The organism is Thalassovita mediterranea (assembly GCF_001458435.1).
Classification (GTDB): domain Bacteria; phylum Pseudomonadota; class Alphaproteobacteria; order Rhodobacterales; family Rhodobacteraceae; genus Thalassobius; species Thalassobius mediterraneus.
Genome location: NZ_CYSF01000006.1, coordinates 1 through 56,764 on the forward strand (window position 1 = coordinate 1; position 56,764 = coordinate 56,764).

General features: G+C 59.3%; 53 protein-coding genes, 1 tRNA gene and 1 pseudogene (1 of these 55 cut by a window edge). 31 read left to right on the forward strand and 24 right to left on the reverse strand.

The genetic code is table 11. From position 1 onward, the window contains the following. Positions 1–151: 151 nt before the first annotated feature. Positions 152–1,759: a methyl-accepting chemotaxis protein gene (locus TM5383_RS03965; protein ID WP_197407360.1), complete on the reverse strand. Its 1,608-nt coding sequence runs from the start codon at positions 1,757–1,759 to the stop codon at positions 152–154. A gap of 167 nt (positions 1,760–1,926) precedes the next feature. Beyond that, positions 1,927–3,738 carry an ABC-F family ATP-binding cassette domain-containing protein gene (locus tag TM5383_RS03970; RefSeq protein WP_058317759.1) on the reverse strand — a complete coding sequence of 604 codons (1,812 nt, stop codon included), beginning with the start codon at positions 3,736–3,738 and terminating at the stop codon, positions 1,927–1,929. 149 nt (positions 3,739–3,887) lie between these two features. Here TM5383_RS03970 and TM5383_RS03975 point away from each other — a divergent pair, with 149 nt between their 5' ends. Then, on the forward strand, positions 3,888–4,655 hold the full coding sequence (locus TM5383_RS03975) for an isocitrate lyase/PEP mutase family protein (RefSeq protein WP_058317760.1): 768 nt from the start codon (positions 3,888–3,890) through the stop codon (positions 4,653–4,655). A gap of 89 nt (positions 4,656–4,744) precedes the next feature. On the opposite strand, the gene TM5383_RS03980 is transcribed toward TM5383_RS03975, so the two are convergent. Both TM5383_RS03980 and TM5383_RS03985 read right to left on the reverse strand, forming a co-directional pair. After that, positions 4,745–5,476 (reverse strand): GNAT family N-acetyltransferase, encoded by a 732-nt coding sequence (locus tag TM5383_RS03980; RefSeq protein ID WP_058317761.1) that lies wholly within the window; start codon positions 5,474–5,476, stop codon positions 4,745–4,747. 166 nt (positions 5,477–5,642) lie between these two features. After that, positions 5,643–6,119 (reverse strand): outer membrane protein assembly factor BamE, encoded by a 477-nt coding sequence (locus TM5383_RS03985; RefSeq protein WP_082645387.1) that lies wholly within the window; start codon positions 6,117–6,119, stop codon positions 5,643–5,645. Between the two features lie 87 nt (positions 6,120–6,206). On the opposite strand from TM5383_RS03985, the gene TM5383_RS03990 reads away from it, so the two are divergent. The 10 genes from TM5383_RS03990 to TM5383_RS04035 all read left to right on the forward strand — a co-directional run bounded on the left by TM5383_RS03990 (position 6,207) and on the right by TM5383_RS04035 (position 14,339). Then, positions 6,207–6,764: a YceD family protein gene (locus TM5383_RS03990; protein WP_058317762.1), complete on the forward strand. Its 558-nt coding sequence runs from the start codon at positions 6,207–6,209 to the stop codon at positions 6,762–6,764. Between the two features lie 185 nt (positions 6,765–6,949). After that, complete coding sequence (gene rpmF, locus TM5383_RS03995; RefSeq protein WP_058317763.1) at positions 6,950–7,156, forward strand: 50S ribosomal protein L32; 207 nt, start codon at positions 6,950–6,952, stop codon at positions 7,154–7,156. Positions 7,157–7,184: 28 nt separating this feature from the next. Next, positions 7,185–8,294, forward strand: a complete 1,110-nt coding sequence (gene plsX / locus TM5383_RS04000) for a phosphate acyltransferase PlsX (RefSeq protein WP_058317764.1) — start codon at positions 7,185–7,187, stop codon at positions 8,292–8,294. Continuing rightward, positions 8,291–9,265, forward strand: coding sequence for a beta-ketoacyl-ACP synthase III (locus tag TM5383_RS04005; RefSeq protein ID WP_058317765.1), 975 nt, complete (start codon positions 8,291–8,293; stop codon positions 9,263–9,265). The genes plsX and TM5383_RS04005 overlap by 4 nt, the downstream gene beginning before the upstream one ends. Before the next feature lie 120 nt (positions 9,266–9,385). Further along, entirely contained in the window at positions 9,386–9,694 is a 309-nt protein-coding gene (gene ihfA, locus TM5383_RS04010) for an integration host factor subunit alpha (RefSeq protein WP_058317766.1), read from the forward strand. A gap of 6 nt (positions 9,695–9,700) precedes the next feature. Beyond that, on the forward strand, positions 9,701–10,498 hold the full coding sequence (locus tag TM5383_RS16955; RefSeq protein WP_231725026.1) for a MerR family transcriptional regulator: 798 nt from the start codon (positions 9,701–9,703) through the stop codon (positions 10,496–10,498). A 189-nt stretch (positions 10,499–10,687) separates the two neighbouring features. Beyond that, a tRNA-Pro gene (locus TM5383_RS04020) sits at positions 10,688–10,764 on the forward strand. Between the two features lie 374 nt (positions 10,765–11,138). Continuing rightward, positions 11,139–11,942 (forward strand): crotonase/enoyl-CoA hydratase family protein, encoded by an 804-nt coding sequence (locus TM5383_RS04025; protein ID WP_058317767.1) that lies wholly within the window; start codon positions 11,139–11,141, stop codon positions 11,940–11,942. 164 nt (positions 11,943–12,106) lie between these two features. Continuing rightward, complete coding sequence (locus TM5383_RS04030; protein ID WP_058317768.1) at positions 12,107–13,183, forward strand: 2'-deoxycytidine 5'-triphosphate deaminase; 1,077 nt, start codon at positions 12,107–12,109, stop codon at positions 13,181–13,183. A gap of 7 nt (positions 13,184–13,190) precedes the next feature. Further along, positions 13,191–14,339 carry an MFS transporter gene (locus TM5383_RS04035; RefSeq protein ID WP_058317769.1) on the forward strand — a complete coding sequence of 383 codons (1,149 nt, stop codon included), beginning with the start codon at positions 13,191–13,193 and terminating at the stop codon, positions 14,337–14,339. Here the strand turns inward: TM5383_RS04035 and TM5383_RS16690 are convergent. From TM5383_RS16690 to TM5383_RS04070, 8 genes are all read right to left on the reverse strand, one after another. Next, entirely contained in the window at positions 14,329–14,487 is a 159-nt protein-coding gene (locus TM5383_RS16690; protein WP_156415721.1) for a hypothetical protein, read from the reverse strand. The two genes, TM5383_RS04035 and TM5383_RS16690, sit on opposite strands and share 11 nt — an antisense overlap. A 108-nt stretch (positions 14,488–14,595) precedes the next feature. After that, a complete protein-coding gene (gene scpB / locus TM5383_RS04040) occupies positions 14,596–15,279 on the reverse strand; it encodes an SMC-Scp complex subunit ScpB (RefSeq protein ID WP_058317770.1) in 684 nt (227 codons plus the stop codon). Next, a complete protein-coding gene (locus TM5383_RS04045; RefSeq protein ID WP_082645388.1) occupies positions 15,276–16,142 on the reverse strand; it encodes a segregation and condensation protein A in 867 nt (288 codons plus the stop codon). Before TM5383_RS04045 ends, scpB begins: the two co-directional genes overlap by 4 nt. A 2-nt stretch (positions 16,143–16,144) precedes the next feature. Then, on the reverse strand, positions 16,145–17,140 hold the full coding sequence (locus tag TM5383_RS04050) for a glycoside hydrolase family 3 N-terminal domain-containing protein (RefSeq protein WP_058317771.1): 996 nt from the start codon (positions 17,138–17,140) through the stop codon (positions 16,145–16,147). After that, positions 17,137–18,291, reverse strand: a complete 1,155-nt coding sequence (locus TM5383_RS04055) for an SPOR domain-containing protein (RefSeq protein ID WP_058317772.1) — start codon at positions 18,289–18,291, stop codon at positions 17,137–17,139. The genes TM5383_RS04050 and TM5383_RS04055 overlap by 4 nt, the downstream gene beginning before the upstream one ends. 70 nt (positions 18,292–18,361) lie before the next feature. Continuing rightward, entirely contained in the window at positions 18,362–20,107 is a 1,746-nt protein-coding gene (argS, locus tag TM5383_RS04060; RefSeq protein ID WP_058317773.1) for an arginine--tRNA ligase, read from the reverse strand. Between the two features lie 102 nt (positions 20,108–20,209). Further along, a complete protein-coding gene (locus TM5383_RS04065) occupies positions 20,210–22,021 on the reverse strand; it encodes a cation:proton antiporter (RefSeq protein WP_058317774.1) in 1,812 nt (603 codons plus the stop codon). Between the two features lie 21 nt (positions 22,022–22,042). Further along, positions 22,043–23,230, reverse strand: a complete 1,188-nt coding sequence (locus TM5383_RS04070) for a deoxyguanosinetriphosphate triphosphohydrolase (RefSeq protein WP_058317775.1) — start codon at positions 23,228–23,230, stop codon at positions 22,043–22,045. Positions 23,231–23,463: 233 nt separating this feature from the next. Between TM5383_RS04070 and TM5383_RS04075 the strand changes: the two genes are divergently transcribed. Then, complete coding sequence (locus tag TM5383_RS04075) at positions 23,464–23,799, forward strand: HesB/IscA family protein (RefSeq protein WP_058317776.1); 336 nt, start codon at positions 23,464–23,466, stop codon at positions 23,797–23,799. 68 nt (positions 23,800–23,867) lie between these two features. Then, on the forward strand, positions 23,868–24,686 hold the full coding sequence (gene xth / locus TM5383_RS04080) for an exodeoxyribonuclease III (RefSeq protein WP_058317777.1): 819 nt from the start codon (positions 23,868–23,870) through the stop codon (positions 24,684–24,686). A 41-nt stretch (positions 24,687–24,727) separates the two neighbouring features. Here the strand turns inward: xth and TM5383_RS04085 are convergent, their stop codons facing one another. Together TM5383_RS04085 and dksA are read right to left on the reverse strand one after the other, a co-directional pair. Next, the gene (locus tag TM5383_RS04085; protein WP_058317778.1) at positions 24,728–25,918 is read right to left on the reverse strand and encodes an FAD-dependent oxidoreductase; all 1,191 of its coding nucleotides are present in this window, start codon (positions 25,916–25,918) and stop codon (positions 24,728–24,730) included. Positions 25,919–26,058: 140 nt separating this feature from the next. Beyond that, positions 26,059–26,481: an RNA polymerase-binding protein DksA gene (dksA, locus tag TM5383_RS04090; protein ID WP_058318374.1), complete on the reverse strand. Its 423-nt coding sequence runs from the start codon at positions 26,479–26,481 to the stop codon at positions 26,059–26,061. A gap of 192 nt (positions 26,482–26,673) precedes the next feature. Here dksA and TM5383_RS04095 point away from each other — a divergent pair, with 192 nt between their 5' ends. The 6 genes from TM5383_RS04095 (at position 26,674) to TM5383_RS04120 (ending at position 32,824) form a co-directional block, all read left to right on the forward strand. Further along, positions 26,674–27,513, forward strand: a complete 840-nt coding sequence (locus TM5383_RS04095) for an AAA family ATPase (protein ID WP_058317779.1) — start codon at positions 26,674–26,676, stop codon at positions 27,511–27,513. Between the two features lie 303 nt (positions 27,514–27,816). Continuing rightward, positions 27,817–29,196, forward strand: a complete 1,380-nt coding sequence (locus TM5383_RS04100) for a DUF2927 domain-containing protein (protein WP_058317780.1) — start codon at positions 27,817–27,819, stop codon at positions 29,194–29,196. Further along, on the forward strand, positions 29,193–29,360 hold the full coding sequence (locus TM5383_RS16835) for a hypothetical protein (RefSeq protein ID WP_058317781.1): 168 nt from the start codon (positions 29,193–29,195) through the stop codon (positions 29,358–29,360). The genes TM5383_RS04100 and TM5383_RS16835 overlap by 4 nt, the downstream gene beginning before the upstream one ends. An 11-nt stretch (positions 29,361–29,371) precedes the next feature. Continuing rightward, the gene (locus TM5383_RS04110; RefSeq protein ID WP_058317782.1) at positions 29,372–30,556 is read left to right on the forward strand and encodes a vWA domain-containing protein; all 1,185 of its coding nucleotides are present in this window, start codon (positions 29,372–29,374) and stop codon (positions 30,554–30,556) included. 65 nt (positions 30,557–30,621) lie between these two features. Continuing rightward, positions 30,622–32,082 (forward strand): alkaline phosphatase D family protein, encoded by a 1,461-nt coding sequence (locus tag TM5383_RS04115; protein WP_058317783.1) that lies wholly within the window; start codon positions 30,622–30,624, stop codon positions 32,080–32,082. Positions 32,083–32,134: 52 nt separating this feature from the next. Further along, on the forward strand, positions 32,135–32,824 hold the full coding sequence (locus tag TM5383_RS04120; protein WP_058317784.1) for a M48 family metallopeptidase: 690 nt from the start codon (positions 32,135–32,137) through the stop codon (positions 32,822–32,824). Between the two features lie 48 nt (positions 32,825–32,872). Here the strand turns inward: TM5383_RS04120 and TM5383_RS04125 are convergent, their stop codons facing one another. The 3 genes from TM5383_RS04125 to TM5383_RS04135 form a co-directional block, all read right to left on the reverse strand. Beyond that, a complete protein-coding gene (locus TM5383_RS04125) occupies positions 32,873–33,412 on the reverse strand; it encodes an RSP_2648 family PIN domain-containing protein (protein ID WP_058317785.1) in 540 nt (179 codons plus the stop codon). 6 nt (positions 33,413–33,418) lie between these two features. Next, positions 33,419–34,615: an RSP_2647 family RNA methyltransferase gene (locus TM5383_RS04130; protein ID WP_058317786.1), complete on the reverse strand. Its 1,197-nt coding sequence runs from the start codon at positions 34,613–34,615 to the stop codon at positions 33,419–33,421. Between the two features lie 68 nt (positions 34,616–34,683). Beyond that, a complete protein-coding gene (locus tag TM5383_RS04135; protein WP_058317787.1) occupies positions 34,684–35,367 on the reverse strand; it encodes a DUF6778 family protein in 684 nt (227 codons plus the stop codon). A 271-nt stretch (positions 35,368–35,638) separates the two neighbouring features. Here TM5383_RS04135 and edd point away from each other — a divergent pair, with 271 nt between their 5' ends. Continuing rightward, positions 35,639–37,447: a phosphogluconate dehydratase gene (edd, locus tag TM5383_RS04140; RefSeq protein WP_058317788.1), complete on the forward strand. Its 1,809-nt coding sequence runs from the start codon at positions 35,639–35,641 to the stop codon at positions 37,445–37,447. Between the two features lie 23 nt (positions 37,448–37,470). Then, entirely contained in the window at positions 37,471–38,109 is a 639-nt protein-coding gene (eda, locus tag TM5383_RS04145; protein ID WP_058317789.1) for a bifunctional 4-hydroxy-2-oxoglutarate aldolase/2-dehydro-3-deoxy-phosphogluconate aldolase, read from the forward strand. Between the two features lie 59 nt (positions 38,110–38,168). Here the strand turns inward: eda and TM5383_RS04150 are convergent, their stop codons facing one another. Both TM5383_RS04150 and TM5383_RS04155 read right to left on the reverse strand, forming a co-directional pair. Next, positions 38,169–38,459, reverse strand: a complete 291-nt coding sequence (locus TM5383_RS04150) for a hypothetical protein (protein WP_058317790.1) — start codon at positions 38,457–38,459, stop codon at positions 38,169–38,171. Between the two features lie 11 nt (positions 38,460–38,470). Continuing rightward, positions 38,471–41,257, reverse strand: a complete 2,787-nt coding sequence (locus TM5383_RS04155) for a bifunctional [glutamine synthetase] adenylyltransferase/[glutamine synthetase]-adenylyl-L-tyrosine phosphorylase (protein WP_058317791.1) — start codon at positions 41,255–41,257, stop codon at positions 38,471–38,473. Positions 41,258–41,382: 125 nt separating this feature from the next. On the opposite strand from TM5383_RS04155, the gene TM5383_RS04160 reads away from it, so the two are divergent. From TM5383_RS04160 to TM5383_RS04185, 6 genes are all read left to right on the forward strand, one after another. After that, a complete protein-coding gene (locus TM5383_RS04160) occupies positions 41,383–41,958 on the forward strand; it encodes an NAD(P)H-dependent oxidoreductase (RefSeq protein ID WP_058317792.1) in 576 nt (191 codons plus the stop codon). Next, positions 41,955–42,422 carry a YbaK/EbsC family protein gene (locus TM5383_RS04165; protein ID WP_058317793.1) on the forward strand — a complete coding sequence of 156 codons (468 nt, stop codon included), beginning with the start codon at positions 41,955–41,957 and terminating at the stop codon, positions 42,420–42,422. Before TM5383_RS04160 ends, TM5383_RS04165 begins: the two co-directional genes overlap by 4 nt. Before the next feature lie 115 nt (positions 42,423–42,537). Beyond that, positions 42,538–42,981 carry a DUF2852 domain-containing protein gene (locus TM5383_RS04170; RefSeq protein WP_058317794.1) on the forward strand — a complete coding sequence of 148 codons (444 nt, stop codon included), beginning with the start codon at positions 42,538–42,540 and terminating at the stop codon, positions 42,979–42,981. A 116-nt stretch (positions 42,982–43,097) separates the two neighbouring features. Continuing rightward, on the forward strand, positions 43,098–43,559 hold the full coding sequence (locus TM5383_RS04175) for an RDD family protein (RefSeq protein WP_231725028.1): 462 nt from the start codon (positions 43,098–43,100) through the stop codon (positions 43,557–43,559). A 109-nt stretch (positions 43,560–43,668) separates the two neighbouring features. Then, positions 43,669–44,496 (forward strand): arginyltransferase, encoded by an 828-nt coding sequence (locus TM5383_RS04180; protein ID WP_058317796.1) that lies wholly within the window; start codon positions 43,669–43,671, stop codon positions 44,494–44,496. A 95-nt stretch (positions 44,497–44,591) separates the two neighbouring features. After that, positions 44,592–44,978, forward strand: coding sequence for a CZB domain-containing protein (locus tag TM5383_RS04185; RefSeq protein WP_058317797.1), 387 nt, complete (start codon positions 44,592–44,594; stop codon positions 44,976–44,978). 104 nt (positions 44,979–45,082) lie between these two features. Here the strand turns inward: TM5383_RS04185 and TM5383_RS04190 are convergent, their stop codons facing one another. The 3 genes and pseudogenes from TM5383_RS04190 to TM5383_RS04200 all read right to left on the reverse strand — a co-directional run bounded on the left by TM5383_RS04190 (position 45,083) and on the right by TM5383_RS04200 (position 49,582). Further along, complete coding sequence (locus TM5383_RS04190; RefSeq protein ID WP_058317798.1) at positions 45,083–47,437, reverse strand: TRAP transporter large permease; 2,355 nt, start codon at positions 47,435–47,437, stop codon at positions 45,083–45,085. 16 nt (positions 47,438–47,453) lie between these two features. After that, a complete protein-coding gene (locus TM5383_RS04195) occupies positions 47,454–48,389 on the reverse strand; it encodes a TRAP transporter small permease subunit (RefSeq protein WP_058318375.1) in 936 nt (311 codons plus the stop codon). A gap of 107 nt (positions 48,390–48,496) precedes the next feature. Continuing rightward, positions 48,497–49,582, reverse strand: a pseudogene (locus TM5383_RS04200) (TRAP transporter substrate-binding protein). Between the two features lie 304 nt (positions 49,583–49,886). Here TM5383_RS04200 and TM5383_RS04205 point away from each other — a divergent pair. The 4 genes from TM5383_RS04205 to ilvN all read left to right on the forward strand — a co-directional run bounded on the left by TM5383_RS04205 (position 49,887) and on the right by ilvN (position 54,859). After that, positions 49,887–51,350 (forward strand): cache domain-containing protein, encoded by a 1,464-nt coding sequence (locus TM5383_RS04205; RefSeq protein WP_058317799.1) that lies wholly within the window; start codon positions 49,887–49,889, stop codon positions 51,348–51,350. Further along, positions 51,347–52,018, forward strand: coding sequence for a response regulator transcription factor (locus TM5383_RS04210; RefSeq protein ID WP_058317800.1), 672 nt, complete (start codon positions 51,347–51,349; stop codon positions 52,016–52,018). Before TM5383_RS04205 ends, TM5383_RS04210 begins: the two co-directional genes overlap by 4 nt. Before the next feature lie 453 nt (positions 52,019–52,471). Further along, positions 52,472–54,226, forward strand: a complete 1,755-nt coding sequence (locus tag TM5383_RS04215; RefSeq protein ID WP_058317801.1) for an acetolactate synthase 3 large subunit — start codon at positions 52,472–52,474, stop codon at positions 54,224–54,226. A gap of 72 nt (positions 54,227–54,298) precedes the next feature. After that, on the forward strand, positions 54,299–54,859 hold the full coding sequence (ilvN, locus tag TM5383_RS04220; protein WP_058317802.1) for an acetolactate synthase small subunit: 561 nt from the start codon (positions 54,299–54,301) through the stop codon (positions 54,857–54,859). Positions 54,860–54,948: 89 nt separating this feature from the next. On the opposite strand, the gene TM5383_RS04225 is transcribed toward ilvN, so the two are convergent. Further along, positions 54,949–55,992, reverse strand: coding sequence for an aromatic ring-hydroxylating dioxygenase subunit alpha (locus tag TM5383_RS04225; protein WP_058317803.1), 1,044 nt, complete (start codon positions 55,990–55,992; stop codon positions 54,949–54,951). 164 nt (positions 55,993–56,156) lie between these two features. Beyond that, positions 56,157–56,764: the 3' portion of a DUF2189 domain-containing protein gene (locus TM5383_RS04230; protein ID WP_082645389.1), read on the reverse strand. It continues 244 nt past the right edge of the window; 608 of the gene's 852 nt are visible here — the last part of the coding sequence; the start codon falls outside the window, past its right edge — the gene reads right to left on this strand; the stop codon is at positions 56,157–56,159.

The following is a 56,764-nucleotide window of genomic DNA, read 5'->3' on the forward strand; positions in this document are numbered from 1 at the left end:
AAAAGTTCATCGTGGAAGGCGGCTCCCTGAAGGGCAAAACCATCCGCATCGACGGCGCTCTGCGCATGATGTGAACCCACACAGACAACACATAAAAAAAACGGGGGGAAAACCCCCCCGCCGTTTTGTTTTTGGACAACAAGCAAAGCGTTTAGGCTGCTTTGCGGGTTTGCGTACGTCCTTGTTGCAGCTGCGCGGCTTGGGCCCCATCCTTTGCAACAGACAGCGTTTCAACCTCCGCCGATGGCGCCTGTTCTACCACCTCTTCGGCAGGTGTCGATACGTCCGATAGCAAGTCAAAGAAGGCCACAACCGAACGCAGGCTTTCGGCCTGTGTGGCCAACTGCTGCGCCGTCGCAGAAATATCACCGGAGGATGCGTCAGTCTGCTGCGCCAGTTCATCAAGGCTGACAACCGCATCGCGCAGCTGATCCATTCGGCCAGCCACTTCGTTGTTGGCGGTGGAAATTTCGCCCACCAAAGTCGCGGTTTTGCGAATACTGGGGGACAATTCTGCCAGTCGTTCCTTGGCACCCGCTGCCGCAGACACCGTTTCATCAGACAGCGCGTGAATTTCGGCTGCCGCCTGACCACTGCGTTCGGCCAATTTGCGCACCTCTTGGGCCACAACGCCAAAACCTGCGCCCATTTCACCCGCACGCGCTGCCTCAACAGCGGCATTCAGCGCCAGCAGGTCGGACTGTTTGGCAATGTCCTGCACGATCTGGATCTGATCAATCATCACCGCCATGCGATCCAGCGCCTTGGCCACGGCCTCTTCGCTGGTTTGCAACTGACGCAGAGCGTCCTGCGCCCGTTCGTTTGTTTCCGACGAATGGCTGGCGGTGCGGGCAACGGTTTGACCGACCTCTTCGATTGCACCTGACAGGTCTTCGGTTGCGCGAACCTGACGGCTGGCATTGGCGCGCATCTGACGCGACACCTGCGCCATGCTACCGGCGCCGTCCGATACTTCGGATGCACCATCTGACACACGATCCACAACCCCGTGCAGCTGGCCCGACATCCGGTCCAGATTGCCCAGCAAATCACCGATTTCATGGCGCGCACGCTGATAGCTGCGGGGATCAAGACGCCCCTCGGCCACGGCAAGGCTCAACTCCGAGGCCTGGGTGAAACCACGCACCAACAGGCGAATAATCCACCACGCCGAAGCAATACCCGCCACAAGCGCCATCGCGGTCAGAACAGCCAATCGCCAGAACGTCATCTGGAAAATATCATCAGCCGCTACAATGGCAGTGTCCATTTCGCTGATCAGCAATGCCTCGGCCTGATCCAAGCGGTTGGACATTTTCAGCAACGTGGTGCCAACACCCGAAATCAATGCACTGTCCAGCCCATCCTGCAGAATGCGGTAGTCAGACAGCAGGCTTGCGACCTTGGCCACATCTGAGCCATCACCCGCAGCTGCCCCCAGATCCAGAACGGTTTCCAATTCGTCCCAGGCCAGATCCCGCTTGGCGGTGGTTTGTTCGATTTGCGATGACAGACGCGACATCGCTGAACGGTCTTCACGCGACAAAAGCGCCTTGGCGCGGCGTTGGCTGACCAGTTCGGTTTGCAGGCTATGCAGCCGTTCTAGTTGCAGCACGCTTTCAAACTGAACAGACTGAATCTGTTCACTGCGCTTTTTCACTGCGTAAAGCTCATAGAGGGCAATGCCGCCCCCCGTCACCATGAAGCAAATCAACATGGCAAAGATAATCATCATACGCAGGCGTATTGTTAGTCTCATTGGGGTCTCTTTTTGCAAGGGATCGGGACAGCGGTGATGCCGCCACGACCCCATTTCAGTGCAAAAAGAAACGACGCAGAGAAGGTCAGTTATACTGTCCAAAAGGACAGGTCAGCGCCCTCTTTTGGCCCAATCGGCCAAATTCCCAGCAACACACAATCCAGGGATTAACCGGCGGCCCTCTCTTCTAGCGCCATCCACTCTTCCTCTGCCGCGCCCAGCGCCTCTTGCCGTTCGACGAGGGCATCCGTGGCCTTCTGAAACTTGACCGGCTCTTTGGTGAACAGGTCAGGATCCATCAGGAACTCTTCCAGCTTGGCAATCTCGGCCTCCAGCCGCTCGATCACGGCGGGCAGCTCTTCCAAACGGTGCTTTTCGGTGAAGGAGAGGCCGGACGGTTTTTCCGCTTCTTTCGCGGGCTTGGCCTCTTTCTTCGGCTTGGCAGTGGCCTTCTCAACCTTAGCAGCAACCTCGCCCTTTTGGGTCTGGTAATCGGTCCAGCCGCCCGCATAGACGGTGGCGCGGCCATTCCCCTCCATCGCGATGGTGGTGGTGGCCACACGGTCAAGGAAATCACGGTCGTGGCTGACCAGCATCACCGTGCCGTCGAAATCATCCAGCAGTTCCTGCAACAGATCCAGCGTTTCGATATCCAGATCGTTGGTCGGTTCGTCGAGCACCAAGAGGTTGCTTTCCCGCGCCATAAGTTTGGCCAAGAGCAACCGTGCCTTTTCCCCGCCCGAGAGCGAGCGTACAGGCGCCCGCGCCTGACGTTCATCAAACAGGAATTCCTTCAGGTAGCCGACCACATGTTTGGGCTGCCCGCGCACCATGACCTGATCGGCCTTGCCCGACACGCGCATGTCCGGATCACCGGTCAGGCTGTCCCACAGGCTCATATCCGGGTCCAGCTGCGCGCGGCTCTGGTCGAAAATCGCAGGCACCAGATTTGTGCCCTGCACCACCGTGCCCTCATCCGGCTGTTCCTGCCCCATCAACATTTTCAGCAGCGTGGTTTTGCCGACACCGTTGGGACCGACGAAGGCCACGCGGTCGCCGCGCTGAATCTTGATATCAAACCCCTTTAGGATCGTCTTGCCGCCATAGGATTTGGAAATGCCCGTGGCCTCGATCACCTTGCGGCCAGATTTCGGGCCCGACGTCAGCTCCAACGCCGCGGCGCCCTGACGTTTGATCTGGGCCGAACGTTCATCCTTCAACGCATGCAGTGCGCGCAGCCGGCCTTGGTTACGCTTCCGACGGGCCGAAATACCTTCAACCGCCCAGCGCGCCTCTGCCTTGATCTTGCGGTCCATCTTGTGACGCGCGATGTCTTCGTCTTCCCATGTCTTGTCGCGCCACGCCTCGAAGGCGTCAAAGCCCTTCTCCTGACGGCGCACCTGACCGCGATCAATCCACAGGGTCGCACGGGTCAGCGCCCGCAAAAACGCACGGTCGTGGCTGATCAGCACATAGCCCGCGCGGGTGTTGGCCAGTTCCTGTTCCAGCCAAGCGATGGCTTCGATGTCTAGGTGGTTCGTCGGCTCGTCAAGCAGCATAAGCTCTGGCGCTTCGGCCATCAGTTTGGCCAATGCGGCGCGGCGACGTTCGCCGCCCGATGCGGTCTCAACAGGACGTGCGGGGTCAAACTTCAACCCTTCACCGGCCATCTCAACGCGGTACATTTCAGACGCATCCAGACCGGAGGCCGCAAAATCGCCCAGCGTGGCAAAGCCCGCCATGTCCGGTTCCTGTTCCATATAGCCCACGGAAACACCCGGCGGCACCACGCGCAGGCCGGTATCGGCCTCTACCAGTCCGGCCATCACCTTCATCAGGGTGGATTTACCCGACCCGTTGCGCCCCACCAGCGCCACACGGTCGCCCGGCTGCACCATCAGGGACAGGTCATGAAACACAGGATCACCGCCGAAGGTCAGCGAGATGTCGTTAAGCTGCAAAAGAGGAATACGTGCCATAAGACGCTGCTACGGCAGAGGGCGAGAGAGGTCAAGCAACACAGCCCTCCATAGGGTCGCCCCAGCCCCAACAGCCAGAACACTTGCCAAATGCACATCCCTTTTCCACAGTGAGAGCCAACAGCCCCCCAGATCGAAAGGACGCGCAGATGACACAGGTTGAGAAGGCCATCCGTTTCAAACAGCTGCACCAGAAAGGCGCGCCGCTGGTGCTGTATAACATCTGGGATGCTGGCGGCGCCAAAGCACTGGCCGAAGCAGGCGCAAGCGCGGTTGCCACCGGCAGCTGGTCCGTCGCCGCCGCCCATGGCTACCCCGATGGCGAAGCGATCCCGCTGGATCTGGCCCTATCGGTTGTGGAGCGCATCTGCGCCACGGTCAACCTGCCTGTCACCGTAGATTTTGAAGGCGGCTACGCGACCGAGCCCTCCGAGGTCGCAGAAAACACCCGCAAAGTGATCCGCGCCGGTGCGGTTGGCATCAATTTCGAGGACCGGATCGTCAACGGCAAAGGGCTACACAAAGTTGAGGCGCAGGTGGCGCGCATCAAGGCAATCAGGGCCACCGCCGAGGAGGAAGGCGTGCCGCTGTTCATCAACGCGCGCACCGACCTGTTCCTTAGTGCCAAACCGGACGACCACGCGGATTTGGTCAGTGACGCCCTCACCCGCGAAGCGGCCTATGCGGCGGCGGGCGCAGACGGGTTCTTTGTCCCGGGCCTGACAGATCACGACCTGATCCGACAGATCACTGAGGCTGCCAGCCTGCCGGTCAACGTGATGATGCGTGGGGCGCTAGAAACAGTTGCGGACGCCACCGCCACAGGTGCCGCCCGTGCCAGCTTTGGCCCCGCCCCTTACGCGCGCTACCTCAGCGATCTGCAAGCCGCATACATGGAAGCCACCAAACCGGCCTGAGGCAGCTAAGCATTACGGAATGAATGCGGTCAAATTCACATTTTGAACGCCCCATTTTGAACGCGGAGGGGCAGCGCCCCTAAAATCCCCTACCCCGCCACAGCGCGCAGCAGTTTCTTGCGCGCGGGCGGGATGGCGGCAATCTCGACCCCCGTAAACACATGCAACGTGTTCATCTGTCGGTCCACCACCGCGTGATCACTCACCCAGCCGCCCATCATCAGATAGGTGCGCAACAGGGGCGGCATATGACGCATCGCCAGTTTCGCATCCGGTTTACGGCGCAACCGCTCGGCAAAGCGGAACACCTGCGGCGCCTTCACCCGGGGCAACCAGCGTTTGGGTGCCAGATGGCGGTCGCGCAACATGGCGAAGGCGTCCAAATAGGCCGCCTCATCCGTGCCGGAGAACGACGCGCAGCCAAAGAGCATCTCAACCCCGTTGTCATCCACAAAGGCGGTCATCGCCCCCCATGCCACGCGCAGCACGTCAGGATCTTTCACATCGGGATGAATGCAAAAGCGGCCCATTTCTACCATCGGGCCGCTGAAATCCTTCAGCGCCGACAGCTCATAATATTGCGCGGAATAACTGTCTGAAATCGCCGCGCCGCTGGCCAAAGGCAACAGACGGAAGCAACAGACAAGCCGCCCTGTACGCGCCTCTTCGACCAGCACATGCTGGCAGGCATCGTCATAACGGTCTGCATCCAAACCAGGCGTGCCGTGAAAGCTAAGGTGGCGTAGGGCCTGCGCGGCCTCTACATCGGCTTTTGTCGTGGCAAGGCGCGTTAGATAGCGCCCTTTTCTCAATGACAACATTTCAGCGACCCCGCCTCTTACACTCGTCTGATCCTGCTATTCTAGCTAGGCATGCAAACAGTAGCACGCAACATGTGTCAGCGAGGTGACTGTTTGTGGCACTGCCAAAGCACACGCCCAGGGCGCGACAAGATGCTTAGTGATCGATGTGGGTCGCGAACCGCCCTTACAGAACATCCGCGGCGCTAACCTGACCGATATTCCCCAGAAGCTGACGGATAAAGCCCTTGTCCGCCAGACCCTGACTGGTCACACGCTGCGACAGCGCCACAACCCGACCATCCTCTAGGCCAAAGCGTTCTACGTTGCTGACAACACCACGGCGGTCGAAACTGATGGCGACAACTTCGCGTTCAACAACTTCTGGGGCACGGTAGGCAAAATGCCTTACACGGCTGCGCACGTAGTAATAGGCGCCGTCACGCACCACACCCGATGTGCTGGGCGGGCCAACGGTTTCTGAAATTGTGTCGCGTGTATCGACACCAACGATGATGCCGGACAGCTCTTCTTCGGGGGGGACAAACCCGTGGTTGCGATAGCTGGCGGAACAACCGGCCACGCTCAGCGCGGCGACAACGGCCACCACCCGACCAAACGTCTTTGCACGCCCGTTTCCAGAACCGATCACTTTGTCCGACATATCCACCCTCTTGCACTGGCTTCTCTCGCCTTTTATCTCGCTTACAGAAGGAATGACTTCGGTTCAAGCAAAGGAACCATCACAAAGATGAGCAATCTGCCCTCTCAGCCGCTGCGTGTGGCCGACCTATCCACCAACAAACCGACCCGGTTTGAACTGATCCCGGACCACCCCAGCCTGCAGGCGATAGCAGCCGAGCTGGGGTTGCAGGGGCTGCGCAAGCTGCGTTTTAAGGGCGAAGTGCGCGCCAGCGGCAAACGCGACTGGGTACTTGAGGCACAGCTGGGCGCCACCGTGACCCAGCCCTGTGTGGTCACACTGGACCCTGTCACCACCCGTCTGGAGGAAAAGACCGAACGGCGCTTTGTTGCCGAAATGCCGGACTATGACGACAACGCAGGTGGCGATGATGGCGTTGAGATGCACGAAGATGACAGCATCGAACCCTTGGGCAGCCATATCGACCCCGCCGCTGTAATGATCGAAGCACTGTCGCTGGCCCTGCCCCTTTACCCGCGCGCCGATGGCGCCGCGATGGGCGAGGCAAACTTTACCGAACCGGGTAAGGACGCGATGACGGATGAGGACACCAAACCCTTCGCCGGTCTGGCGGCCCTGCGCGATCAATTGAGCGGCAAGGACTGAGGCCACGCCGCAAATGGCGCCGAAATCTGAATTTTCGGCGCAAATCCCCCTTGCGCTGGCGTGAATTCGCAGTATTTTCCGCCGCTCAACGAATTTAGGGTTGGACATGTCGGCCAGATCAGCCTATGTGCCACCAACCTATCCGAAACCGGGCCTTCTGCGCCCCATGAAATTGAGGTTGTGACATGGCTGTCCAACAGAACAAAGTATCCAAGTCGCGCCGCAACAACCGCCGCGCACACGACGCACTGGTCGCTGCTAACCCGAACGAGTGCCCCAACTGCGGTGAGCTGAAGCGCCCCCACCACGTATGTGCTTCCTGCGGCCACTACGCAGATCGTGAAGTTGTCGCAATGGCCGACGACGTCGATCTGGACGAAGACGCAGCATAAGACCAAATAACGGGGACGTGTGTCCGCTATGACCGCTTCGCAGGAAAACTCCACCGCAGCGGCTGCGGATGCCACCGTTATTTCGGTAGACGCCATGGGTGGCGACCGAGGACCGGCGACAGTTGTCGCCGGTATTTCGTTGTCGGCCAAGAAAAACCCTGACATCCGCTTTATTCTGCATGGCCCCAAGGCCGAGCTGGAACGCCTTGTTGCCCGCAAGAAGGTGTTGGAGGGTCGCGTCGAAATCCGCGATGCCAAGGATGTGGTGTCGATGGAAGATAAGCCGTCGCAGGTCATGCGACACGGCAAACAGACCTCTATGTGGTCCGCCCTTGATTCGGTGCGTTCCAAAGAGGCTGATGTTTGCGTTTCTTGCGGGAACACTGGCGCGCTCATGGCGCTGTCGATGATCCGCCTGCGCAAACTACCCGGCGTGAACCGCCCCGCTATTGCAATTCTGTGGCCCTCGTCGAACCCGCAAGGGTTCAACGTGATGCTGGACGTTGGTGCTGATATCCGTGCCGACGAACGCGACCTGTTGCAATATGCAATGATGGGCGCGTCGTATGCACGAAACGGGCTGGATCTGAAAACGCCCCGCATCGGCCTGCTGAACGTCGGCACCGAAGAACACAAAGGTCGCGCAGAGCTTAAGCTGGCGCATGATCTGATTGCCACACAGGCACCGCTGGCAGGCTATGAGTTTGTCGGTTTTGTCGAGGGGGGGGACATCCCCGGCAATGCCTGTGATGTGATCGTCACTGATGGGTTCACCGGCAATATCGCGCTGAAAACCGGCGAAGGTACTGCTAGCCTGATCGGCAACCAGCTGCGTGCTGCGTTCCAGTATTCGCCGCTGTCGCGTCTGGCATCGGTTTTGGCCTACACCTCTCTGCAGCGTTTGAAAAAACGGATCGACCCGCGTCGTGTAAACGGCGGCGTCTTTCTTGGCCTGAACGGCACTGTAGTGAAATCGCACGGTTCAGCTGACGCGATGGGCGTTGCAGCTGCGGTCAAACTGGCCTTCCAACTTTCTCAATCTGGCTTCTCTCAGAAACTCGCGGCGCGGGTTGCATCTGCCACCGAGCAGGTCCAAAATGCCCTAGAGGAAAGTAGCCAGAGCGGTGAGAAAGAATGACAATCAGAGCGGTTGTAAAGGGTGTTGGGCATTACTTGCCGGAACGCATTGTCCCCAACAGCGAATTTGAAGCCACCCTGGATACCTCGGATGAATGGATCCGCAGCCGGTCGGGCATCGCACAGCGCCATTTTGCGGCCGAAGGTGAATTTACGTCGGACCTGGCAGTAAAAGCCGCACAATCAGCGCTGGATAACGCTGGCTTGCAGGCTGACGATATCGACGCGATCGTACTGGCGACCTCTACTCCGGACCTGACCTTTCCGTCTGTCGCCACGATGGTACAGCAGAAACTGGGCATGACACGTGGTTTCGGTTTTGACGTTCAGGCGGTGTGCGCAGGATTCGTCTATGCGCTGACCACAGCAAACGCACTGGTCGTTTCCGGCCAGGCAAAACGTGTGATGGTGATCGGCGCAGAAACATTCAGCCGTATCATGGACTGGGAAGATCGCTCGACCTGTGTTCTGTTCGGCGATGGCGCAGGTGCGCTGATCCTGGAAGCCGCAGAAGGCACAGGCGAAGGCAGCGATCGCGGCATTCTGGCAGCGGATCTGAATTCCGACGGTCGTTACAAAGATATGCTTTATGTGGATGGTGGCGTTTCAACCACTGGCACCTCGGGCAAGCTGCGTATGCAGGGCAACGCCCTGTTCCGTCAGGCCGTCGAGCGCCTGACAGCCACCGCACGCGCAGCAATGGCACAGGTAAACCTGAAAGATGAGGACATCGACTGGATTGTCCCGCATCAGGCCAATATCCGCATCATTCAGGGCACGGCCAAGAAAATGGGCCTGTCGATGGACAATGTGATTGTCACCCTTCAGGATCAGGGCAACACCTCGGCCGCATCCATTCCATTGGCCCTGTCCGTCGGCGTACAGGACGGTCGGATCAAAGAGGGCGACCTGTTGGTCACCGAAGCGATTGGCGGCGGTCTGGCATGGGGTTCGGTGGTGTTGCGCTGGTAAGGCGCAGCATTTCCCCCCAAATACGTGCATTGCACCGCCCAGCCCCTTGAAACTAAAGCCATTGATATTGACTCGGAATTTACGTTCCCCCATGCTGATGCAAACGAGGGAGGCCCCGAAATGAGTGAGAAGACCCTGACGCGCATGGACCTGAGCGAAGCGATCTTTCGTGAAGTTGGTCTGTCCCGTAACGACTCAGCCCAATTGGTTGAAAGCGTGCTGAACCACATGTCCGATGCTCTGGTCGATGGCCAGCAGGTCAAGATTTCGTCCTTTGGGACGTTTTCTGTCCGCGACAAGGCCGCCCGTGTTGGTCGTAACCCAAAGACCGGCGAAGAGGTTCCCATCAACCCACGCCGCGTGCTGACCTTCCGCCCCTCGCATCTGATGAAAGAGCGTGTGGCCGCAGGGAACGCCAAGAAAGGATAACCGGCAATGGCGAAGTCGCCAGACGCCTTTAGAACCATCAGCGAAGTGGCCGAATGGCTGGACCGTCCGGCCCACGTTCTGCGGTTCTGGGAAAGCAAGTTCACCCAAGTCAAACCCGTCAAACGCGCGGGCGGGCGCCGGTATTACCGGCGTCAGGATATGTTGTTGCTGGGTGGCATCAAGAAACTGCTGCACGATGATGGCATGACCATCAAAGGCGTGCAGAAACTACTGCGCGACAACGGTGTGAAACATGTCACCGCCATGTCGCAACCGCTGAACGGTGAAGATGCCAAAGAGGATGCGCCAGAAACAGTCGCACCCGCGCAAATGGTCCATGTCGACACTGCCGCGCAAGACGCCCCCACCGATCTGCCCGAGGACAACCTTGTCCCCTTCCCTGCCCCGGCAGAGGGCGTGCAAGATACAGCAGAGAGCAAACCCGCGAAGAAAAAGCCGCCTTTCGAACGTGAACCGGAACAGGCTCTCTTGTTCGAGGTGGCAGATTCAATCGCGCCGGAACTCGACGACATCTATCTGGCCGATCCCAACGCCCCAGTTCCTGAAGAACCAGAAGAAATCGAAGTGCCGCTATCCTTTGGGGATGCCGACACCGTTGAACATCCCAGCATCAGCGCCGCAGGTGCGCCGAACGCCGCGCTGGGGGATCTGGATCCGAAACCCGGTTTGCTGTCCACGCTTTTGCACCCCGCAGCGATTGTGGACGCCGCTGATGGCGATGCGCTACGTGCCATTCGCACCCGTTTGCTGGACCACGCTAGTGCGCTGAAAGCAATCGGTTAAACAAAACTCGACATCTCAACAGTAACGGCCTGACCTACACGTCGGGCCGTTTTCTTGTGTCGTTTCCAATCGCATTTGGTCGTGTTTTTCCCACCGATTTTCGCCTCAGAAAAAAGTATGGAAAAATCTGTAAGAAATCCAAAATGCCTCTTGCCCCTGCCACAGAATACAGTATGAAAGCCAAACCGTCGGGCTATAGCGCAGCCTGGTAGCGCGTCCGTCTGGGGGACGGAAGGTCGCAGGTTCGAGTCCTGCTAGCCCGACCATTTTCTCCCACACTGGTGACAGTGATGCACTTGCATCCCGTCCTACGTGTCATTCCGATGGCCTGAAAATGAACCACCCACCGCATCTGCGGTTGGGTTGTTTCGTTCGTTTACCATCCAGCGTTTATTGATGGACGCACCATCAGGTGGCTGTTCAGATTTGCATTTTTGCAAAATAACCACACGCGCACCACCGCAGCTGCAAGACCCGCCACCACACGCCGCTCCCACCTGCCCCCAGTTTTCCCAAAGCGACGTTGCGTCAATTACGCGAACGCCCTTTCAGCACCTCCTTTTGGCGGTCCCCCCGCTTGACAGACCCCTGCATCCCGTCGGATCAGCGAAGTGGGAGAGTTTTTTAGGAGGAGACCACGATGAAAAAGTCGATCGACGATTTCGCGCTGGAAAACATCACCGTAACCATGGACGACGACGGCATCACCACCGTGACCCTGAACCGTCCGACCAAGCGCAATGCGCTGAATGCAGAAACCATCGAAGAACTGATCGAGGTCTTTTCCAACCTGCCGCGCATGGGCGCACGCGCCATCGTGCTGCGCGCAGAGGGCGATCATTTCTGTGCCGGTCTGGATCTGGTGGAACACCACGTCGAAGATCGCCGCCCCGAAGAGTTTATGCACGTCTGCCTGCGCTGGCATGAAGCCTTCAACAAGATGGAATACGGTGGCGTGCCGATCATCGCTGCGCTGAAAGGGGCTGTTGTAGGTGGCGGTCTGGAACTGGCCAGCTCGGCCCATATCCGCGTTGCCGATCAGTCCACATATTTCGCCCTGCCCGAAGGCCAGCGTGGCCTGTTCACCGGCGGTGGCGCCACCATCCGCGTTGCCGATCTGGTTGGCAAATCGCGCATGATCGACATGATGCTGACCGGCCGCATCTACGCCAAGGATGAGGCGATTGATGTAGGTCTGGCGCAGTATCTGGTCGAGGACAGCGAAGCCAAGGCCTATGAAATCGCCCGCGCCGCGGCTGAAAACCCGCCGCTGTCGAACTTTGCCATCTGTTCGGCGATCAGCCACATGCAAAACATGTCGGCGCTGGACGCCGCCTATGCAGAGGCCGTGGTGGCCGGTGTGGTCAACACCCAACCCGCATCGCGCGCCCGTCTGGCAGCCTTTGCCGACAAAACCGCTGCACGGGTCAAACCCAAAAGCTAAGCAGCTTGTCAGTGATGAAAAGCACAGCGCACGTCCTCAACGGGGCGTGCGTTTTTTTATGGCGTGAGCAAGAGTATTTGGGAAACAGTGAAAGCGGGCGTGATCACGCTTTCGCGGGCGGGGCACCTTTGATATGAAAAGGAAAACCCGATCAGGAGGCAAAGATGACCGGTGTGCTGCCCTCGCAAGTGCTGGAACAGATGATTGAAACTGGCGCCCTCTCGGCAGAGCCGGCGATCATCCCTGAACAGATCCAGCCGGCCAGCCTTGATCTGCGCCTCGGCAACCGCGCGTGGCGGGTGCGGGCATCGTTTCTGGCGGGCAACGGCCGGTCCGTTATGGAGCGCCTGGAAGAGTTCGAGATGCACCAGATCGACCTGTCCGACGGTGCCGTTCTGGAAAAGGGCTGCGTTTACGTTGTGCCCCTGATGGAAAGCCTAGATCTACCAGATCATATTCAGGCGGTGGCAAACGCCAAATCTTCCACCGGTCGACTGGATCTGCTGACTCGAACCATCACCGACGGCGGCGAAGAATTTGACCGCATTCAGCCGGGCTACACTGGCCCGCTCTATGCTGAGATTTGCCCGCGCAGTTTTTCCGTTTTGGTGCGCCCCGGTATGCGTTTGAACCAAATCAGGTTCCGTGATGGGCAGGCGGTTCTGACTGACGCGGAGCTGACCGCGCTACATGCGGACAGCCCACTGGTGGATGGCGAGGCGGTGATTGATGATGGCCTCGGTTTCTCCGTCGATTTGCGCCCTAGCGAGGGTACGCTGGTCGGCTACCGTGCCAAGCCCCATACTGGCGTGATCGATCTGGACCGGATCGGCGCCTATGATCCGGCGGACTATTGGGAAGAAGTGCGCAGTCACAACGGCCAGATCATTCTGGACCCCGGTGCCTTCTATATCCTTGTCAGCCGCGAGGCGGTACATATCCCGCCGCAATACGCCGCTGAGATGGCCCCCTATCTGGCGATGGTGGGCGAGTTTCGCGTGCATTACGCAGGCTTCTTTGACCCCGGCTTCGGCCATGCCGAGGCGGGCGGCGCAGGATCGCGCGGTGTGCTGGAAGTGCGCTGTCATGAAGCGCCCTTTGTTCTGGAACACGCGCAGGTCGTGGGCCGTCTTGTTTATGAACAGATGGCAGAGGTGCCGACGCAGCTATATGGCGCAGGGATTGCGTCGAACTATCAGGGTCAGGGGCTGAAACTGTCCAAACACTTCCGCGCGGGATGATCAGTTGATGCGCCTGCAACCGGTACCACTGTTGACGCTGGCCGTCGGCATTATTGGCGCAAACTCCATGATCCTGCCCCCGATTGCAGCCGCAGTGGCCAGCGATCTGAGCGTGCGCCCCGCGCAGGTGATCATCGCGATGAGCGCCTATGGCGCCGCAACCGCCCTATCGGCCTTGTTTTTGGCCCCGCGTGCGGATGTCATCGGCGCGGATCGCAGTCTGCGCCGTGCTTGCGCCATGCTGACATTGGCGCTGATCCTGACAGCGCTGGCCCCCACAGTGACACTGTTGCAGGGTGCCCACTTACTGGCTGGTCTGGGCGCGGGCATGGGATTGCCTGCGATCTACGGCTTGGCGGCCGAGGTTGCGCCCGAGGGGCAGGAAAAGCGGGTTTTGGGCAAGGTACTGGCAGGCTGGACCCTGTCACTGGTCGGCGGCGTGCTGCTGGCAAGTGTGGTGGCGGATCTGGTGGGTTGGCGCTGGCTCTATGCGCTGCTGGCGGGCCTGACAGCGCTGCTGTGGCTGCTGCTGGGACGCACCGAAATCCACGCGGCGCGCGATGGCACACCGACATCCCCCTTCAGCGCGATGCGGGTGGCGGGTGTTGGCCGGGCGCTGTTTTCAAATGCGATGCTGATGCTGGGGTTCTTTGGGCTCTACGGCTTCCTTGGCATTCATGTGGCCGAAAATCTAGGGCGCAGCACCAGCAGCGCCGGTGTGCTGACGCTGTTTTATGGCAGCGGCTATGGAATCGCCTCACTACTGCTGCCGAAACTGCTGAAAGGCACACGGGCAAGCGCGCTGATCCTAGGGTTTGGCGGGCTGACAGTGGCGCAGGGCATGATCGGGGGATTTGCCGCCAGTTTTCCAATGCTGCTGATCGGCGCTGGCCTCTGGGGCGTGTTTCAGGGGGTGACCCACAACGCGGTTCTCGACCGTCTGAACACGTTGGAGCCATCGCAGCGTGGTGCAATTATGGGGCTGAACTCGGCCAGCACATATGGGTGCGTGATGCTGGGCGGGGCGCTTTATGCCTTGCCCTATGGCGCATATGGCCTGTTGGGCTGCGCGGCCCTGTCGGTGGCCTGCAACCTCTTGGGCGCGGCTGAGGCATTACTTCCCCAGCGCAGCGCAGAGAACCGGATCAGCGGTTAAGGCGGTCTGCCATGCGCGACGCTTTGCGCGCGTTGCGAACGTTTTTCGCCGATCCGCCCAATTTGTTCAGACCTGCGTTTACACCTTTGTTCACCAGTCGGCGCATGACCTGACGGATCACCATGTTGATCAGTTGGTTGGCATTCATTGCTCTCACTCCTGCTACGATGGCGGATTCGCCCTGCTCTCTTGGCCTAATATAAGGGTGAATATGGCGCTTTCACGGCCAAACGGCAGGAAAATGGATCACTTTAGATCAATCTTCGAACAGATCGTCCTGATCGTCACTATCAACCACGTCCTCTTCATCCTCTGCCGTGACACCCGGCATGGTGCCCGGACGCGGTCGATTGTCGAGGAGGCCCGCCGCGCGCAGTTCCTTCAACCCCGGCAAATCGCGGGCGTTTTCCAGACCGAAGTGATCGAGGAATTCCTGTGTCACCACAAAGGTTACAGGGCGCCCCGGCGTCATGCGACGCCGGCCAAAGCGGATCCATTCCAGTTCTAGCAGTTGATCGACCGTGCCACGGCTGACCGACACGCCGCGGATTTCCTCAATCTCGGCCCGTGTGACCGGCTGGTGATAGGCGACAATGGCCAGCGTTTCGATGGCCGCGCGGCTGAGCTTACGGGTTTCGACCGTTTCTTTTTGCATTAGGAACCCAAGGTCGGGTGCCGTGCGGATAGCCCAGGCATCACCGATCTTTTTCAATTCAACCCCACGCCCTTCGTAGCGGCGTTGCAAGCTAACCAGCGCCTGGGTGACTGTCGATCCATGCGGCAGGCGTGCGGCCAGATCCTTCACCGTTACCGGTTCGGCCGAGGCAAACAGGATCGCCTCCACCATACGCTCCTGTTCGGCGATGGGCGGCGCTTCGAACAGGCTCTCTTTTTGGGGGCGCTGGCGCAGCTCTGTCGCCTCTAGTTGCTCATCGCTCATTCAGCGTCTCCTTGCGGATCTGTGGTGTCGCCATTCGCCACCGTACGGGGGCCGCGACTGCGCAGTTGGATCGGTTCAAACGTGCCGCCTTGGCGCAGCTCTACCCTGCCCTCTTTGGCCAATTGCAACGTGGCAGCAAAGGTCGCGGCGGTGGCGGATCGTTTGCGCATTACATCACCATCCCAGCCGATGGGGAAATAGCTAACCAGATCGGTCCACGACCCAGAAAAACCGATCATCCCACGCATCCGTTCCAGCGCCTGTTCCATGGTAAAGACGGAATCGCGATCCATGACGAAGGGGCGGAACTCATCCTTGGTGCGGATGCGGGCATAGGCCTGCATCAGGTCCATCAGGCTGGCGGTATAGGTCACACGACGCACCCGCGTCATCGCCTCTGGCACGCCGCGCACAAAGAAATCGCGCCCTTTCTGGTCGCGTGCCATCAGTTTCGCCGCGTGATCGCGCATCGCCGCCAGCCGTTCCAATTGAAACGCCAGATGGGCGGCCAGTTCTTCACCGGACGGGCCTTCCTCTGTCGGATCAGGCGGTAACAACAGGCGCGATTTCAGGAACGCCAGCCAAGCCGCCATCACCAGATAGTCGGCGGCCAGTTCGATGCGCAGCGCCTTGGCGCGTTCGACGAATGCCAGATATTGTTCGGCCATTTGCAGGATCGAGATCTTGCGCAGGTCCACCTTCTGCGTCCGACCGAGGGTCAACAGTAGGTCAAGCGGTCCTTCGAACCCGTCCACATCCACGATCAACGCCTCAGCCGCCAGCCGTTCGGCGACGCTCTGCCCGCTGTCAGTGGCCCCGTCGTCGCGGGGCGGGTGATCTAGATCGAATTCCTGATCGGCCATTCTTACGCTCTGTTCAATAGCGCGTTATGTTTGGCCTTCAACTCTTCTATGTCAACGGTTTCAGGGGTGATCCGTGCCGCAATGGCCCGTTCAGCGCGCGCCTGTGCGGCGTCGGTCATCTGACCTGCGGCCTCTGCCACCTTGGCCTTATCCGTCAGCGGCGCGTTGCAATAAAGGACGGCATCCACGCCAGCGGCGATCGCACGCGCGGCCACCTCGGCCCGACTGCCGGGCAAGGCCTGCATCGAACTGTCATCGGTCATGATCAACCCGTCAAAACCGATATTGTCGCGGATATAGCCCATCGCTTTGGCCGACAGTGTCGCGGGCTGATCGTCCAGCGCATCCATACGCACATGCGCGGTCATGCCCATGGGCAGATCGTTCAGCGCCCGAAACGGGGCGAAGTCCTGCTGCAACTCCTCAAACGTGGCACGCACCCGTGGGGTTTCAAAATGGCTGTCGCTGACCGCGCGGCCATGTCCCGGCATGTGTTTCACAATCGGCACCACCCCGCCGGCCAGCAAACCGTCTGCGACCGCACGGGCAACAGCCGTGACCGTTTCGGCATCCATGCCGTAGCAACGGTTTTGCAAAAACGGATGCGTATCCGGCCCCGCTACATCGCCTGACGGCGCACAGTTGCTGTCGATCCCATAGCTGCGCAACTCATGCGCGATGATGCGATAGCGCAACTGCATCGCCGCCACGGCATTCTCACCCGCCAGCGTCACCTCATCCAGCGGCGGCAGGAACTGCGTGGCCATGGGCGGCACCAGACGCTGCACGCGCCCGCCCTCTTGGTCGATGGTGATCAGTGCCTCGCGCCCAACGGCGTCGCGCAGGTCACCACACAGGCGGCGCAGTTGATCGCCGTCCTCAATGTGGCGACCAAACAGGATGAAGGCAAAGGGGTCCGCATCGCGAAAAAACGCCTTTTCCTCGGCACTTAGGACGGGACAAACGGGATCAAGGACGGTGGCGCCGAAACGGCTCATTTATGACTGACCGAAATACATTCGGCCCCTTCCGCCTGCAGCGCGGCGCAGAAACGGCGGGCATCGCCCATGTCGGCAAAGCCATGCACCCGCAAACGGTAGAAGGTGCTGCCAGCGCTTTGGGCCTTTTGGATCACCCGCTGTTTGCCGTCCATGAAATCACCAAAACGGGCCGCCATGCGGTCCCATTCCTTGCGCGCGACGGCTTCACTTTCATAGGCACCCAGCTGCGCCAGACGGGTTCCGACAGGCAGATCATCCGCACGCACATCCAAAACCGCCGCAGCGACCGGAGCGGGGCTGAGGCTGGCCAATTCCGCCAGATTTGCAGGACGCCCCTTGGGCCGCAGCGAACGCCCCATGCCACCAACGATTTCCTTGATCACAGGAGCTGGCTCAGTTGCGGCGCTGTTCGATGCAGGCTGGTCCGCCGACGTCGAGAGAGATGCGTTTTGCAAAACCTCTTCGGTATCAAGCGTGCCAAGCGGCTGCGCTTCGGCCATCAGTTCATTGACCAATGCCTCAACCGACATATTGGTGGTATCACTGTCCGGCCCCTGATCCCCGGTTTGGTCGACGACCAGTGCAGGCATGTCGTCGACAGCATCCAGATCCAACGGCTTGGGCGCCAGGATCACCCGATCTGCCGCACGATCAGACGCACCGGAAGCGGCGACCTCATTCACCGACAGCCCCTGATTCTGTGCAAGTTGCCCCCCCGGGTCATCTGGCACAACACGCATCGGTCCTTCGGCGGCACGCACAACTGGCACGCCGCTGACATCGCGAACGATCAGCTTGTACCCCCAGACACCGACCCCAACCAACAGGCCGAGTGACACAACCGCCCCTGCGATGTTTACCATTGCTGTCATTGGCGGGCGTTGCGGCCCTAGCGCCACGGCCTCGTCGTCATACCCAGCCTGTTCATATCCTGCCTGCGCACCATAGGGCGCTGCACCGGAATGCCCGTAATAGCCGCCCGATTGCCCTGCTGCATATCCAGCAGAATGGCCAGAGGTTTGGGGAGTTGTGTAGTTTTGGGACGGATAGCCAGCACCGGTCGCAGTACTGCCGCCGGTGCCACTGGTCGTATTATACCCGTTCGCGCCGGGCGCACCAAAGCGGCCGTTGTCCTGTATATCAGCCATCTTCGCCTCTTTCCGCGCCGACGGGTTGCCCCGTCGGTGTCTACTCACGGTCCGGCGTTTAATGGCCGCTTTAGCGCAGCTCTTCCGCCGGTTTCACGCCTAGAATACCAAGACCGGCGGAAATAACAACGGCCACTGCACGCGCTAGGGCGATTTTCGCCTGCGATGTGGCTGCATCGCCCTCTTGCAGGAAACGCAGCGACATGTCGTCGTTGCCACGGTTCCAGAGCGAGTGGAAATCGCTTGCCAGTTCATACAGGTAGAAGGCGACGCGGTGCGGCTCGTTATTCCGGCCCGCGATCTCGACCAAACGCGGCCATTCGGCCAGCTTCTTGGCCACAGCCATCTCTGCCTCGTGGCCCAGCGCGGTGAGGTCCGCACCTGCCAGCGTGGCGTCATCGTGGGCAATGCCCGCATCATCAGCCTTGCGCAGTACAGAACAGACACGTGCGTGGGCGTATTGAACGTAGAAGACAGGGTTGTCTTTGGATTGCTCCAGCACCTTGTCAAAGTCGAAGTCCAGCGGCGCGTCGTTCTTGCGGGTCAGCATGTGGAAACGGGTCACATCCGCGCCCACCTGTTCCACCACATCGCGCAGGGTCACGAAAGTGCCAGCCCGTTTCGACATTTTGAACGGCTCACCGTTTTTGAACAGTTTAACCAGCTGGATCAGCTTGATATCCAGGGGCACCTTGTTTTCGCTCAGCGCGGCAACTGCGGCCTTCATCCGTTTGACATAGCCACCGTGATCGGCGCCGAAAACGTCGATCAGCATGTCAAAACCACGCTCCACCTTGGTGAAGTGGTAGGCGATATCGGGCGCAAAGTAGGTCCAAGCGCCATCGGATTTTTTCACCGGACGGTCGACGTCATCGCCATACTCAGTGGATTTAAACAGGGTCTGCTCGCGCTCTTCCCAATCCTCAGGCAGCTTACCTTTCGGCGGCTCCAGCACGCCCTCATAGATCAGGCCAAGGGTTTCCAGACGCTCCAGCGCCGCCTCGATCTGGCCGGTGCCGTAGAGGGATTTTTCCGAATAGAAGTTGTCCATGACAACGCCCAGCGCCGCCAGATCGCCACGGATCATCTCCATCATCGCGTCGGTTGCAAACTCACGGATATCCAGCAGCCATTCGGATTCAGGCTGATCCAGCAGGCTGTCGCCATACTTTTCCTTCAGCGCTTCACCAACAGGGATCAGATAATCCCCGGGGTAGAGACCCTCGGCAATCTCCGGCTCTTGGCCGTTGGCTTCGCGGTAGCGCTCATAGGCGGAACGGGCCAGCACGTCGACCTGCGCGCCGCCGTCGTTGATGTAGTATTCACGGGTCACGTCATAACCGACGTAATCCAAGAGCGACGCCAGCGCATCACCGAACACCGCGCCACGGGTGTGACCAACGTGCATCGGGCCGGTGGGGTTAGCGGAAACATATTCCACGTTCACCTTCTTGCCCGCCCCTAGGGTGGAGCGGCCGTAGGCGGTGCCTTCGTTCAGCGCAGCCTTGACGATGTTTTGCCACAGCGCCGCGTCCAGACGCATGTTAAGGAAGCCGGGGCCTGCCACCTCTGCCGAGGTGATGCGCGCATCCTCAGCCAGTTTGGCGGCCAGTTTGTCGGCAATGTCGCGCGGTTTCATCTTGGCGGGTTTCGCCAGCACCATCGCGGCGTTGGTCGCCATGTCGCCATGCAGCGCATCGCGGGGCGGCTCAACCGCCACATTGTCAAATGTCAGCCCCTCGGGCAGATCACCGGCGGCAACCATCTGCTCCAGCAGTTCCAGCACCAGCCCACGCACTTCGGCAAAAAGGTTCATCGCAGCATATCCTCTGTCTCTTGAGCGCGGGTTTATCACGCCGCCCATAAAGGTCAACGTGTGGGGTGGGCTTTTAGCGGTTCGGCTGGGCTACGGACGCAATTATGCAGTCGCCACCTCTGGCGATGCCATCCAGATCAGCTGCCACTCTGGCCCAAAGACAGGCGAGTGATCCGCATTTTGCACATGAGGCATGCCTTTTGGATCAATCGCCAAGAGCATCTGTGCCCCCGCCGCCTCTGCCTGCCAAGCAGAATAACCGAAGGCATCCGTCAGACGGGTCAGACGCAACGTGGCACCGCGGCCCATCGCGCCTTCCAAATCTCCATAGCTCAGTCCATCAGCAAAGCCGCGTCCGCCAAGGGTGCTTGGCAAATCATGATGGGCCTGCCCCTCTTTGGCGTGGGCCAGTTGAAAGATGTTTCCACGACCGAACTCTGGCGCCAGATCTGTGGTCACCAAGGTGTTGTAGGCATCGTTGTCTGTCAGGGCGAAAATCTGGTCGAATTGCTGCAATTCCAGCGCCTCTTCGGCGCATTCTGACAGGATGTCACCATAGTAGGTGCGCACTCCTGCCTGCCGCGCCGCACGCAAGCGACTGCGATTAGGATCGGTTATCAAAACCGGCACCTCAGCCTTATGCAGAGTTTCAGCCAATGCCAGCGAAAAACGCGATCCCCCAACCAGCAAAACACCCGGCTTGCGCCCACCGGACAAACCAAGAAGGCGCGCCACAGGGCCAAGCGTGAAGCCATGCAAAACCACTGTTGCCACAACCAGCACGAAAGCCAAAGGCGCTACCAGTTCCCCATCAGGAACCCCCAGTGCAGCCAATCTCTCCCCGAACAGGCCAGCGACCGCCACCAGCACCACACCGCGCGGACCAGTGAGCGCCACCAGCACTCTTTCGCGCCACGGCAAATCAGTCCCAAGGAGCGACACCAAAACAGTCAGCGGACGCGCCAGCAGGATAACCACCGCCACAAACAGCCCTGCCCGCCAGTTAAGCTGCGCCAGCGTGGACAGATCCAGCGACGCTGCCAGCAGGATAAACACGCCCGAAACCAACAGGATGGTTGCGTGTTCCTTGAACCGTCGTAGTTCCGCGTATGACGGCAGGTCCGCATTCGCAATCACCAGCCCCATGATGGTCACTGCCAATAGCCCACTTTCATGCAGCACCGTGTCAGATGCGGCAAAAACTGCAATCAAAACAACAAAAAGCACCGGAACCTTCATGTATTCCGGCACCCATCCACGGCGGAAAGCACGGGCAATTCCCTGCCCGCCGACCCACCCCAGTAGCGTCGCCACCACAACGCCGACCAACAGCGCCTGCGTCGCATGGGTAATGGTTTCTGCGGTGTTGAGCACAACCACCACTTCGAACGCCAGCACTGCCGCCAGCGCGCCGATGGGATCATTGACGATCGCTTCCCATTGCAGCAATGCGGCTGGCCGGCGGGATAACTTGGCTTGTCGCAAAAGAGGCGCGATCACCGTCGGCCCTGTTACGATCATGATCCCACCAAATACAGCAGCGGCCTGCCAACCGACCCCTGCCCCGTAATGCAGGGCAGCGGTTGAACTCAACCATCCCAACGGGGCACCTAGGACAACCAGCCGTTTCACCCCCTGCGAAGCGTCATTCAACCGGTGCAGGTTCAGGGTCATACCGCCCTCAAACAGGATGATTGCCACTGCAACCGACACCATCGGCCCAACCAAAGGACCAATGTCGCGCGCCGGATCCAATATGCCAAAGATCGGCCCTATCAAAACACCAGCCAACAGCATCAGAACAATGCCCGGCAGTTGCAATCGCCACGCCAGCCACTGCGCCCCCACCCCCAACGCCCCAACCAGCGCAATCGCGTTTATAGGACTTAGTCCGAGTGTGTCGGGGTTGGCCATGATGACGGTCCTTCTTTGGGGTCAGTCGTGGTGTTGAATGGGCGTCGCGCGGCGGCCAGCGGGAATGGGTTTGCGGCCTGTCAGGTGTTCAGCTTCTTGCAGGGCGAAACGGTCGGTCATTCCGGCGATATAATCCGACACGATGCGCGCCAGTTCCACATCATTGCTGACCTCTGCCACATCCTTGCGCCATTGCTTGGGCAGCAACTCGGGTCGCTGCATGAAGATCGGGAACAATTCGTTCACCGCGTCGGTCACATATTTGCGGATCTCCACCACCTCTGGCGCGCGGTACATGCGGGTAAACAGGAACTGACGGATCTGTTTTAGATCCGCCCACACCGCGGGCGAAAACTGCGCCATCATCCGCCCCGCATCGCGCACATCCTGTGCGGATTGCGGATCGACCTCTGCCAAATTGGCGCGGGTGACGGCGATCACATCCTCCACCAACACGCCAAAGAAGCGGCGCAGCGCCTCATGGCGGCGGCGGTAGTAGTTCAGACCGGGATATTTGCTGTCCACCTCACCAAAACAATCGTGCAGGATCGGCATCTGGGCCAGTTCGTCTGTCGAAAACAATTCTGCCCGCAGGCCGTCGTGCAGATCGTGGTTGTTATAGGCGATGTCATCCGACAGGGCGGCCACCTGCGCCTCGGTGCTGGCGTGGGTGTGCAGTTCTAGGTCATGCTGCGCATTATAAAGCTCCAGCGCCCAAGGCACGTCGCCGACAACCGGACCGTTGTGCTTGGCGATCCCTTCCAGTGTTTCCCACGTCAGGTTCAGCCCGTCCCATTCGGCGTAGTGGCGTTCTAGGTTGGTCACAATGCGAATGGCCTGCGCGTTATGGTCAAAACCGCCATAGGGCTCCATCAACTCCGCCAGCGCATCCTCACCCGTATGGCCAAAGGGCGTGTGGCCCAGATCATGGGCCAGCGCCACCGCTTCGGCCAATTCCTGATTAAGGCCCAATGTGCCGGAAATGGTCCGCGCCACCTGCGCCACCTCGATCGAGTGGGTCAGACGGGTGCGGAAATAATCACCTTCGTGTTCGATAAACACCTGCGTTTTATGTTTCAGCCGCCGAAAGCTGCTGGCGTGGATGATCCGGTCACGGTCACGCTGAAAACAAGAGCGAAAGGCGCTCTCTTCCTCGGGGTGCAGTCGGCCGCGGCTGTCACCGGGGCGGGATGCAAAAATGGCGCTCATATCTTTTGGCCTTTGCCTGTTAATGCCTCAATTATGCTCTCTTGCAGGAACTCTAGCGGTTCCTTTCATAATTTGGACCAAACGCAGCGTGCGGTGGTGTTTTTATCCAACTGTCACCCTGCTGCGAACCGGACGCATTCTGCGGCGCCTCTCTTGTCGTTGGTCGCTGGCCCACATATATTCCAACTCACACCGTTTGCGAAACACTTTGCGACAGATCCGGAGCGACGACCATGCAATTGCCCCCCAATGTGACCGACCGTGCCTTTGCCCGCCTTGCCGAAATTGGCGCTGGCGCCCAAGGTCAGGCGCTGCGCGTCGCTGTTGAGGGCGGCGGCTGTTCCGGGTTTCAGTATGAGATCAAGCTGGACGAACCCGCCGACGACGATCTGGTACTAGAGGGCAGCGGTGATGGTGCGGGCGAAAAGGTGATTGTGGACGCAATTTCCCTACCGTTCCTGACCGGCGCGACCATTGATTTCACCGAAGAACTGATCGGCGCGCGGTTTGTCATCGACAACCCAAATGCGTCATCCTCTTGCGGCTGCGGCACCTCCTTTTCGATGTGAGGTCTTACCTGCTTGCACCCCCTGCCCTGCGTCAGGCATAGACAGGGGGCAACAGGAGGGCCCAGCGCATGAAAATCGCCACGTTCAACATCAACGGCATCAAAGCGCGGATCAATGCGCTGAGCGACTGGCTGGATGAAGCCCAACCCGATGTGGCCCTGTTGCAGGAAATCAAATCCGTTGATGAAGCCTTCCCGAGCGAAATGTTCGAGGAAAAAGGCTATAACGTCGTCACCCACGGCCAGAAAAGCTTCAACGGGGTTGCGATCCTGTCGAAACTGCCGCTCGAAGATGTGACGCGCGGCCTGCCCATTCTGGCAGATGGCGATGAGGCGGACGAACAGGCCCGCTGGATTGAGGCCACGGTGGTGGGCAAACAGGCGGTACGTCTTTGCAACCTCTACCTGCCAAACGGCAATCCGGTGGAGTTGACCGAGGATGGCCAGCCGGTGCCGGGCGGCAAATACGCCTACAAACTGCGCTGGATGGAACGGATGCATGCGCGTGCCCAGCAGCTATTGGCCGAAGAAGCGCCGTTCCTGATGGCCGGCGATTACAACATCATCCCACAGGCCGAGGATGCCAAACGCCCCCAAGCTTGGGAAGGGGACGCGGCCTACCGCCCTGAGAGCCACGCAATGTGGCGCAAACTGCTGAACCTCGGCTTTACCGAGGCGTTTCGCAGCCGCACTTTTGGCGCGGGGCACTACAGTTTCTGGGATTATCAGGCAGGCGCGTGGAACCGTGATGACGGCATCCGCATCGACCACTTCCTTCTCAGCCCGCAATGCGCGGATCTGCTGCTGGACTGTCAGATCGACAAAGAAGTGCGCGGCCGTGAAAAGCCATCCGATCACGTGCCGGTCTGGGTTGAACTGGATCTGTGATCTATCACGCTTCGCGCAGGTAAACGCCCGACAATTGCCACTTAGACGACTGCTGTCGGCCCTGCGGTTTCGTCATGTGCGTAAAGCCAATCGAACTGGTGCAGCATTTTGTCAGGCGCAAAACGCCCTCCTAAACGCAGCGCGGTGTGAGCGGCAAAACGCAAAGGCGGGAAGCGCAGGTGGTATTTCCATGCGTTGCCACTGGCGGCGTTGATCACCTTGGTCGCGCGCGGCTGACGGCGGGCCTGATAGGCGGCCAGTGCGGAGGGTACATCCTCTGACGCGGCCAATTCATCGGCCAAGGCCCAGGCATCCTCCAGCGCCATAGAGGCGCCTTGGGCCAGAAACGGCAGGGTGGGATGGGCGGCATCACCAACAAGGGCGCAGTTGCCCTGCTGCCAGACCTGCGCCACCGGATGGCGGAACAGACCCCAGAGGTGCACGTCGTCCACCGCAGCCAGCATTTTTTGCGCCTCGGAGCCAAAATCGGCAAAGGCGCGGCGCAGATTGTCAGGATCATCCTGATGCGCCCAACCCTCTTCTGACCAATCCGTACGTTCCTGAATGGCGACCAAATTCAAGAGCGTTCCATCGCGCAGCGGATAGCTGACCAAATGGCGCCCCGGGGCCATGTGCAACCACGCCTCGGGGCCGCGCCCCATCGTATTGGGCACGGTTGCGCGCCATGCGGTCTGACCGGTGAAAAACGGTTTGTCCGCCCCGTTCAGCACCGGACGCACAACAGAATGCAAACCATCTGCACCGATAATCAGGTCTGCCTCCATATGGCTGCCATTTGCCAAACAGACGCGCGCTGACTGATCCAAGGTGGCCGGATGAACCGTTTTCACCTTTTGCAGAAGCCGTATTTTCACCCCCGCCTCGCGGGCGCCACGCGCCAGAATGTCTACCAAATCAGCGCGATGCACAAAAAAGTAGCTTTGATCGTCCAGACGGGTCAGGTCCAAACGCAACACTTCGCCCTTTTGGTAGTCGCGCAAGGACACCGCCTGCCCCTGGACCGAGTCGCGCACCAACGCATCCCCCAGCCCAAGGCCACGCAGAACAGCAAAACCGTTGGGGCTGATCTGTAGCCCAGCGCCCACCTCGCGGATCGCATCAGCCTGTTCCAGCAACGTGACCGAAGCGCCGCGCAACGCGCAGGCGCGAGCCGCCGCCAGACCACCGATGCCGCCACCGATCACCACGATTTTCATGCCCAGAAGGCTCATTCTTTTCACCCTGAAATGCCAAACGCCGAGGCGACGCCCCGGCGTTTACAATCTGTGTGCCTTGCGCCCTGCCAATCAGACAAACCGCGCGGTGCAAGATCATATCCTGCCGTTTACCAAACCCGATCTGTCAGATCGGTTTAGTCGTCGCGATGTACCTTTTCGCGACGTTCATGACGTTCCTGCGCCTCAAGGCTCATGGTGGCAATCGGACGCGCATCAAGCCGTTTCAGGCTGATCGGTTCGCCGGTCACGTCACAGTAGCCGTATTCGCCTTCGTCGATACGACGCAGGGCCGAGTCGATCTTGGCAACCAGCTTGCGCTGGCGGTCACGGGTACGCAGTTCCAACGCACGATCGGTCTCTTCGCTGGCGCGGTCGGCAACATCAGGGATGTTACGTGTTCCGTCCTGCAAACCTTCGATCGTGTCGCGGGTGTCAGACAGCAGTTCTGCTTTCCAGTTCAGCAACTTGCGTCGAAAATACTCAAGCTGCTTATCATTCATAAACGGTTCGTCCTCTGCAGGACGATAATCGCCGGAAATAAAGGTTTCCGCCTTCATCTCAATTCCCTCATCAAGGCCAAATTTTGCCAACGCTATATCCTTTGACATATGGCGCCTCCCGATGCGCGGTCTATCCCAATGGCGTAGGAATGTCACGTCATTTAACGCCCCAGATTGAAGTGGCCCCGCCATGGCGCTAGTGTCCCCCCAAACGCGAAACGCCTAAGTAGCAGAGATGGAACAGACCGGATGAAATTCCAAGGAACCGACGCCTATGTGGCAACCGAAGACCTGACCGTTGCCGTAAACGCGGCCGTCACACTGGAACGCCCCCTGTTGGTCAAGGGTGAGCCGGGCACGGGCAAGACCGAACTGGCGAAACAGGTCGCCAGCGCATTGGGTCTGGAGATGATCGAATGGAACATCAAATCCACCACCAAGGCGCAGCAGGGCCTTTATGAATACGATGCCGTCAGCCGTCTGCGCGACAGTCAGCTGGGTGACGAGCGCGTGCATGATGTGAAAAACTACATCAAAAAGGGCAAGCTTTGGCAGGCGTTTGAAGCCGACAAGAAAGTGGTCCTGCTGATCGATGAAATCGACAAAGCGGATATCGAGTTCCCCAACGACCTGTTGCAGGAATTGGATAAGATGGCCTTCCACGTATATGAGACCGGCGAAACGGTCACGGCCAAGCATCGTCCGGTGATCATCATCACCTCGAACAATGAAAAAGAGCTGCCGGACGCCTTCCTGCGCCGCTGCTTCTTTCACTATATTTCGTTCCCCGATGCCGACACCATGCGCAAAATCGTTGAGGTGCATCACCCCGGCGTCAAAGAACAGCTGCTGACCACCGCGCTGACGCAGTTCTATGAAATCCGCGAAACCCGTGGATTGAAGAAGAAGCCGTCGACCTCTGAGGTACTGGATTGGCTGAAGCTGCTCTTGGCAGAAGATCTGGATGCCGAGGATCTGCGCCGTGACGGCGCCAATGCGCTGCCGAAACTGCATGGCGCATTGCTGAAAAACGAACAGGACGTGCATCTGTTCGAACGCCTCGCCTTCATGGCGCGTGGACAACGCTAAGCGTCCAAGGCCATTTCCAAACACAAACGCCCCGCCCAATCGGCGGGGTGTTTCGTTTCTACTGACATGCTGTGATCTGGGTTAACGCGTCCGCAACAAACGTGGTTTATTGTTTCCAAACACACGCTCTAAAGCCCCATTTCTGCCCCAAATCCCGCCTAGTCTGCCCTAGTCCCGGCAAAGTCATGACGGGAAACTGATTAGGTGATGTTTTTTGAGTGAGAGAGTGCCATTATGCCCCCGCTGCTGTGTGTTAAATGTGTGTATGGGCCTATTTTCTGGCCCAAGAAGGGGTGAATTTACATGATCCGTTTCCTAACCGTTGTGCCCTTGTGCCTGGGCCTGGGGGCGTGCATGGCCACTGCACCGGTCGAGCAGCCCAGTCGCGCGGCCACCGAAGCGGTGCCCATGCTGCCCCCGATGAAAACATTTCGGAGCCAAAGCGCCCTGCCGCCGTCAGTGTCAAACCGCGATCTGGCGCGCGATATTCTTGACCTGGCTTTCGAACTGGAATCCGGCAGCTCACTTAGCACTTTCACGCGCGTCGAAGGTCCGATCACGGTGCGCCTGACAGGCCCCGCGCCGATCAGCCTGTCGATGGAGTTGGAAAACCTGCTGGGGCGTCTAAGGCGCGAAGCTGGATTGAACATTTCGCTGGTGCAATCCGGCGCCGCCACAATCACGATTGAGGCGGTCCAACACGCGCAAATCCGACGTTTCTTGCCCTCGGCAGCCTGTTTTGTTGCCCCTAACGTGTCCAGTCTTACCGAATACGCTGGTGCGCGACGCAGCCCCCGCACCGATTGGACGCGCCTGCAGAACCGCCAAAAGCTGGCGATTTTCTTGCCTGTCGATACACCGCCGCAGGAAATGCGCGATTGCCTACACGAAGAGCTGGCACAAGCGCTGGGGCCGCTCAACGATCTATATCGTTTGTCTGACAGCGTTTTTAACGACGATAACGTTCATACCGTTCTGACCGGGTATGACATGCTGGTGCTGCGGGCCTTTTATGCGCCGGAACTGCGCACTGGTATGAGCCGCGCCGAAGTGGCCCGCCGTCTGCCGGATATTCTGGCCCGCCTGAACCCTGCTGGCATAAACCAAAGCGCCCTACGCCGCAGCGACACACCGCGCGCATGGATCGACGCGATCCAGACCGCGCTAGGTCCCGGCGCCAGCAAAGGAGCCCGTCTGGCCAACGCGCAAAAAGCCGTGAACATCGCCCGCACCGCAGGATGGGAAGACCACCGCCGCGCCTTTGCCCATTATGCTCTGGGCCGCGTGGTCCAAAGCCGTGACCCTGACGTTGCCCTGTCCCATTTCCTAGCGGCACAACGTTACTACGCCCAAACACCAGGCGCTGAACTGCACCGCGCACAAGTCGCGCAGCAATTGGCGGCCTATGCCCTGCTAGAGGGACGCGCGCAGGCGGCGCTAGACCTGATCGGACCCCATCTTAACGTTGCGCGACGACACGAAAACGCGGCCTTGCTTTCCACCCTTATGCTGCTACGTGCAGAGGCGCTGGATCTCAAAGGCCTGACGGCCGAGGCCCGTTTGGTCAGGCTGGACAGTCTGGGCTGGGCACGATACGGATTTGGCTCAGACGCGGCAGTGCGGGCCAAGGCGCAGGAGATTGCGACCCTCAACCCGCTCAAGAGAGGAAACGGGCGCTTATGATCGTAATTGCAGGACTGGTTCTGGGGCTTCTTTTTGGGGCATCGCTGGCGAAACGGCGCAAAGGCCAGACCAAGGATATGCTGCAATACGCAGCCGCCTACGCGATCCTGTTTTCCATCATCGGCCTGTTTATCACCATCATCATCCACCGCGCCGCAGTGTAAGGGGATTTTCGATGTTCCTGCCTTTCTTTGAAAATCTGCGCAAGGCGGGCATTCCCGTGTCGCTGCGCGAACACCTCACCTTTCTAGAGGCGATGAAGGCAGGGCTGGTCACCTATGATGTGGATGGGTTCTATTACCTGGCCCGCGTCGCGATGGTGAAGGATGAACGCAACCTCGACAAATTCGACCGCGCCTTTTCCGCGACGTTTTCGGGGCTGGAAAACATTCAGCTGGGCGATGTTCTGAACGCCGTGGATATTCCCGGTGACTGGCTGGAGAAGCTGGCTGAAAAGCACCTCAGCGACGAAGAGAAGGCCGAGATTGAGGCCTTGGGTGGCTTTGACAAGCTGATGGAAACCCTGAAAGAGCGGCTGAAAGAACAGGAAAAACGCCATCAGGGCGGCAACAAGTGGATCGGCACCGCTGGGACCAGCCCCTTTGGGGCCTATGGCTACAACCCCGAAGGTGTGCGCATCGGCCAGAAAGAAAGCCGCCACCAACGCGCGGTCAAGGTCTGGGACAAGCGTGAGTTCCGCAACCTTGATGGCGACGTCGAACTGGGCACTCGCAACATCAAAGTGGCGCTGAAACGCCTGCGCAATTGGGCGCGTGATGGCGCGAATGATGAACTGGATCTGGACGGCACCATCCGCGCCACCGCAGAACATGGCTATCTGGATGTGCAAACCCGGCCTGAAAAACGCAACGCAGTAAAAGTGCTGCTGTTTCTGGACATCGGCGGGTCGATGGATCCCCACATCAAAGTGCTGGAAGAGTTGTTTTCCGCCGCCAAGTCCGAGTTTAAGCATCTGGAACATTTCTACTTCCACAACTGCCTGTATGAGGGCGTGTGGAAGGACAACAGCCGCCGCTGGGATCAACAGACCCCGACATGGGACGTGCTGCACACCTACGGGTCGGACTACAAATGCATCTTTATCGGGGATGCCTCTATGTCGCCCTATGAAATTGCCTATCGCGGCGGGGCCAATGAACACTGGAACGAAGAGGCCGGTCAAACTTGGCTGGAACGCGCCCGCGAACAATGGCCCGATCACGTCTGGATCAATCCAGTGCCAGAACAGCACTGGCCCTACACCCAGTCCATCCAGATGATCCGCGACATTTTTGAGGATCGCATGGTGCCGATGACGCTGGAAGGGATCGAGCGCGGGATGAAGGAACTGGGCCGTTAAACTTGGCCCGATTTCTGCACTAACGCCCTTGAACCGCGCCTGAACGGACCTTACGTCAAGCCCCAATGGACATTTCTGCCCCCTTTGCCCCGCTTTCTGCAACGCTCAGCACTGTTCTGGGGCCCTTCCTGTCATTGGATGATCTGCGTGACGGCCAAATGCATCTGGCCGCACTGTTTGTCGCGCCAAACGGCATTGTTGTGTCTCCCGTTGTGATTGACGGATTTGAGGTGGCACCAGAAATTCTGGCGGATTTCGATCACGTAACCCTATGGCGCTGCCGGTTCCGCCGCCCTGCGACTCAGCCCTCCACCTACCGCTGGGAGGGCCAGATATTTGGCCTCGCCGGATGTCCTGAAGGCGCGATGCGGATCGCCTATGTGTCCTGCAACGGCGAAGAGCACGGCGACCTGAGCCGCGACGGCGCAGAACGCAACGCCATGTGGGCGCGTTTGGTGGATGACCATGACGCGGCGCCCTTTTCCCTGCTACTGCATGGCGGCGATCAAGTTTACGCGGATGAAGTTACGCTGGGCCACGAGCTGAGCGAGGACTGGCCCGACAGCCTGCCCCGCGATCCCAGCCGCGCTGATCTGGACAGCCTGCGCCATCACCTGCGCGAAGGGTTTCTGGAACGCTATCTGTCGATCCTGGCCGGACCGGAATACGCTGCCATAGCGGCGCGTGTGCCATCGCTGATGCAATGGGATGACCACGACATCTGTGATGGCTGGGGGTCACTACGCCGATCCCGCACCTATTCGCCTGTTGGCCAATTGCTGTTTCAGGTGGCGCGTGAGGTGGCCCTGCTGTTCCAGCACGGCTGTAACGATGACGATCTGCCGCGCCGTTTTGCAGATAAAAAGGCCCTGCACCTTGGCTGGCAGATTGACGCGCCGGGCCTGCGCCTGTTGGCACCCGACCTTCGATCCGAACGCAGCCGCCGTGAGGTGATGGGCGATGGCGGATGGCAAATGATGCAGGACGCCGCCGGAGCGCCCAGCGGCGGGCGTACGCTTGTTATGTCCTCTGTCCCACTGCTCGGTCCGCGCCTATCGGTGCTAGAGGCGTTGATGGTCGCCATCCCGTCGATGCAGAAATACGAAGATGACCTGCGCGACCAATGGCAAAGCCGCGCGCACCGTGGCAGCTGGCAGCGGATGCTACGGCTGATGCGACAGATCGCTGAGGTCGAGGATCAGGAGGTCACAGTGCTGTCCGGTGAAATCCATCTGGCTACCCGCGCGGAAATGGCGTTGTCAGATGATAAAACGCTGCACCAACTGGTGGCCTCTGGCATCTCGCACCGCGCCCCGCCCGGCGCATGGGCGCGTATTCTGGACGCATTGGCCCGTTTGGGTGACAGTCCCCTGCCCGGCCATCCGATCCGCATCCGCCACATCCCTGGCCAGCCGCGCCGCTACGTGAACCAGCGCAACTATCTGGTGCTGGAAAACGACGCTGGTGCATGGTCGGCCAGTTGGGCGCTTGAGGACAGCGGCAGATCACCAGAATTGCCGATCTGATCCCGCCGCGCCCTCCCTTGCCACATCGCCCTAAACGCCCCATATCTGAGGCATGTTGAAATTTGCCCCGATCCTCCTCGCCCTGCTATACGGGCTGGCGATGTACCGTTTTTCCGCATGGCGCACCGCGCGTCAGTTGGATGAACAATCCACCGAATTGATGGACCCGAAACTGCGCGCATTGAACGACCGTATGGCCGCCGCGCTGGAGCTGCCGCGCATCAAGGTGCATATCTATGAGATTGATCCGGTGAACGGACTGGCGGCACCGGATGGGCGGATTTTCATCACCCGCGGGTTTTATCGCAAGTTCCAGAATGGTGAGGTCACCGGCGAAGAACTGGCCAGCGTGATTGCCCACGAACTGGGCCATGTCGCCCTTGGCCATTCGCGGCGGCGGATGATTGATTTTTCCGGCCAGAACGCCCTGCGCACGGCATTGGCCATGGTGCTGTCACGCTTCATCCCCGGTTTCGGCGCGATGATCGCCAACGCGCTGACCACGCTCTTGGCCGCGCGTCTGTCACGCAGCGATGAGTATGAGGCAGATGAATACGCCGCCGCCCTGCTAACCAAATCCGGCATCGGAACCGCGCCGCAGAAATCGCTGTTTCAGAAGCTGGAAGCACTGACCAAAAGCGCCGGTAACGGCACCCCTGCGTGGCTGTTGAGCCATCCGAAGACCAAGGAACGGGTAAAGGCGATTGAGGCGCTAGAGGCGAAATGGGGCGTTGAGGCGTAAGCGTCGTTTTTGAGTATTTTCAGAACGTTGAAAGGCGCAGGTGACGCCTTAACCCAGCGCCTTGCCCAGCCGTGGCAGGCGCGCCTTTTTCATCAGGGCGCGGGTTGTCCATGACTCACCCGACAGGCGTTCGGCGGTTTCGCGGACCTGTCCAACAACGTCTGCCATGATGCCCGGATGTGCTTGGGTCAGACCGCAGAGGAAGCCATCCGGATCCTGTCGCGCCAGACCCTCCTCTGCCAGAATGTGGCGCGGGAAGTCTTTGGCGTTCATGGTGATCAACAGGTCCGCCGATCCGGCGATGGCAGCGGCCAAAACATGCGTGTCCGCAGGATCCGGCAGATACAGGCGATCCTCTAACGAGGGCGGCCAAGTGACCGCGGCCTTGGGCCATGCGGCTGTGGCCAGCACCGCCTCGCCACGCGCCTGCGCCTCCCCTTCAGGGCCAAGCTTACGCGCGGCGCGCGCCCATTCCTCAAGGATGCGGTCCGACCAGAGCGGCGTGAACAGACCCGCGCGGGCGGCGCCCAGCAGCACCTCCCGCATTACGGTGGGGTAGATCACGCAGGTGTCCAGCAGAACCTTCATGCGCGGTCAGAGGCGGAAGAACAGCGATTTCAGATAGCCGCTTTCGGCCAGTTGCGGCATCAGCGGATGGTCCGGTCCCGCAAAGCCAGTGTGCAGCAGCTGCGATGCGCGCCCCGCACGGCCAAGGCCGCGCAGACAGGCAACGCGGAACTTGTTTACCTCTGCCGCGTGGGAACAGGAACACAGGCCCAGATAGCCGCCCTGCCGCACAAGCGGTGCCGCCAAACGCGCGATGCGTTCATAGGCGCGCAGGCCTGCCTCCAACGATTGCTTGTTGGGCGCGAATGCGGGCGGATCGCAGATCACCACGTCAAAGGTCTCGCCCTCTTCTCCCAATTTGGCGAGGGTATCAAAGGCATCGCCTTTACGGGTGGCGAAACGGTCACCAAAACCTGCGGCCTTGGCACCAGCCTCGGCCAGTTCCAGCGCGGCAGCGGACCCGTCCACCGCCAGCGCCGAAGAAGCGCCGCCAGCCAGTGCTGCCAGCGAGAAGCCACCGACATGAGAAAACACGTCCAAAACCTTGGCATCGCGCGACAAAGACGCAGCAAAGGCATGGTTCGGGCGCTGATCAAAAAACAGACCTGTCTTTTGACCGCCTGTCAGGTCGGCCATGTAAATCGCGCCGTTCATCGGCACCTCTACCGGCGCATCGGGGGCCGTGCCCGTGGTGGTGGCGGTCACGTCATCCAACCCTTCAAGGCTGCGGGCGCGGCCCGAGGCGTTCTTGATCACGTTCTTGACGCCCGTGGTGTCGATCAGCGCCGCCTCCAGCGCGTCGAAATGCACGTCAGCCCAAGCCGCGTTGGGTTGCACCACTGCGGTGTCACCGAAGCGGTCGATGATCACACCGGGCAGACCGTCAGCCTCTGCATGGACAAGGCGGTAGAAGGGATCAGCGTAAAGGCGAGATCGCATGTCCAGCGCCTTGCCAATGCGGGCGGCAAACCAAGCCTGATCAATCACCGCGTTCGGGTCGCGGTCCAGCATTCGGCCAAAGATTTTGGAATTAGGGTTCACCGCCACCAGCCCCAGCGGGGTGCGGTCCGCCTCTTCCAATACGGCGAGGGACCCGGCGGCCAGCTTTTTGGTGCGGCGGTCGGTTACAAGTTCATTGTCATAAACCCAAGGAAAGCCGCGACGGATGGCGCGGGCGTTGGCTTTGGGTTTTAGGCGGATCACGGAATAAGAGGGCGCTGTCATGGCGCCCTCTTACCTGTGTTTGTTCTTTTGCGAAAGGCCTGTTGGCGCTGTTCGTCACCTTGCCAGTGTTAGAGGCGAACGGCATCCTCACCCACTGGGGCAAAGTTGGTTTCCAAACCGTCGACCAATTCGGTGATCTCTGTGCCGGCGGAACCTGGCGCAGCCAGTTCCTGCTGAATGATATTGGCCAGGTGACGCGTAATACGCACCTTTTGTGTCATGCCCTGATGTTCTGCCTGAATGGCCCGGCTGCCACCATAACCGCGCAGGTCGGCGCTCACTTCGCGGGTGGGCACCAGAACAGCGCCAGTCAGCGGATTGCGCACAGTCATGTCAAAGGTGATCGAATGGACGCCGCCCACAGTGTAGCGGGTTTTTTCAGTCATGCCGTGGAAGCGTTTGACGTCGATGTCGACAATAACGGGCAGCGCGCCTTCGGCATTTTCAGCCTTCACGTGCTCAACAGAGGATTGGAAAATCCGTGCTACCTGCGCGTGGCGGTCACCGATCGGTTCACCGCGCCAGACGATATCGCCCAGCGGATAGTATACGTTTGCTTCGGACACACGCAGCTGGCGCGATACCTTGATGTTGTAATCCTCAACAGCCACCAGTTGTTGCACAGGCTGTACTGCGGGTGCGTTGATCTGCGACAGTTCAATCGGTGCGTTCCGGCTGGCGGTGTCTACAGTGGCACAGGCCGACAGGCCAAATCCAAACGCGATCAGTGCTGCAAGTCCAAAGTTTTTCATCTGCCTACTCCTCGGGGCGTCCCCTGCCCGTTGTTGTGATTTGTCTAAAAGTTGACAGGGAATTCGGGCACAATTGGGGCGCGTTCTGGACCTTCGCGGGGTGTTTACGTATCCAGACTGTGCAGACATATTGCCAGCATGCGCCCAGCATTCACCCTGCGCGGTTATGATTATTTTTACCGCAAGAACAGTTGAAATGTTATCGCTAACATGACATATGGTGAGCAACCCCGCGCGTTACCCAGACGCACCAAGGAAGCAAGAGGATCCCATGCCCCAGCTGAACGATACCGTCGCAAGGGTCACAGACCGCATTCGTGAACGCAGCCATAAAAGCCGTAGCACCTACCTGTCGCGCATGGCACAGGCAGCCGAAGAAGGCCCGCGTCGCGCTCATCTGACCTGTGGCAATCAGGCACATGCCTATGCGGCGATGGGGGCTGATCAGAACCGACTGGCCGAGGGGCGCGCCCCGAACCTTGGTATTGTCAGCGCCTACAATGACATGTTGTCAGCGCATCAGCCCTTTGAACGGTTCCCCGATCTGATCCGAGCTACTGCCCGTGAAAACGGTGCCACGGCGCAGGTGGCAGGCGGTGTGCCTGCGATGTGTGACGGGGTCACGCAGGGACAGGTGGGGATGGAGTTGTCCTTGTTTTCGCGTGATGTGATCGCACTGGCAACCGGCGTGGCGCTGAGCCACAACACCTTTGATGCGGCCCTCTATCTGGGCGTCTGTGACAAGATCGTGCCGGGCCTGATCATCGGCGCCGCCACCTTCGGCTATATCCCCGGTGTCTTCCTGCCTGCGGGTCCGATGACATCCGGTCTGCCCAACGATGAAAAGGCCCGCGTACGCAAGGAATTTGCCCAAGGCAACATCGGTCGGGATGAGCTGATGAAGGCCGAAATGGCCAGTTACCACGGCCCCGGCACCTGCACATTCTATGGCACCGCCAACTCCAACCAGATGCTGATGGAGTTTATGGGCCTGCACCTGCCCGGCGCGTCCTTTGTGAACCCAAACACCCCATTGCGCGACGCGCTGACTGTTGCGGGAACTGAGGCTGCACTGGCCAATACCGCGCTGGGGAATGATTACCGTCCGGTGTCGCAAATCCTTGATGAACGGGCCTTTGTGAACGGCATCGTGGGGCTGATGGCAACGGGTGGGTCGACGAACCTCGTCCTGCACCTGCCCGCGATGGCGCGGGCGGCGGGTGTTCTGCTGACGCTTGAGGATTTTGATGAACTGTCCAACGCGACGCCGCTGCTGGCCAAGGTTTATCCAAACGGTCTGGCGGATGTGAACCATTTTCACGCGGCGGGCGGTCTGGGTTATATGATCGGCCAGTTGCTAGAGGCCGGTCTGCTGCATGAGGATGTGAAAACCACCGCGGGGGACGGCCTCAATCTCTATACGCAGGAACCGAAGCTGCGCGACGGGCGGGTGGCCTACGAGGCCGGTCCACGTGACAGCCTGAACGCCAAGATCCTGCGCCCTGCCAGCGATCCTTTCCAGCCCTCCGGTGGATTGAAACAGCTTGAGGGCAATCTGGGACGCGGCATCATGAAGGTCTCCGCCGTGGCGCCCGAGTTGCATGTGGTGGAGGCCAAGGCGCGGGTGTTTGAGGATCAGGCATCGGTCAAAGAAGCGTTCCAAAAGGGTGAATTTACCGAAGACACCGTTGTTGTCGTCCGCTTCCAAGGGCCCAGCGCCAATGGCATGCCGGAACTGCACAATCTGACGCCGACCCTCGCCGTGCTGCTGGATCGCGGGCTGAAGGTGGCTCTGGTCACTGACGGGCGCATGTCCGGTGCATCGGGCAAGGTACCCGCCGCCATTCATGTCAGCCCCGAAGCCTTGGGCGCAGGGCCGCTAAGCAAGGTGCAGGATGGCGATCTGATCCGCGTGGACGCAAGCGCAGGCACGCTTGACAACCTGACCACAGGATTTGCCGACCGCCCTGCCCGCACGCCGGACCTAAGTGACAATGGCCACGGCGTCGGGCGCGAATTGTTCGCCCCCTTCCGCCAGTTGGTTGGCAATGCCGAAGACGGCGCAGGCGTCGTTGTTTAAGCGTTAAGATAGGACACACTGATATGACACCCGAAGCCGCCAGCGTCTTTTCTGAAAAACTCTGCCGTACCGCGCCCGTGATCCCTGTTTTGGTGGTCGATGACGCCAGCAGCGCTGCCGATCTGGCTCGCGCATTGGTCGCCGGTGGCCTGCCGGTGCTAGAGGTGACACTGCGCACACCCGCCGCACTGGATGTGATCCGCGAAATGGCCACGGTGGAGGGCGGCATTGTCGGCGCAGGCACCGTGCTGACCCGCGCCGATGCCGAAGCCGCAAAAGAGGCGGGGGCGCAATTCGCTGTCTCGCCCGGTGCAACAGATGCTTTGCTGGATGCGTGTGAAGACATCGGCCTACCCCTGCTACCCGGCGCTGCCACGTCGAGCGAAGCGATGAAGCTATTGGAACGCGGCTACCGCGTGCAGAAGTTCTTCCCCGCAGAGGCAAACGGTGGCGCCCCCGCGCTGAAAGCCATCGGCGCACCGCTGCCGCAGATCCTGTTCTGCCCCACGGGTGGCATCAGCCCTGATAATGCGATGGACTACCTCAACCTGCCCAACACCGCCTGCGTCGGCGGCAGCTGGGTTGCGCCCAAGGCTATGGTGCAAGCAGGTGACTGGTCTGGGATTGAGGCACTAGCGGCAAAGGCCGCTCAGCTGGGATAACGAATGCGCGGCGGAAAAATCGCCGCTCATTTTCTTTCAAATACCGTAACTTAGGCGCCTCAGGATGCCTCTTCTGGGCGACGACCACGCCAGCCGCCACGCCGCTTTGCGCGGCTGGTCGGCGTTTTGGCCTCTTCCAAAACAGCACTCATCGGGTTGTCCGGCTGATCAGCACCATAGCGTGCCAACAGATCCGCCGCCGCAGCCTGTTGATCCTGCCCAAGCGGCAGGTTCAGCGCCCAATCAAGGAAGATCGAACGTGCTTCTTCCAGTGTCAGACCCTCAATCCGATAGGCTTCGCGGATCAGACCTTTGTGATCCAGCGGATCGCCGGGATTTGCGTTGCTCATCACGTGGCTCCTTATGCCGCTATGTTTCGCTGCAAAACAGTTTCAACCACCGCTGCCGCCTCTGCCGTGACCTCTGCCAGCCGTGCCTCCAGCACGTCCAGCGCGGGTTCAGACGCCTCGCGCAGCAGCATTTCGCGGCCACCCTCGCCCATGTCCTGCGGGTCTAGGCGGGTGTTGCTGATCAGCTTGTTCACCATCTGCACCGTCCAACACAGATCATGGGCCATAAGCAGCCGTTCCTTTTCCTCATCCGCCAGCAGACCCGCAGTGGTCGCCACCAGCAGACCGTCACGGGTTGACCGCGTGTCTGACTGCGTAGCCAACACCAGCGCCTGCGACAGCAACTCAATGTCCTGCAAACGCCCTGCACCTACTTTGGCATCCCAAGGACCCGCTGGCCCCTTCGCCGCCGCGATCCGGTCGCGCATTTCAGACACGTCGCTGAAGAGTGTTCCTGTTTCGCGGGGCAAATCTAGCACCGCGCGGCGCACCGCCTCTACGTCATCCGCGACCTTAGTTGATCCGGCAACGGCACGGGCACGGCTGAGGGCCAGGTGTTCCCATGTCCACGCCTCGCCCATCTGGTAATCGCGAAACGATGTGAGCGAGGTTGCCACCGGCCCCTGCGTGCCCGACGGACGCAGGCGCATGTCGATCTCATAGAGCCTTCCCTGCGGCATCTGCGCAGTCACCGCCGTGACCATCGCCTGTGTCAGCTTCGCGTAATAAGTCCGCGCAGCCAAAGGCTTACGCCCCTCGGAAAACTCAACTCCATCCGCATCATAGACCACAATCAGATCAAGATCCGAATTGGCGTTCAGCCGCCCAGCGCCCAGCGATCCCATGCCAAGGATTGTCGCCCCGCGCCCCGGCTGCGGCCCATGTTTCAGCGCAAACTGCGCTGCTACGGCGGGGAACAGCGCAGCCAGCGTCGCCTCTGCCAGTTCGGCGTAATGCTCTGCCGCCTCATCGCCATTGATCAGCCCGCGCAGGTGATGCACACCGATGCGGAACCGCCATTCCTTGGACCAACGCCGCGTCTGATCCAGTTTGTTTTCGTAGTCGGGATCGGCAACCAGACGTGCGGCCAGCTCCTCCTCCAGCGCGGCGCGGCCCGGCCATTCGGCAAAGAACGATCCGCCGATCACCGCATCAAACACACCAGAATTGCGCGAAATATACGTCGCCAGAGACGGCGAGGTGCCGACGATATCGACGAGCAGGTCGATGAGCTGCGGGTTCGCCTCAAACAGTGACAACAGCTGCACACCCGCAGGCAGCCCCGACAGGAAGCCGTCCAATGCGATCAACGCCTCATCCGGTTTGGCAGAGCGTTGCAACTGGCTGAACAGACGCGGTTTGATCCGTTCAAAAATCTCCACCGCGCGGGGACTGCGGAAGGCAGGGTAGCTGCCCCAGCGGCGGATCACCTCGGGGTCGAAATGCACCTCTTCCTCAATCGCGCGGGGATCGGCGGCATCGGGGGCAAAAAACTCTTCGGTCAGGCCATGCACCTCTTCCAACCGCTGACGCAGCTCCGCCTCCAACTCGGCGCGGTCACGGCCAAGGAAACAGGCCAGACGCTGCATGTTTTCCGGTGACTTCGGCAGCGCATGGGTTTGGGCGTCGTTGACCATCTGCACACGGTGTTCGACGGTGCGGTGGAACCGGTAATGATCGGTCAGTTTTTCCGCTACCTCTGGCGTGATCCAGCCCTTGTCAGCCAGCACCGCCAGCCCCGGTACCGTGCCGCGCACCCGCAGGTCGGTGTCGCGACCACCGGCGATCAACTGTCGGGTTTGGGTGAAAAATTCGATCTCTCGGATGCCGCCACGGCCCAGTTTGATGTTGTGGCCCGCCAGATCCAGCGCGCCGCCCAGACCTTTGTGTTCGCGGATGCGCAGGCGCATATCGTGGGCGTCCTGAATCGCTGCAAAATCAAGGTGTTTGCGCCACACGAACGGGCGCAGCGTGTGCAGGAACCGCGCGCCTGCATCCAGATCACCGGCAGAAGGACGCGCTTTGATATAGGCGGCGCGTTCCCATGTGCGGCCCAGGCTTTCGTAATAGGTTTCCGCCGCTGCCATCGCCATGCACACCGGCGTCACCGCTGGATCGGGGCGCAGGCGCAGATCGGTGCGAAAGACGTAGCCTTCGGCGGTCAGATCCGACAGCATGGTGGACATCCGCCGCGTGGCCCGCACGAAAGAGGCGCGGGCGTCGTGATAATCGTCGCGGTCAAACTGCGTTTCATCGAACAGGCAGATCAGGTCCACATCTGAGGAATAGTTTAATTCCCCCGCGCCCATCTTGCCCATTGCCAACGCCACCATACCGCCTGCACGTTCCGCATCCTCAGCCACCGCGCCGGGCAGTTTGCCGCGCTTGATCTCTGCCCCGATGGTGGCGCGCAGGGCCAGATGCACGGCCAAATCCGCGTAATCGGTCAGCGCGCCTGTCACCTGTTCCAACTGCCAGACACCGCCGCAATCCGCCACACCGGACAAGAGCGCGATCCGCCGCTTGCCCCGCCGCAGCGCATCCGCCAGCTGATCCGGCGCGGTTTCGCGCAGGGTGGCGTGTTCTGTGGCCACCGCCGCCTCTGGATCCGCCATGGCGGCGGCGATCCATTCGCCCTCTCGCGCCATCAGGCCTTTCAGATAGGGCGAACAGCCTGCAACGGCGTGGAACAGCGCGTTGACCTCTGATCCCATGTCAGGCAGCTGCTCCAGCGCCTCTGCGCCAAGTTCGGGATCAAAAGCAACAGGTTGGCGGGTGATACGTGCGGCAAAAGTCATGGGGTCAAATGGCCACGGCACAACCGAGCCGTCAAGAGGACAAAGCGCAGCATCCCCGATGGTTGCCCCTTGCTCGTCCGCGCGCCGCGGCGTTAGATCGGACCGATTGAACAAGGCCGAGGTCCATGAAAACCCTTTGCATTCTGTGCCATCCAAACCGCAACAGCCTGTCCGCGCATCTGGCCGACCATACGGTGACGTATCTGCGTGAACGCGGCCATGATGTGACCCTGCGTGACCTCTACGGCGAGGGGTATGCCCCCTGCCTGAGTGAGGATGAACAGGCCCGCTACAATACGGGACCGCATGTGGATGATGCCGACCTACAAGGTGTGGAAGCCTTGGTCCTGATCTTTCCCACATGGTGGTCGGGGATGCCTGCCATGCTAAAGGGTTGGGTAGATCGGTCCTTCCTGCCCAGTATAGCCTTTGACGTGGACGCTGGTGCCCTGCATCCGCGTCTGACCCAGTTGCAAGAGGTGTTGGTGATCACCACACTCGGGGGCCCGGCATGGGTCGACCGGCTGGTGATGCGTCGCCCGCTATATCGCGTACTGAAATGGGGGCTGTTAAAACCCTGCGCGCCCAAGGCGCGGTTCACCATGCTATCGCTATATGGGGCCGAAACCGTCACAGAGCCACGCCTGAGCAGTTTCAAAACCCGCATCACCCGCCAGATCAACAGATGGAGCCGCCCATGAGCAAGAGCATGAAACGTGTCAAACGCGCACTGGAAGACGCCGGTGTGAATGTCGAGATCAAGGAGCTGGGTCTGCCCCGCACCGCCGCGCAGGCGGCAGAGGCGGCTGGGTGTCATCTGGACCAGATCGCCAAATCCATCATCTTTCGCGGCGAAGACAGCGGTGAGGCGCTGTTGTTCCTGACCGCAGGCGGCAATCAGGTCTGCGCGGACAAGGCCAGCGCCCTAGCGGGAGAACCATTGGGCAAGGCGAACGCGGCATTGATCCGTGCGCAGACAGGTTTTGCCATTGGCGGCGTCGCGCCGGTGGGACATCTGAACCCAATCCGTGCCTTTCTGGATCCACGCTTGCTGGAGTTTGAGGTGATTTGGGCCGCAGCGGGCACGCCGCATCATATTTTTGCACTAGATCCGCAGATATTAGCCCCCCTCACCGGTGCGCAACAGGCTGATTTCACAGTCTAAATCACATAAATGTAAAAAAGATTTACATCACCTCTTGCAGGACACACCCGCAATCCCAATCTATTTAATGTGAAAGAGATTAACATACACCAAAACACAACACATGGAGAGAGTGATGACAACCGCCGCCTATTCCCCCCGCGACGCCGCCCCTGCAAGCGCCCCGATTGGTTGGCTGGCCCGTGCCGAAAACTGGCTGGACGACAAAGGCAAAGGCGCCTGGATCGCCGCGATGGTGCTGGGGTTCATCTTTTTCTGGCCGGTTGGTCTGGCCCTGTTGTTCTACATGATCTGGAGTAAGCAAATGTTCAAGAAATCCTGCCGTCACAGCCGCCGCAGCCACTATGGCCACAGCGCGACCCGTCCCAGCGGCAACAGCGCCTTTGACGCCTACAAGGCCGACACGCTGGCCCGTCTGGAACAGGAACAAGAGGCGTTTGAAGCCTTCCTGAAGCGTCTGCGCGATGCCAAAGACAAGGCAGAGTTCGACCAGTTCATGGACGACCGAGCCAAAACCGCCGCTGCGGAACAAGAAACCCGTGAAGGCGAACCTGCCTGAACGTCATAGGCTGACGCCTGACCTCCCTCGGGCTATTGTGGGCCGGTCGATCATCTGATCGGCCCCATTCTTTTACCCCGTTTGCCCCTGCCCCTTTCAATTCTGACGGTCCTGAAATGAACCCTTCGATGCACACCTCCCAATGGGCCCTGCCCGATCCTGAAACCCAGCCCGAGTTCTATAGCGACGTGCCGATGAAGCGCTTTTTTGCCTGGGTGCTGGACACAGTCATGATCGCGCTGATCACTGTGCTGGTCGTACCGTTCACGGCCTTCACCGGCCTGTTTTTCTTTCCGTTCCTGATGTTGGTTGTGGGTTTTGCCTACCGTGTGGTGACGCTGACAGGGGGCTCGGCCACATTGGGCATGCGAGTCTTTGCGATCGAATTCCGCCGCGCAGATGGTGAACGCTTCGATCTGATGACCGCCTTTCTGCACACCTTTGGTCTGACGGTTTCCTTTGCCTTGGCGATCTTGCAGGTGATTTCGATTGTCCTGATGCTGACCACTGCCCGCGGTCAGGGCCTAACCGACCATATTCTGGGCACCGTTGCCATCAACAAGGCCGCTGGCGCCTAAGCGGCCGCTAACACCGCGTGAGCATACCAAAAAGCGGTTAATCCCCTCTCGACCGGGGCGGTTGCGCCTGCTAACCTTCCCGGATCGACAGTAATCATTATTTAAGTGTATGCGACATACGTTACCCCTAGCACCACAGTTCTACGTGACTGCCCCCCAGCCCTGCCCCTATCTGGCGGACCGGATGGAGCGGAAACTGTTCACTGCGTTGCAAGGGGATACTGCCATCGCACTGAATGACAGCCTGTCGAAACAGGGCTTTCGTCGTTCGCAGAACGTATTGTACCGCCCGTCCTGCACAGATTGCGCTGCTTGCCTATCGGCGCGGATCAATGTCGAGCAATTCACTCCTAACAAATCCCAGCGTCGCACCCTGCGCCGCAACGAAGGATTGGTGCGCCGCACCACATCCGCTTGGGCAACCGAAGAGCAGTTCGACCTGTTCCGCCGTTATCTGGACAGCCGCCATTCCGATGGCGGCATGGCGGACATGGATGTGTTCGAATTTGCCGCGATGGTCGAAGAAACCCCGATCCGCACCCGCGTGATCGAATACGCCGACCGTGAAACCGGCAATCTGGTGGCCGTCTGCCTGACCGATCTGTTGGAGGATGGAACCTCGATGGTCTATTCCTTCTATGATCCGCATCGGCGTTCAGATTCCCTTGGGACGTATGTGATCCTTGATCATATCGACATCGCCCGCGAAGCTGGGCTGCCACATGTCTATCTGGGCTACTGGGTGCCGGGCAGCGTCAAGATGGGATACAAGTCGAACTTCAGCGGATTGGAAGTCTTCCGCGGTGGCGCATGGGAAGCGTTTCAGGGCGATGAAGCTTATGATGCCCAGTTGCACCCCCTATCGACCGATCCCATTGCCGAACAAGTCGCCAATATATCGCTTCCTGATCTGAGCCATCCGGTCAAACGCACATAAATACCGTTTTTGGCATATTTATTGGCATCACTCGCCTAAAACGGTGTTGCCTTTAAACGTATTTACTTTCGTGAATATTACGAAAGTCTACGAACATGAGTACATCCGAAGCCCTCGCCACAGCCCTGTCCGATGCAGTCAAGGCGCACTCGGCCTGGAAAATGCGCCTGCGTCGCGCCGCTACCAGCAAGGAACAGAACCTACCGGTCGACACTATTTGCCGCGATGACTGCTGCAAGTTTGGCAAATGGCTCTATGCCCTACCGGCCGACATCCGCAACACCGCCGACGCGCAAAAGGTGCGTGCGCTTCATGCCGACTTTCACAAAGAAGCAGGCCACGTCGCGCAACAGATCAACGACGCTCAGTTCTCGACGGCTTTGGACTATCTCAACGGTGACAACTACACCAACACCAGCCGCGATCTGACCCGCGCGGTTGCGGCGTGGAAGCTCAACGTCCTCGTGAAGCAAAGTGCCTGATCAACACCCCGGCGTATTGACCCAAGGAGCGATCCCCATCGATCACCGCGCAAAGAAAAAGCCGCCCCAAGGGGCGGCTTTCTGATTTTCTATCTGACCAAAGATCAGTTCGGGATCAGATCCGGAACGATGGTCACGATGGACGGAACCGCCCACAGCAGGGCCAGACCGGCCACCTGGATCAACACAAACGGGATGATACCGCGGTAGATGTGACCCGTGGTGACACTCGCCGGTGCAACGCCGCGCAGATAGAACAGCGCGAAGCCAAACGGCGGGGTCAGGAACGAGGTCTGCAAGTTTACTGCCACCATGATCGTCACCCATTTCGGATCAAAGGTGCCGCCATAGATGACCGGCCCCACGATCGGGATCACGATGTAGATGATTTCCAGGAAGTCGAGCACGAAGCCCAGCACGAAGAGCACCAGCATCACGATCAGGAAGACCGTCAGCTCGTTGTCGAAACTCTTCAGGAATTGCTGGATGTAATGCTCACCCCCGAAGGAGATCACGACAAGGTTCAGCAGCTGCGACCCGATCAAGATGGTGAACACCATCGAGGTCACTTTGGCCGTTTCGCGCACCACTGGGCTAAGTACGCCCGAGCGGAACAGAACCCAACAGCTGTAAAGCAGACCGAAAGCTGCATACAGATAGGCCGAGTAGGCTGCGAAGAACGCGATCCAGGTTTCTGCCGACACCTCTTTGGTGTTGATACGCAGGTCAAAGTTCATGCCCAGCAGGATCATGATCGCCACCGCGAAGGTGGAGTTGATGATGACCTTACCCGATGCATCCTCATCCTGCAGCTTGCGGTAGGCCGCCAGCATGATCGCACCAGCCGCACCCAGCGCCGCAGCGGGCGTCGGGTTGGTGATACCACCCAGGATCGAGCCCAGCACCGCAACGATCAGAACCAGCGGCGGGAACACCACGCGGATCAGTTCGTTTTTGGTGCAGCGCAGCACAGCTTCCTTACAGCCATAAAGCGCCAGCAGGGTCGGCAGCGCCATCAGCACCACAGTGCCACCTGCGCTGGTGGTCGGCGCGATCAGCAGGATGTCGACCAGCGCCAACAGGACCAGACCCATTGCACCAAGGATCAGCGGCTTCGTGTCCTTGGAGGGCGCGACGCCACGACCAAAGGCCAGCACCAGACCCAGTGCGATGATCAGGATCGAGATGCCGGTGCCGATCGGCGCGGCGGCTTCGGCCTTGGCGACGCGGGCGGCGTTGATCTCATCCTCGGTCAGCTTCACTGCCTCGTTCGAGGTGCCAGCGGCATCCAGTGCAGCCTGTTCGGCAACCGCGATGTCCCAAGCCTCTTGACCGTGCAGGGTGATCATCGACGCTTTACACTGTTCGCCCACATTGGTGCGCAGCGATGCGCCTTCACCAACGTCGGTGTAGCTGTCAACGGTCAGGTCCTGCGACCCCACCAGACCCAGATTGCCTGCCAGCATCACAGCAGCGATCAGACCAACCGGAACAAAGATGAACCAGGTCAGACCTTCACCACGGGTGATGGTTTCATGGCTGGACGGTTCCATCTGGACCGCAGGGGCCTTGGATGGGTTCAGCAGAGCATAGCCAAAGGCATAAAGCGCATAGAGCAGCGCCAGCATGACACCCGGCAGCAGTGCCGCCTGGAACAGTGTACCAACGGACAGAACCGCCGGCTCACCCAGATAGGTCAGCGCGTCGGTACAGCCTGCCTCAACTGCGCGTGCTTCTTGCGCAGCAGAGTAGAGGTCGCCCGCCAGCGTGCCCAACAGAACGATCACGATCGACGGTGGAATGATCTGCCCCAGCGTGCCCGACGCAGCAATCACACCAGTTGACAGTTCAGGGCTATAGCCGTTGCGCAGCATGGTCGGCAGCGACAGCAGGCCCATGGTCACAACAGTGGCGCCCACGATGCCGGTCGATGCCGCCAGAAACGCGCCCACAACCACAACCGATACTGCCAGGCCGCCGGGCAGCGGGCCAAAGACGCGCGCCATAGTGGTTAGCAGATCGTTTGCGATCTTGGAGCGTTCCAGCGTGATACCCATCAGAACGAACATCAGAACCGCCAGCAGCGTTTCGATCGACTGACCGGCCAGAACACGTTCGTTCATCCGGTTAACGATGAACGAAATGTTGCGGTTCATCGCGTCTTCCCAACCTTTGGGGAACACAGGTTCCTCAAGTCGTGGAAGATCCGGGTATCGGAAGACCGAGATGATTTCCTCTTTCACCCCAGAGGCGACAAGCGCCGCATAGGCATCCGACCCAGTGTCGATAGCCTGGTGAATAAGCAGTCCAGCGCTGTCCAGCGCGGCGATGATCCCGAAGGAAATAACCCCTGCACCACCGATGGCGAAGGCCACCGGGAAGCCCGACAGAATCGAGCCGAACAGGCAGAGGAAGACGATAAGCAGGCCGATTTCGACCCCATCAAGTCCAAAAAGCATAAGTTAGTCCTCAGCCTTAGTGCGTGCCTTCATAGGCTTCTTCACCTTCGCCAAGCGTATCCTTGTCGAGGTATTTGCCTTCGCTTTCCGGGCCTTCTTTCCACTCAAGGTACGAGCGGTAGAAGAACGCGATCCCGTGCAGGAAGATCATGGCGGCAAATGCCACAAGCAGGATCTTGAACAGGAAGTAACCCGAGAAGCCGTTGGGCGAGAAGCCGATGGTTTCCACGTTCCAGCGCAGAGCGCGCGATTTTGCGATCAGCCGTTCCAGTTTGTCCGAGGCCGACGGCTTCGGTACAATCAGATGGCGCCACATGAAGAACCAGCCGTACAGCCAGATCAGCGTTGCAGCGGGCAGCATGAAGATCAGCGAACCGATCATGTCGATCATCTTCTTGGTGCGGTATTTCACGCCCGAGTAGACCAGATCCACCCGCACATGGCCGCCCTGCACAAAGGTGTAAGACGCACAGAGTGCCACAACGAGAGCGTTGTAGAACTTCAGCTCTTCGGCGTACCAGCTGATGTCGAACTGCAGAGGCACACCAAAGCCGAACACGATGTCAGGCCGGGTAAAGATCCGCTGCATGAAAACGATGATAACCTGTTGCAGCACCATCAAGAGGCCTGCCCAGGCAAAGAAGCGGCCGGTTGTGTTGGCAAAGCCTTCCAGCCCGCGCACAATCGCCCACATGAAGTTGCGCTTCCACATGCCGATCGCGGTTACGATCAGGAAGGTGGTGAAGACGACAAAGAAGAACTCTACCGAACCACCGTAGTAGACAAAGCGCATGATGGCTTGCTTGTCGGACCAATCCAGCCACAGGCTGGGGTTGGTGACGGCATAGCCGAAGTTATAGAACGCCAGGGCGATGTTCTGGATGGTCCAGACAAACAAATCGCCAATGGACGCCAGAATCTGCCCAAAACCGGCAGCGCTGGATTCCTGCATGATATCCCCCATTTCCCCTATCCATGGTCACAGCTTCGCGGGGTTGCGGCTGGACCGGAACGGGCCCCGGAATTCCGAGGCCCGCCCACTATCGGTTAACTGACAGCTTAGCCGCCCAGAACGCGTACGCGCTGCTGGACGTAGTAGCCGTCCGACTTGTTGATCCACGAGGCCGAGGTGGCCAGCGAAGCTTCGAACGAGTTGCGGATTTTGGCGAACAGTTCGTCGCCCATGTTTTCGTCCATAACCTCTGCGGAGGCTTTGCCGAATGCGTCCCATACGTCGTCCGAGAACTGCAGGGTTTTCACGCCTTGGCTCTGCAGACGGGCCAGTGCGGCGCCGTTGTTTGCCAGGGTTTCGGCCAGCTGGAACTGGGTCACAGCCATAGAAGCGTAACGCAGGATCGCTTTGTGTTGATCCGACAGTTCGTTCCAAACGTCCAGGTTGACCGAGGAGGCCAGCGCCGAACCCGGCTCGTGGAAGCCTGCGGTGTAGTAGACTTTGGCAACTTCTTGGAAGCCGGCGCGTTCGTCAGCCATCGGGCCAACCCACTCCAGACCGTCCAGAGCGCCGGACGACAGCGCCTGATACAGTTCACCACCGGGGATGTTCTGAACGGATGCGCCCAGTTTACCCAGAACTTTGCCACCCAGACCGGGCATACGGAACTTCAGACCGTTGAAGTCATCAGCGGAGTTGATTTCTTTGCGGAACCAACCACCGGACTGCGAACCGGAGTTACCTGCCAGCAGACCTTTCAGGTTGAAGATCTCGCCCAGCTCGTCGTGCAGCTGCTCGCCGCCGCCGTGGTAGTACCAGTTCGATACTTCCTGTGCGGTACCGCCGAAGGGTACTGCGGTGAAGTAAGCGTAACCGGGATGCTGGTTGATGTAGTAGTAGTCAGCGGAGTGGTACATGTCTGCCTGGCCCGAAGACACAGCATCAAACACTTCCAGTGCGCCCACCAGTTCACCCGGTGCTTTTTTGTCGATGGTCAGAGTGCCACCGGACATTTCGCCAACCATTTTCTCCATGTAGCTGGCGGCATCATCCAGAACCGCAAAGCCGCGCGGCTAGGAGGTTACCATGGTCAGGGTGCGCTTGCCTTGGGCGTAAGCCGGGGCCGCCAGAGTGGAGGCCGCAGCGGCCGAACCGCCCAGTGCGGAAGTTTTCAGAAAAGAACGACGATCCATATATTGGTCCTCCCATTGGTCACAGCCCGTCTGTTACGGCTCTGGGCCGAAACAGCGGGCGGATCGTTTTCAGTGCGCCAAACCTACCAACACATGTCATTATGGGAATACCTACTACTACGTAGAACGCCCCCTAATTCACCTTAAGCCCTTAAAATTAGCCTATTTTTAAGACAAAATCTGCATACGCAGCGTCCATTCAGCGAAAATCCTAACGGGATCGCGCAAAGGCGAATGCGGTATTTCTACCCAGTATCTGGGGTGTGTTTTGCCTTTGATGGCAAAATTTCGTAACGAATCAGCTATGCACTTTTTCAGATTCCCCTTTCGCCCCAACTACGGCCAAAAGCTGACGCTGCTGGCGACATTGCCCCTTATTGTGGCTGTGGCGGCCATCTCATTACTGGTGGCGCACCAGTCCCGCCTGATGGCGGAGCGCGAGATCAAGGCGATGGAAGAACAGCTGATCGAGGCGAAAAAAGCCGAGCTGAAAAACTACGTCACCCAGGCCCGAAACGGGTTTTACTTTATATACGGCAGTGCGTCACCCAACGATGACGCGGCCAAGGAACAGGTGATGCAGATCCTGTCAGCGATGATCTACGGCGAAGAAGGCGCGTTCTTTGTCTACGACTATGATGGCAACAACCTGGTCAGTCCGCGTCAGACAGGATTGATCAACAACAACTGGCTGGGTTTGAAAGACAGCGAAGGCACCCCAGTGGTGGATGAACTGCTGGACATTGCCCGTTCTGGCGCGGGCTATCACAGCTATCTGTGGCCCAAACCATCCACCGGCGAAGAGGCGCGGATGATCACCTATGTCACCTCTTTCCCCAGTTGGCGGTGGGCGGTGGGCACTGGCGTGTTCATCGACGATGTTCTGGCCAGCACCGCCGCTGCACGGGCAGAGGTTGAGGCGCGCGTGCGCCGCACCTTCCTTTATATCGGGGCCATCACGCTGACGGCGGTTCTGGTTGTCTTTGCATCGGGCATGTTCCTGAATATCCGCGAACGGCGGTTGGCCGATGTGAAACTGAAAGAACTGAACCAGCGTGTTTTTGATGCGCAAGAAGAAGAGCGCGGGCGCGTGGCGCGGGAACTGCATGATGGTATCAGCCAGATCCTTGTCGGGGTGCGCTATGCACTGGATACCGCCAAACTGCGGTTGAAACAGGGTGATGACCGCGCAGGCGACACGCTGGACAAGGGTATCGGCAACCTCTTGGGCGCGATCCAAGAGGTGCGCCGCATCAGCCGCGACCTGCGCCCAGCCGCGCTGGATGATCTGGGCCTTGGCCCTGCCCTAAAAGCACTGACGAACGATTTTGCCAACCGCACCGGGATCGAAACCGAATTTAACACCGTCGTCTTTCGCAACCGACTGGATCAGGAAAGTAAGATCGCCCTTTACCGCATTGCCCAAGAGGCGCTGACCAACATCGAACGCCACGCAAATGCCACCAAGGTCAGCGTCGATATCCGCGGCCACCGCAACGGCGCCACTATGGCGATAGAGGACAACGGCGAAGGCATACCCCAAGATACAGCGCGCGGCGATCGCCCCGGTGGATTTGGCCTGCGCAACATGCAGGAACGGATTGAACAACTTGACGGACAGCTTAAAATCATATCTAGCCGCGACGGTACGTTGATCGAGGTTCAGCTGCCGCTCAGCCACCTGTTGCCGCCAGAAGACCCCAGCGATCCGCCCACCAAGACCGCATCGCGCATCTTTGAGACGACCAAAACGGGAGCAGCTTCATGACGGACACCGCCGAAGACACCCACGACACCGCACCGGTCAAACTGGTCATTGTCGATGATCACCCAATGGTCGCCGAAGGCATCCAATCCATCCTCGAAAGCTACGATGACCTAGAGGTACTGGCCACCTATCAGAGCGGCCGCGCCATTATTGATGCAGTCGAAGAGATGCAGCCCGATGTTATTCTGATGGACCTGAACATGCCCGATGTCGGCGGGTTGTCCGCGACAGAGATCATTCTGGAACGCAGCCCCGACACCCGCATCCTGATCCTAAGCATGCATGATTCACGCGAGTACATCTCAACCGCGCTGGCCCATGGGGCGATGGGCTATGTGCTAAAGGATGTGCCAACCGAAGAGATCAAGACAGCGATCGACACGGTGATGGGCGGAGAGCGCTACCTTTGCACTGGCGCGCAAGGCGCATTGGATCCAAGCGAAGGCAAGGCGCGCGACGCACTTACCGGCCGCGAACAGACGATCCTGCTGCAATTGGCGCAGGGCAAATCGAACAAAGAGGTGGCGCAGGCACTAGAAATATCCGTGCGCACTGTTGAAACCCACCGCAAGAACATCAAACGCAAGCTGGGCATTTCCTCAACCGCGGGTCTGACACGCTACGCGCTGGAACATGGTGTTTTGCAGGGCACCGGTGTCAGCCTCTGATCCTGCAGGCCTCGACGGCAAGCGACACATCTGATGGTTTCAACACGGGCGCCTACCGGCGCCCGTTATCCTGTGTGCAGCCGCAACTAACACACCCGCACACACCGTCACCCCCCGTGGACGCGAGGAAACAGCCACAAAAACACGTTTCAATTACTGAATATTTCCAAAAATTACACCAGCAAATCTATATCGCGCAATTTTCGCAAAGAAAATAACCCAAAAACGGGCATTTTGCATTCCATTATCTGTTGACGCCCCCTCAGCAGGCCAATAAAACCATGCCAAGCACCAAGTGAGGTCATTTCAACATGGACACCCTAGTGGTCATCGTAGAAAATTGGCGCATGGGCCGGTAACGGACACCATAATGGAACCCCATGCGCCCCCGAACGAAAGTCGGGGGCTTTTTCTTGGCAGCTGTAAAATTGACGTCGTAAACGGAGCGAAAACATGACACGTCAGATGACCGGAGCGAAAATGGTAGTCCAAGCCCTCAAGGATCAGGGTGTGGATGTCGTATTCGGATACCCCGGGGGCGCGGTGCTACCGATTTATGATGAGATCTTTCAGCAAAACGATATCAAGCACGTTCTCGTTCGCCACGAACAAGGCGCGGTTCATGCCGCCGAAGGCTATGCGCGTTCGACCGGCAAACCCGGTGTGTGCCTCGTGACCTCTGGCCCCGGTGCCACCAACGCGGTCACCGGCCTGACCGATGCGCTGCTGGACTCGATCCCGATTGTGGTTCTGACGGGTCAGGTACCCACCTTCATGATCGGTTCCGACGCCTTTCAGGAAGCCGACACCGTTGGCATCACCCGGTCCTGCACCAAGCATAACTGGCTGGTGAAAAACACTGACAAGCTGTCGGGCACCCTTCATGAGGCGTTCCATGTCGCCACCTCGGGCCGTCCGGGTCCGGTTCTGATCGACATCCCCAAGGATGTTCAGTTTGCCGATGGCGAATACACCCCGCCGCAAAAGGTTGAGGTCAGCCACTATCAGCCCAAGCTGAAGGGCGACATGGCCGAGATTGAGATGCTGGTCGACGCCATCGAAAAGGCCGAACGTCCGGTGTTTTACACCGGTGGTGGCGTCATCAACTCTGGCCCGGCGGCCAGCCAGCTGCTGCGTGAGCTGGTGGATGGCACCGGTTTCCCCATCACCTCCACCCTGATGGGTCTGGGCGCCTACCCGGCGTCTGGCAAGGGCTGGCTGGGGATGCTGGGCATGCACGGCCTGTATGAGGCCAACATGGCGATGCACGGCTGTGACCTGATGATCAACATCGGTGCGCGTTTTGATGACCGGATCACTGGCCGTCTGGATGCGTTCAGCCCCAACTCGACTAAGGCGCATATCGACATTGATCCCTCGTCGATCAACAAGGTGATCCGCGTGGACATCCCGATCGTTGGTGACGTGGGCCACGTGTTGGAAGACATCCTGAAAGTCTGGAAAGCCCGTGGTCGCAAGACCAACAAAGCGGCCCTTGCCAACTGGATGAAACAGATCGAAGAGTGGAAAGCAGTCAACTGCCTGCAGTTCAAGCAAGAAGGCAGCGTGATCAAACCGCAGTACGCGTTGGCGCGCCTTGAAGCCCTGACCAAAGGCATGGATCGCTACATCACCACCGAAGTGGGTCAGCACCAAATGTGGGCAGCTCAATACCTCGGGTTCGAAGATCCGAACCGTTGGATGACCTCTGGTGGTCTCGGCACCATGGGTTACGGCGTTCCGGCATCCGTAGGTGTGCAGATGGCGCATCAGGACAGCTTGGTGATCAACGTCGCAGGCGAAGCGTCGTGGCTGATGAACATGCAGGAAATGGGCACTGCCATGCAGTTCCGCCTGCCGGTGAAACAGTTCATCCTGAACAACGAACGTCTGGGCATGGTGCGCCAATGGCAGGAACTGCTGCACGGTGAACGCTACAGCCACAGCTGGTCGGAATCGCTGCCTGATTTCGTGAAACTGGCCGAGGCATTTGGCTGTAAGGGCATTCAGTGTTCTGACCCTGCCGACCTGGACGACGCGATCATGGAAATGATCGAATATGATGGGCCTGTGATCTTTGACTGTCTGGTAGAGAAGCATGAAAACTGCTTCCCGATGATCCCGTCGGGCAAGGCCCACAATGAAATGCTCTTGGGCGATGCAGAAACTCAGGGCGTGATCCAGTCCGGCGGCGCGGTTCTGGTGTGATGATGCGCCTCGGGGGCAGTCCCTGCCCCCGATCCCTCCATTGCTGATGCACAAGATTTGAGAGATAGAAAAATGGCAGCTCTACACATCAAAAAAGGCTCCACGAGCCATTCCGCCTATAACCTACGCCCGAACTTTTCGGACATGAAGGAACGTCACACACTGGCCATTCTGGTGGACAACGAACCGGGTGTTCTGGCCCGTGTGATCGGTCTGTTCTCGGCCCGCGGATACAACATCGAAAGCCTGACCGTAGCCGAGGTGGATCATGCTGGCCATCTGAGCCGGATCACCATCGTCACCACCGGCACCCCGCAGGTGATCGAACAGATCAAGGCGCAGCTGGGCCGCATCGTTCCGGTGCATGACGTGCATGACCTGACCGTCGAAGGCGCGGTTGTGGAACGTGAACTGGCGCTGATCAAGGTCGAAGGCGAAGGCGAAAAGCGCATCGAAGCACTGCGTCTGGCCGAAATTTTCCGCGCCAATGTGGTCGATTCGACCCTCACCAGTTTTGTCTTTGAAATGACCGGCGCGCCTGACAAGATCGAGGCCTTTGCCGAATTGATGCAGCCGCTGGGGCTGGTTGAGATTGCCCGCACCGGCGTTGCTGCCCTGTCGCGCGGCGCGTGACGCGGATCACAACCCAGACATGACAAGGGCCGCATCTTGCGGCCCTTTTTCTTTGCACACTCAAACGACTACGGGCGGCACTCCCTCCCCTACCCGTCTTGCATCTGTTGGTCGACCAGCTGTTCTTCGTTGATCATCGCCTGTAGCTGACGGCGGAACCTCAGCTGGCCGCCATCAATGGGCAGGTCGATATGAGGGGATGTTTTTTCATCCATGCCGATCTGCACCTCATCCAACACAGCGCGATCCTCTTCAAAGGCTTTGCGCACATCCTCGCTCATCAACGCGCTCAACTCGGCATCATCTGGGCGGATGTTACGCAGTTGGAACCAGTAATATCGGGTTTCCCTTTCACTGGTCGGCGTCATGAAGTTGTAGCTGTCCATGATGAATGTATCTGGGTGCAGTGATCCGTCCGGCCCACCTGTCCCAGCTGGGGTGAAAATAGCGCGGATCAGGGCATGGCTGGGGTAGCGCACCTCATAGTGCTGCAGGCGGTCACAGTTGCCCTTAAAACCAATCACCTTTTTATAGAACGGCGCAGGCTCCACATCCATCATCCAACGATGCACAATGACGCCTTCGTCGGTCTTCTTCACCCGCAAGGGCGTATCCTTGGTCGCGTCCTGCGCAAAAGACCCCTCATGTACCCATGCCACATGGGTCGGATCCAACAGGTTATCCGTCATGTAGAGGTAGTTGCATTGCAACTCCATCGCAGCACCGCGGTTAATGCCCCAATCAGGGTTGTCATAGTTCTCAATCTCAAAGATCTCGGACGGGTCAGCCATCGCGGCGTTGCCCATCCAGATCCAGACCAGCCCGTATTTTTCATGCACAGGATAGGCCCGCACCTTGGCCGCTGAAGGGATGCGGCCAGTACCCGGCGCCCAGACGCATTGGCCCGCGCAATCAAAGGTCAGGCCATGATATCCACACTCGACATTGTCCCCTTTGATCCGTCCTTTGGACAGCGGTAGCTTGCGGTGGGGACAGGCGTCTTCTAGCGCGATGACCTCATCGCTACTGGTGCGATACACGCAAATCTTTTCACCTAGGACACGGATCTGTTGCAGATCGCGGGTGATTTCTTGCGACCATGCAGCCACATACCAAGCGTTTTTCAGAAACATTGCGCTCTCCTGCTGGGCCTGCGACGGGCGCAGGATCTTCCGGGCATTTTGGGTAAATATCGGGTGCGTTAGCTGCACCGCGATCCAGCGCCACCCTAAAGGTCGCGCAGGCATCGCACAAGGATGAGGCGAGCGAATTACCCCCCACTATCGTGCATTTTTATTTATTCGTCAGATACTTCTGCTGTTTGCAGCAACAAATCATAAAGGTGCCAAGTCGCGTGGCCCAACAGCGGCAACACAATGAAAAGCCCCATGAACGCCGGCAGCATCGCCACAAAGGTCAGCACAGCGACAAAACCCGCCCACAGGATCATCGGCACAAAGTTCTCCTGCACCAGTTGGAAGGAGGCGATCATCGCAGACACATAATCCACCTCTCGGTCCAAGAGCATCGGCAGCGACACCACGGTGATCATGAACAGCAACAGCGCAAACCCCGCCCCGACGACTGAACCAACAGCCAGCATCGATAGGCCGTTTGATGTCAGGTACACTTCGAAGGAGGTGGACACATTGGTCATCGTCACAGTGCCCATAAACACAGCAAAGATCATATGAGCGAGGAAGAACCAGAACAGAAACATAAAGATGATGATCGCGCTGATCGACGGCAGCTGCCGTTGGCTCTGCAACAGGATGACGCCAAAAATCCCCTTCATGCTCAGTGTTTCCTGTCGTTCCAATCGGCGGCTTACCTCATAGAGCCCCACAGCCGTAAACGGCCCAATCAGCGGAAAGCCTGCGGCGGCAAAGACCAGCCAATAGCTAT

What these genes read in the sequence shown, in the direction of transcription:
- TM5383_RS03965 (WP_197407360.1), bottom strand. Translation starts at nt 1,759, where the DNA reads ATGAGACTAACAATACGCCTGCGTATGATGATTATCTTTGCCATGTTG.
- TM5383_RS03970 (WP_058317759.1), bottom strand. Translation starts at nt 3,738, where the DNA reads ATGGCACGTATTCCTCTTTTGCAGCTTAACGACATCTCGCTGACCTTC.
- TM5383_RS03975 (WP_058317760.1), top strand. Translation starts at nt 3,888, where the DNA reads ATGACACAGGTTGAGAAGGCCATCCGTTTCAAACAGCTGCACCAGAAA.
- TM5383_RS03980 (WP_058317761.1), bottom strand. Translation starts at nt 5,476, where the DNA reads ATGTTGTCATTGAGAAAAGGGCGCTATCTAACGCGCCTTGCCACGACA.
- TM5383_RS03985 (WP_082645387.1), bottom strand. Translation starts at nt 6,119, where the DNA reads ATGTCGGACAAAGTGATCGGTTCTGGAAACGGGCGTGCAAAGACGTTT.
- TM5383_RS03990 (WP_058317762.1), top strand. Translation starts at nt 6,207, where the DNA reads ATGAGCAATCTGCCCTCTCAGCCGCTGCGTGTGGCCGACCTATCCACC.
- rpmF (WP_058317763.1), top strand. Translation starts at nt 6,950, where the DNA reads ATGGCTGTCCAACAGAACAAAGTATCCAAGTCGCGCCGCAACAACCGC.
- plsX (WP_058317764.1), top strand. Translation starts at nt 7,185, where the DNA reads ATGACCGCTTCGCAGGAAAACTCCACCGCAGCGGCTGCGGATGCCACC.
- TM5383_RS04005 (WP_058317765.1), top strand. Translation starts at nt 8,291, where the DNA reads ATGACAATCAGAGCGGTTGTAAAGGGTGTTGGGCATTACTTGCCGGAA.
- ihfA (WP_058317766.1), top strand. Translation starts at nt 9,386, where the DNA reads ATGAGTGAGAAGACCCTGACGCGCATGGACCTGAGCGAAGCGATCTTT.
- TM5383_RS16955 (WP_231725026.1), top strand. Translation starts at nt 9,701, where the DNA reads ATGGCGAAGTCGCCAGACGCCTTTAGAACCATCAGCGAAGTGGCCGAA.
- TM5383_RS04025 (WP_058317767.1), top strand. Translation starts at nt 11,139, where the DNA reads ATGAAAAAGTCGATCGACGATTTCGCGCTGGAAAACATCACCGTAACC.
- TM5383_RS04030 (WP_058317768.1), top strand. Translation starts at nt 12,107, where the DNA reads ATGACCGGTGTGCTGCCCTCGCAAGTGCTGGAACAGATGATTGAAACT.
- TM5383_RS04035 (WP_058317769.1), top strand. Translation starts at nt 13,191, where the DNA reads ATGCGCCTGCAACCGGTACCACTGTTGACGCTGGCCGTCGGCATTATT.
- TM5383_RS16690 (WP_156415721.1), bottom strand. Translation starts at nt 14,487, where the DNA reads ATGAATGCCAACCAACTGATCAACATGGTGATCCGTCAGGTCATGCGC.
- scpB (WP_058317770.1), bottom strand. Translation starts at nt 15,279, where the DNA reads ATGAGCGATGAGCAACTAGAGGCGACAGAGCTGCGCCAGCGCCCCCAA.
- TM5383_RS04045 (WP_082645388.1), bottom strand. Translation starts at nt 16,142, where the DNA reads ATGGCCGATCAGGAATTCGATCTAGATCACCCGCCCCGCGACGACGGG.
- TM5383_RS04050 (WP_058317771.1), bottom strand. Translation starts at nt 17,140, where the DNA reads ATGAGCCGTTTCGGCGCCACCGTCCTTGATCCCGTTTGTCCCGTCCTA.
- TM5383_RS04055 (WP_058317772.1), bottom strand. Translation starts at nt 18,291, where the DNA reads ATGGCTGATATACAGGACAACGGCCGCTTTGGTGCGCCCGGCGCGAAC.
- argS (WP_058317773.1), bottom strand. Translation starts at nt 20,107, where the DNA reads ATGAACCTTTTTGCCGAAGTGCGTGGGCTGGTGCTGGAACTGCTGGAG.
- TM5383_RS04065 (WP_058317774.1), bottom strand. Translation starts at nt 22,021, where the DNA reads ATGGCCAACCCCGACACACTCGGACTAAGTCCTATAAACGCGATTGCG.
- TM5383_RS04070 (WP_058317775.1), bottom strand. Translation starts at nt 23,230, where the DNA reads ATGAGCGCCATTTTTGCATCCCGCCCCGGTGACAGCCGCGGCCGACTG.
- TM5383_RS04075 (WP_058317776.1), top strand. Translation starts at nt 23,464, where the DNA reads ATGCAATTGCCCCCCAATGTGACCGACCGTGCCTTTGCCCGCCTTGCC.
- xth (WP_058317777.1), top strand. Translation starts at nt 23,868, where the DNA reads ATGAAAATCGCCACGTTCAACATCAACGGCATCAAAGCGCGGATCAAT.
- TM5383_RS04085 (WP_058317778.1), bottom strand. Translation starts at nt 25,918, where the DNA reads ATGAGCCTTCTGGGCATGAAAATCGTGGTGATCGGTGGCGGCATCGGT.
- dksA (WP_058318374.1), bottom strand. Translation starts at nt 26,481, where the DNA reads ATGAAGGCGGAAACCTTTATTTCCGGCGATTATCGTCCTGCAGAGGAC.
- TM5383_RS04095 (WP_058317779.1), top strand. Translation starts at nt 26,674, where the DNA reads ATGAAATTCCAAGGAACCGACGCCTATGTGGCAACCGAAGACCTGACC.
- TM5383_RS04100 (WP_058317780.1), top strand. Translation starts at nt 27,817, where the DNA reads ATGATCCGTTTCCTAACCGTTGTGCCCTTGTGCCTGGGCCTGGGGGCG.
- TM5383_RS16835 (WP_058317781.1), top strand. Translation starts at nt 29,193, where the DNA reads ATGATCGTAATTGCAGGACTGGTTCTGGGGCTTCTTTTTGGGGCATCG.
- TM5383_RS04110 (WP_058317782.1), top strand. Translation starts at nt 29,372, where the DNA reads ATGTTCCTGCCTTTCTTTGAAAATCTGCGCAAGGCGGGCATTCCCGTG.
- TM5383_RS04115 (WP_058317783.1), top strand. Translation starts at nt 30,622, where the DNA reads ATGGACATTTCTGCCCCCTTTGCCCCGCTTTCTGCAACGCTCAGCACT.
- TM5383_RS04120 (WP_058317784.1), top strand. Translation starts at nt 32,135, where the DNA reads ATGTTGAAATTTGCCCCGATCCTCCTCGCCCTGCTATACGGGCTGGCG.
- TM5383_RS04125 (WP_058317785.1), bottom strand. Translation starts at nt 33,412, where the DNA reads ATGAAGGTTCTGCTGGACACCTGCGTGATCTACCCCACCGTAATGCGG.
- TM5383_RS04130 (WP_058317786.1), bottom strand. Translation starts at nt 34,615, where the DNA reads ATGACAGCGCCCTCTTATTCCGTGATCCGCCTAAAACCCAAAGCCAAC.
- TM5383_RS04135 (WP_058317787.1), bottom strand. Translation starts at nt 35,367, where the DNA reads ATGAAAAACTTTGGACTTGCAGCACTGATCGCGTTTGGATTTGGCCTG.
- edd (WP_058317788.1), top strand. Translation starts at nt 35,639, where the DNA reads ATGCCCCAGCTGAACGATACCGTCGCAAGGGTCACAGACCGCATTCGT.
- eda (WP_058317789.1), top strand. Translation starts at nt 37,471, where the DNA reads ATGACACCCGAAGCCGCCAGCGTCTTTTCTGAAAAACTCTGCCGTACC.
- TM5383_RS04150 (WP_058317790.1), bottom strand. Translation starts at nt 38,459, where the DNA reads ATGAGCAACGCAAATCCCGGCGATCCGCTGGATCACAAAGGTCTGATC.
- TM5383_RS04155 (WP_058317791.1), bottom strand. Translation starts at nt 41,257, where the DNA reads ATGACTTTTGCCGCACGTATCACCCGCCAACCTGTTGCTTTTGATCCC.
- TM5383_RS04160 (WP_058317792.1), top strand. Translation starts at nt 41,383, where the DNA reads ATGAAAACCCTTTGCATTCTGTGCCATCCAAACCGCAACAGCCTGTCC.
- TM5383_RS04165 (WP_058317793.1), top strand. Translation starts at nt 41,955, where the DNA reads ATGAGCAAGAGCATGAAACGTGTCAAACGCGCACTGGAAGACGCCGGT.
- TM5383_RS04170 (WP_058317794.1), top strand. Translation starts at nt 42,538, where the DNA reads ATGACAACCGCCGCCTATTCCCCCCGCGACGCCGCCCCTGCAAGCGCC.
- TM5383_RS04175 (WP_231725028.1), top strand. Translation starts at nt 43,098, where the DNA reads ATGAACCCTTCGATGCACACCTCCCAATGGGCCCTGCCCGATCCTGAA.
- TM5383_RS04180 (WP_058317796.1), top strand. Translation starts at nt 43,669, where the DNA reads ATGCGACATACGTTACCCCTAGCACCACAGTTCTACGTGACTGCCCCC.
- TM5383_RS04185 (WP_058317797.1), top strand. Translation starts at nt 44,592, where the DNA reads ATGAGTACATCCGAAGCCCTCGCCACAGCCCTGTCCGATGCAGTCAAG.
- TM5383_RS04190 (WP_058317798.1), bottom strand. Translation starts at nt 47,437, where the DNA reads ATGCTTTTTGGACTTGATGGGGTCGAAATCGGCCTGCTTATCGTCTTC.
- TM5383_RS04195 (WP_058318375.1), bottom strand. Translation starts at nt 48,389, where the DNA reads ATGCAGGAATCCAGCGCTGCCGGTTTTGGGCAGATTCTGGCGTCCATT.
- TM5383_RS04205 (WP_058317799.1), top strand. Translation starts at nt 49,887, where the DNA reads ATGCACTTTTTCAGATTCCCCTTTCGCCCCAACTACGGCCAAAAGCTG.
- TM5383_RS04210 (WP_058317800.1), top strand. Translation starts at nt 51,347, where the DNA reads ATGACGGACACCGCCGAAGACACCCACGACACCGCACCGGTCAAACTG.
- TM5383_RS04215 (WP_058317801.1), top strand. Translation starts at nt 52,472, where the DNA reads ATGACACGTCAGATGACCGGAGCGAAAATGGTAGTCCAAGCCCTCAAG.
- ilvN (WP_058317802.1), top strand. Translation starts at nt 54,299, where the DNA reads ATGGCAGCTCTACACATCAAAAAAGGCTCCACGAGCCATTCCGCCTAT.
- TM5383_RS04225 (WP_058317803.1), bottom strand. Translation starts at nt 55,992, where the DNA reads ATGTTTCTGAAAAACGCTTGGTATGTGGCTGCATGGTCGCAAGAAATC.